This is a genomic window from Pseudomonas sp. SIMBA_041 (genome assembly GCF_046535095.1).
Lineage (GTDB): Bacteria > Pseudomonadota > Gammaproteobacteria > Pseudomonadales > Pseudomonadaceae > Aquipseudomonas > Aquipseudomonas mucoides.
The window spans coordinates 110655-168325 of the sequence record NZ_JAWRXJ010000012.1; the positions used below are offsets into that span (position 1 = coordinate 110655).

Genomic DNA, 57671 nt, shown 5'->3' on the forward strand with positions numbered 1-57671 from the left:
GGGCATCGTCCACACTGGTGTGATGTATGTGCTGTTGTACGGCGCGATTCAGAAACTGCCGACGGCGTTGACCGGGGCGTTGTCGTTCATCTACCCGATTGCAGCGATTTTTGTCGACTGGTTTGCCTTCGGCCATCGTCTGGAACCGTTGCAGTGGCTCGGCGTCGCGGCGATTTTGCTGGCCGCCGCCGGTATGCAACAGGGCTGGGGCTTCAAATCGCGCAAGTTGGCGGCTCAGTAACGTCAGATGTTCCAGCGCGGCGCGGTCTTGGCCAGTCGCTGGCGCATCTCGCCGATGTTGGCGGCGAACTGTCGGGTCAGCAGCCGATAACCGTCGAGCGGACTGTAGACCGGCGCTTCGAGACTTGAAGCGGGCGGCAAGTCGACGGGCCGGCTCAGCCGTTGCGACGCACCGGTTTTCAACGCCCGCGCCATCCCGATCAATTGCACGCGGATCTGCCGATGCTCGGCAGTCATTGCCGATTGCAATTGCGCCATGGCGTTCGAGTCGCCGGGGTCCGGGCGAGTGTTGGCAAGAATTTCCAGGGTACTGATGCACATGCGTAAATTGCGCTGAATGGCATCCAGTTCGGTCATGGAGATTTTCACTTCCTTGGACACCGACGGCATCAGCGAGCGCAATTGCACCATCACCGAATTCAGGCGCCCCATGAGTTTGAGGTGGTCGTCATCGCTGACAGGCTGGCCATTGATGATGCGCCCGTAGATCGTCGCGCAATCGCGCAGCGCATCGGCCAGTTTGTAGCGCCAGGAAAACACCGCATACAGCGGCAACGCAAAGGAAAACGCCAGCGCCAAGGCGATGCCAATCAGAATATCCACCCCACGCCATAAGCCGTCCGTAACCGGGTTGTCACCGTGCCCGGCGACGATAAATACGGTGATCGCCGCGAGCAACGCCGTGTAGCCTCCCTTGCCAATGGCGTGATACGAGAAAACCCCGCACACAACCGACATGGCGAAATAGGTCAGCCACGGCATTCCGAGCCAGGCCTGTTGCGCGACAAGCAGCAGACCGACGCCGGCCCCGATCAACGTGCCAATGGCCCGTTCGGCGGCTTTTTTGCCGATGTTGCCGTGGTGCTGCAAGCCACCAATCACTACCAGCATCGTCACCGACGCCCATTCACCGTGCGGCAAATGGATGCCGGTGGTCAGCAGGATCGTTGCCAGCAACCCAAGCGAGACCCGCACCGCATGAATCAGTCTGGCGTGGCGATAGCGCCGGTACGGGTCCAGCAATGGACGTAGCAGTCGGCGCAGCAGCGGTGGCAATCGATGGCTGAAGGTACTCAGGCTCGGTGTCCTCAGAAAATGTAATCGGTGGTCAGGAAGCTCGAACTGCGTCCATTGATGATCTCGCTGATGAGGTCCTTGTTGGTCTCCTGGAACTTGGTCGCGACCAACGTGCGGATCGAAAACACCCGCAAGGCATCATGCACCGACAACGTGCCTTCGGCCGAATTCTTGCGCCCGTTGAACGGGAAGGTGTCCGGACCGCGCTGGCATTGGGCGTTGAGGTTGATGCGCCCGACCTGGTTGGCGAACGTGTCCACCAGTCGGCCGACCGCCACCGGGTTGGTGCCGAAAATACTCAACTGCTGGCCAAAGTCCGATTCCAGGACGTAATCGATCACCGTGTCCAGATGGCGGTACGGCACGATCGGGATGACCGGGCCGAACTGTTCTTCCTGGTAGACACGCATCTGCGGGGTCACCGGGTACAGCACCGCCGGGTAGAAGAACGAGGCGCGGGCCATGCCGCCGTTGGGGTTGACCACCTTGGCGCCTTTGCTTTCGGCATCGGCGACCAGCGAATGCAAGTAATCAACCTTGCCCGACTCCGGCAACGGGGTCAGCGCCACGCCGCTGTCCCACGGCATACCGGGTTTGAGGCTGGCGAGTTTGGCGTTGAATTTCTCGATGAACGCTTCGACCACGTCTTCGTGGACAAAGAGGATTTTCAGCGCGGTGCAGCGCTGGCCATTGAACGACAGCGAGCCGGTCACTGCTTCACTCACCGCGTTGTCCAGATCGACCTCTGGCAGGACGATGCCGGGGTTCTTCGCATCAAGACCCAGCGCCGCACGCAACCGGTGAGGTTTTGGGTGGAGTTTTTTCAGGTCGCTGGCGGCTTTGTTGGTGCCGATAAACGCGAAGATGTCGATCTTGCCGCTGGCCATCAAGGCGCTGACCGTCTCGCGGCCGCTGCCGTAGATCACGTTGATCACCCCGGCCGGGAAGCTGTCGCGGAACGCTTCCAGCAACGGACGAATCAACAGCACGCCGAGTTTGGCCGGTTTGAACACCACGGTGTTGCCCATGATCAGCGCCGGAATCAGCGTGGTGAAGGTTTCGTTCAGCGGGTAGTTGTAGGGGCCCATGCACAGAGCCACGCCCATCGGGACGCGACGGATCTGGCCGAGAGTGTCCTGTTCCAGCTCGAAGCGGCTGGAGCGGCGGTCGAGTTCCTTCAAGGCATTGATGGTGTCGACGATGTAATCGCAGGTGCGGTCGAACTCTTTTTCCGAGTCCTTGAGGTTCTTGCCGATCTCCCACATCAGCAGCTTGACCACCGCCTCACGCTGTTGACGCATACGACCCAGAAAGGCTTCGACGTGCTGGATGCGTTCGGCCACGCGCATGGTCGGCCACAAGCCCTGGCCGCGGTCATAAGCACGGACGGCGGCGTCCAGCGCGGTCAGCGCAGTGTCGGCGTCCAGCAGCGGCGTGCTGCCGAGGATCACTTGCTCGTCGCCATTCGCGCCGGTCAGGTACACCGGGCTGCGGACCTGGGCGAGCGGCCCGTCCCAGGTTTTCAGTTCGCCATCGACCAGGTACTCGCGCTGCTCGGTCTGGCCATCGAGGCGGTACTTTTCCGGGATGTCGGCGAGGCTCGGAAACAGGTTGTCGAGAATGTTGGCTGTGGTCATATCGCTACCCCCTCTGAATTGGGTCATGCACTGATGAATCGTTTTAGCAGACCTCGGCCTCGCTTGTCATGACTCATCTCAGCGTTTTGTGCCGGTGCGTGATGGCGCGCGGATTTCATGGCGCAGCGGTCATGGCCTCAGAAGCCCCCCTTGTTGGCCCCCAATGCCCTCAACCCGCCCACGCCGGGTGCCTTAGTGTTGAGCTCTGTTGATCACAACAATAAACGGTGCACCCGGCTGACCGGGCACCCCATGAGAGGAACGCCATGCGGGCACGCCGATTCAGTGAAAAGCCTAGCCTCTGTTTTGCCCTGGTGGGGCTCGTGGTGTTGCTCGCAGGGTGTGGCGAAGAGCCGAAAACCCCGGCGACGCACATTGACGCGGCTACCGCCAGGCCCGCCGACACCGAGCTGGCGCAGGTCTACGACAACAGTTGCAAGCTCTGTCACGCCAACCCGGCGGCCGGGGCACCGCTGACCGGCGACAGCAAAGCCTGGGAGCCTCGGGTGATGCAGGGCGCCGACACGCTGCTCGATCATGCGATCAACGGCTACAACGGCATGCCACCGATGGGCCAGTGCGTGCAGTGTTCAGAGGAACAGTTCCTGGCGCTGATTAGCTTCATGTCCGGCCAGCACATCCCACAATAAGAACGACAGGGTGCGATTCATGACGATGGACTTAACACGGCGTCAGTTGTTGCAACGGACGAGTGTCATTGGCGCCTTTACCGCGCTCGGCTCCACACCGGTGCTGGCCGAACTGCTGCGCGCGCCACGGCTGATCCCCTGGCGTAACTGGTCGGGTGGCCAGAGTTGCCTGCCGACGGCGCGGTTGGCGCCGAAGAATCTGGACGAGCTGACCCACGTTGTACGCCAGGCTCCCGGCAAGATTCGCCCGGTGGGTTCGGCGCATTCGTTCAGCGCGCTGGTGCCCACAGACGGCACATTGCTGTCCCTGAGCTATTTCACCGGGCTGCTCGATCACGATCCGAAAACCCTGCAAGCCGAGTTCGCCGCCGGTACGCCGATGTCGCGCATGGGCATACCGCTCAAAGACGTCGGCCAGGCCCTGCAAAACATGGCCGACATCGATTACCAGACCCTCGCCGGCGCCATTTCTACTTCGACCCACGGCACCGGCAAGAACTTCCAGTCCTATTCGGCCCACGTCTGCGGTTTGCAATTAGTGACGGCCACGGGCGAGGTGCTGGACTGCGACAGCACACGACATCCTGAGGTGTTCAGCGCGGCACGGGTGTCCCTCGGCGCGCTCGGTGTGGCGACGAAAATCCGTCTGCAAAACCGCCCCGCGTATCGCTTGAGGGAACGGCAGTGGATCGCCAGGACCGAAGAGTTGCTGGAAGACCTCGACAAGAACACCCGGGACAACCAGCACTGGGAAATGCTCGTGGTGACCCATTCCGACTACGCCTTGTCGATCGCCCTCAACGAAACCACCGACCCTGCGACACCGCCGATTCCGGCGGATGAGGAGGGCGGTAACGAATTCGTGACCTTGATCGAGAAGATCGACAAGTACGGCAGCGACTTTCCGGACCTGCGCCGCACCCTGCTCAACAGCCTGCGCCACCTCGCCAGTTTCGACGACCGGGTGGGCGACTCGTTCGACATCTACGCCAACGTGCGCACGGTGCGTTTCAACGAAATGGAATATTCAGTGCCGGCCGAGCACGGCCCGGCGTGTCTGCGCGAAATTCTCAAGCTGATTCAGGACAAGGACCTGCGCACCTGGTTTCCGATTGAATACCGCTACGTCAAAGCCGACGACATTCCCCTGAGCATGTTCGAAGGCCGCGACAGTTGCTCGATCTCGGTCCACCAGCATTATCAGATGGACCATCACAACTTCTTCGCCGCCATCGAACCGATTTTCTGGACGTACAACGGCCGGCCGCACTGGGGCAAGTTGCACACGCTCAACGCGAAAAGCCTGCAGCCGCTGTACCCGCGTTGGCAGGAATTTATCGAGGTGCGGCAAGCGCTGGACCCCAGCGGCAAGTTCCTCAATGCGCACTTGTCATCGATTCTGGGGGTGAGCTGATGGCGGTCAATCGACGCAATTTCCTGATGGGGGCCGCCGGCGTCAGCGTGTTGATGGCGGGTGTCGGGGCCTGGCTGCGGCCGGGTGATCGAGGCGCGCCGTACAGCGATTATTTCCATACGCTGAACCGCGAGCTCAAGGAACACGGACCGATGCGGCCGGTGATGCTGATCGATCTTGATCGGCTGGATCACAACATCGATGCGGTGATGCTGTCGGTAAAACGCGGCGGCAAGCACCTGCGCCTGGTAGAGAAATCACTGCCGGCGCCGGGGCTGCTGACCTACATTGCCAAGCGCGCGGGCACGCAGCGGTTGATGTCGTTTCATCAGCCGTTTCTCAATCATGATGCGGTGCAGTTTCCCGAGTCCGACATCCTGTTAGGCAAACCGCTGCCGGTGCGTTCGGCCGAGTTGTTTTATCAGTCGCACAAAGGGCCTTTTGATCCTTCGAAGCAATTGCAATGGCTGCTTGATACGCCTGAACGACTTCAACAGTACCTCGCGCTGGCGCAGGGATTGGGCACGCGATTACGGGTGAACATCGAACTGGATGTCGGGCTGCATCGTGGGGGTGTCAGCGATGCGGGTGTGCTCGGACCGATGCTGGCACTGATCAGCAAAAATCCTCAGCACCTGGAGTTCGCCGGCTTCATGGGCTACGACCCGTTCGTGGGCATGGGCGTGCCGGGGATACTGGGCTCGCCCGAAGAACTGTTCGCCAAGGTGATGGTGATTTACAACCGCTGCGTCGACTTCACTCGTCAGCAATATCCCGGCCTGTGGCATCAAGGACTGACCCTCAACACCGCTGGCAGCCCGAGTTATCGCCTGCACGAGCATGAACAGCTCAGCACGGAGGTTTCGGTGGGGACGGCGATGCTCAAGCCGACACACTATGATTTGCCGTCGCTGGTGGAACATGTGCCGGCGGCGTACATCGCTACGCCGGTGTTGAAGAGCACGGGGGTGGTGAACATTCCGGCGCTGGATGACAAGTCCCGGTTGTTTTCGTGGTGGGACACCAATCAGCGCGAGACGTTTTTCATCTATGGCGGTAACTGGATGGCGGAGTTTGAATCGCCATCGGGGTTGCAGAGCAACGGGGTGTATGGCCGCAGCTCGAATCAGGAAATGGTCAATGGTTCGGCGGCGGTGGGGCTGGGGGTTGAGGACCAGGTGTTTTTGCGGCCGACTCAGACGGAATCGGTGTTGTTGCAGTTTGGGGATTTGCTGGCGGTTCGGGGAGGGCGGATTGTTGATAGCTGGCCGGTGTATTCCTGATGATCGTTCCCACGCTTTGCGTGGGAATGCCTCAACGAACGCTCTGGCTCTTGATGGGCTGCGGAGCGTCCCAGGCTGCATTCCCACGCAAAGCGTGGGAACCATCAATCGTCAGAACGCATAAGGGATACTGACCTTGGCCCACAGCATTTCCCCTTCAGGCCGGTTCTCCACATCAAACTCCTTGGCCCAGCGAATCTCTGCCGTGGCGTACTGCAAAAAGGTCAGGTGCAAGGCCGGACCAATCGCGAATACCTGTCCGCGAACCCCATCGTTCACGTCTTCGCCATTGAACTGCACGGTGTGGCCGAACTGTTTGTCGTCGGTGGTTTGCTTGAGGTAGTAGCCGTTCAACCCGAGCATCAGGTTGTCGGTGATTTTGTAACTGGCCGAATAGTCGAAGTGGAAAATCTGCCCCGATTTGTAATCGGTGTCTTTGTTTTTCTCGTTGAAGCTGTACGTCGTCTTCATCGACACCTCGGTTTTATCCGTCGGCAGCCAGGTGAAGGAGAACAGCGGTTTGTAGGTATAGAAATTGTTGCTGGTGTTGGCCAGGCGATCGACGCTGTATTCGCCGGTCGGCACAGTGATTTCCAGCGCGGCAGCCAGGGTCAGGTTCGGGCCCATGTCCCACAGAATGATCGGAGCGACAGTGGTGTCACCCATGCCTTCGCGGGTGTCGTGCAAGCCGAACACCGCCACTTCCTGCTTGAGCCACGGCTGCGCAATGTAGCCCGCAAACCGGCCACCGAACACCCGCAGGGGGCTGAGGTAATCCAGGCGTGGAATCACCGCTGTGGATTCGATATCGACATCCGGCACCTTGCCGCCGAGCGAACTGATGTTGAGCTTCGTGGAGGTGTAGTGGTTGTAGTAGAGGTTGAACGCAACCATGTTGTCCGGAAGGCTGTCGGGCGACAGCGGCAACATGAAGAAACCGTCGGTGCCTGGGCCGATGTTGTCCACGCCAGCCTCGGTGGCCAGTGCCGGATGAGTGGTGAAAATGCCGGCCAGGCTGATGACCAGTAGGGGGAATCTCGTGCGGGTCGGGATCATGGGGGTACTCATTATTATTGTTAGCGGGCTGTCCTGCGTCCATACGAGGGCCGCCACATAGAAATAAGCTGTCTGCGCGGTGCCAGGCAGGGTATTGGCGGCCATTTAGGGGGACTTCTGCGGACAGCCTTTGAACCCTGTGCTAACTTCTTTCGACATAACCGGTAACAAAAATAAGAATGCAGCTCGCCCCGGAATGTATGACCCCATGCAAATGAAAGTGATTGATCCCACCTTTGAACTGGCGCTGGTGTCGCCGTTTCTCCTGCAAACCCTCGCCGAAGTCGCGAAGCAAAAAGGCATCAACCCCGACAGCCTGTGCCGAGGGCTGGGTTTTACCTTTGAAGATCTTCAGGACCCGGCGCAGCGCATTTCCTATCGGCAGGCCGTGGCGATGATTCAGCGCGCGCTCAAAGCCTTGCCCAATCAGGGCCTGGGCTTGTGGGTCGGCGCGCAGAATGTGCTCGGTACGCTGGGGTTGCTGGGGCATGTGTTGTCGCTGTGCAAGACCCTGCGCGATGCCTTTGAGCTGGGCATTCGGCATCAGCACACTTCCGGCGGGATCGTGGTGTCGAGCGTGGAGGAGGCGGGGGACCGGGTGTTTGTCGACGTTGAATGCCGCTTGCCGTTCGCCGATGTGCAACTGTTTGCGGTGGAGGAGTTTTTCGCCAGTCTGCTGGTGTACGGCCGGGCGTTGGTCGGGGCGGATTTCAAGCCGATGGCGGTGGAGTTCATGCACGCTGCGCCGGATTATTTCGGCGAATATTCACGCGTGCTGGGGCCGGACGTGCGCTTCGGCTGCTTGCAGAATCGCATGGTGATCGCGGCGCATTGGCTGGATGTTCACTTGCCCAATCACCATTCCCTGGCCTTGCGTCAGGCGGTGAAACTGCTGGAGCTGGAAGCCGCGAAAGTGCATCAGAAAATGGACTTGATCCAGGCCGTGGAACGGGCCATTGCCCGTGACCTGACCGAGGGCAGTCACATCGAGAAAATTGCCGGCGACCTGAACATGAGCAGCCGCACCTTGCGCCGCCGCCTCACCGAACACGCGCTGACGTTCGAAACACTCCTGGAACAAGTGCGACAGGCCCGTACCATGAGCCTGCTGGCCAACCCGGACATGCCCATCGAACGCATCACCGAAGTAGTCGGCTACAGCGACGTGCGCAGCTTCCGCCGCGCCTTCAAACGCTGGACCGGCATGAGCCCGAGCGCATTCCGCAACGAATCCCCAACCCTCGATCCCCTGTAGCCGCTGACGAGCAGCGCGAGGCTGCGTCCGGCTGCGCAGCAGTCGTAAAATCAGGCAACTCGGTGTGTCAGGTACACCTCGCACAGAGGAATGACGACTGCTTCGCAGCCGGATGCAACCTCGCGCTGCTCGTCAGCTGCTACAAGGGGTGCACACAAACCGTCGTGCTCCGGTTAAACTCGGTGCTCTTTTTCAAGGAGTTCATATGAGCTATTACCAGCCGGGCATTCTCGCCACCCCTGTTCCGCCTCAAGCCCGCCATATGTTCTTCGCCCTCGAATCCGCCGAAGCCTTGCCCGTCGCGCTCGACAACTTGATGCAACTGGTGGACGGGAAATCGGCTGTTGTCGGCTTTGGCGAATCGCTGGTCAAGGCGTTGCATGCTCAGATCGATGGCCTGCGTGCCTTTCCGGCATTGACCGGTGTGGGCGTCGACAACCCGTCGACGCAACACGCACTCTGGTGCTGGCTGCACGGCATCGACCGCGGTGAATTGCTCAATCGCAGCCAGGCCATCGAAGCTGCGCTGGCGCCGGCCCTGCGCCTGGTGCAGATGAACGAAACCTTCCGCCACATGACCGGCCACGACCTGACCGGCTACGAAGACGGCACCGAAAACCCGCACGACGAAGCCGCCGTCGCCGCCGCACTGTTGAGCGAAGGCGCGGATGGCCTGGTCGGTGGCAGCTTTGCCGCGATCCAGCAGTGGCAGCATGACCTCAAGGGCTTCCACGCGCTGCCGCCCCATGAAAAAGACAACATCATGGGCCGTCGTTTGAGCGACAACGAAGAACTCGACGACGCGCCAGTCTCGGCCCACGTCAAGCGCACCGCCCAGGAAAGCTTCGCCCCCGAGGCGTTCGTGGTCCGTCGCTCGATGCCGTGGATCGAAGGGGATCGCGCCGGCCTGATGTTCCTCGCGTTCGGTTTTTCCCTCGACGCTTTCGAAGCGCAACTGCGGCGCATGAGTGGTCTGGAAGACGGCATCACCGACGGTTTGTACCGCATCAGCCGCCCGATCACCGGCGGCTACTACTGGTGCCCGCCGCTCAAGGACGGTCGCCTGGACCTGCGCGCCTTGCGCATCGGCTAACCCACAGGAGTTGAACATGGACGTGGTGCGGTGGGGCATGATCGGTTGTGGCAGCGTTGCCGAGCGCAAGAGCGGGCCAGCCTTTTACAAGGCGCCCGGTTCGGCACTGGTGGCGGTGATGGGGCGGCGTCTGGAGGCCGTGACGGATTACGCCACGCGCCATGGCATCGCCCGGGTGTACACCGACGCGCAAGCACTGATCAATGACCCCGAGGTGGACGCGGTGTACATCGCCACACCGCCCGACAGTCACCACGCCTACAGCCTGATGGTCGCCGCCGCCGGCAAACATTGCTGCGTCGAAAAACCGATGTCGCTGAATGCCGGGCAAAGCCGCGAGATGCGGCAGGTCTTTGCCGACGCCGGATTGCACCTGTTCGTTTCCTACTACCGACGTTCGCTGCCGCGCTTCCAGCAAGTGCGGCAGTGGCTGGAAGCCGGGCGGATCGGCGAGGTCCGGCACCTGACCTGGACCCTCACCAAGGCCCCGTCGCCCGTCGATCTGGGTGGCGCGCACAACTGGCGCACGGACCCGGACATTGCCGGCGGCGGTTACTTCGCCGACCTCGCCAGCCACGGGTTGGACCTGTTCCAGTACCTGCTCGGCGATATCACCGACGTCGCCGGTTTCACCGCGCGACAGGCCGGGCTGTATGCCGCCGAAGATGCGGTCAGTGCTACGTGGCGGTTTGCTTCGGGGGCGACCGGCATGGGCTGCTGGAATTTCGTGGCGGATCGCCGCGAGGATCGGGTCGAGGTGATTGGCAGCCAAGGCCGGATCAGCTTTTCGGTGTTCGATGAACACCCGGTGCAGCTTCAGGCGGATGAACAGCTCAGCCTGCACATCGACCATCACGAGCACATCCAGTGGCATCACGTGCTGGGCATGAATGCACACATTCGCGGTCAAACGCAGCACCCGGCGGTGGCCGCGGAAGCGTTGAAAACCGACTGGGTGATGGACCAGATCCTCAAGCGCCGCTAAACCATCAGATTCAACTCGATCCTGTGGGAGCGAGCTTGCTCCCACAGGGAATTGGTGTGGGTCAGAATGACTTGCTGACGCTCGCCACCACGGTGGCGCTGCACAGGTCGTCGTAGCCCCAGTTGCTGGTGCATTGGCTTTTCGACAGGTCGGTGTCGATGTAGCTCAGGCCCAGCATCACACCGGCCAGTTCGTGGGTCAGTTTGACTTCCCATTCGCGGTACGAGTCTTCGGCATGGCCCGAGCTCGAGTACAGGTGCGGGTCCTTGAAGTCCATGTTGCCGTAGCGCAGTTTCAGGCCGGTGTCATACGGCAATTGGGTTTCGTAACCGACATAGCTGTACAGCGAGTTCTGCTTGCTGTCGATGCCCGGTGCATCGTCGGAGTAATAGGCGCCGAGCTTCACCCCGTAGACGCTGAGAATGCCGTAGACCTCGCTCTGGTTGAACTGGCTTTCTTTCGGGTAAGTGTATTTGAGGTAACCGATGTCGAGGTTGACGTCCTCGGTCGCTTCCCAGAGCCAGCCGCCGTAGTAGTCGACTTCCTGACGGGTCTTCAGGCCGCCGCCGAAGTCGACGTTTGAACTCCAGGCACCCACGTACAACCCCGTGCTGTGAGCCAGGGTCACACCGGCCTGCACGGCGGGGTCATTGAGTGTTTGCGAAATACCACGGGTGCGGTAGTCGCTCGCCAGGGTCAGGTCCACCAATACGGAGAAGTCGTCATTCAAGACGATGGCCTGGCTGCTCAACGGCAGCAGACTCAAGGAACCAAGGGCGAGCAGGGTGAAAGCTTTCATGAATGCAGTCCCGATATTGTGATTGTTATGGGCAGTTTTTTTGGGCAAAGCTGCGCCGAACCCCGGTCTTGAACACGGGATCGGGCAGCGGGTTACAGCGGGTTTTTATTAGAGGGTCGGTGCGTAGACTTCGCGCCCGGCAAACCAGGTTTGCAGCACTTTTGTGTCGCTCAGGGCCTTGTTGTCGACGGTGAAGACATCACGGTCGAGCACGATGAAGTCCGCTTGCTTGCCAGGAACCAGCGAACCGATCTGCTTCTCCAGACCGATGGTTCGCGCGGCATTCGCGGTGTAGGCGTAGAACATCGTTTCCCGATCCACGGCTTCTTTGATGTTCAGCACGCCCATCGGGCCGACACGGGTGATGGCCTGGGCCATGGCATTCCACGGATTGGGCGACGACACCGGCCAGTCACTGGCCCCCGCGATGGTCGCGCCTTGCTTGAGCAGCGAATGCGCCGGGTATTGATAGCGGAAGGCGAGGGCGCTGACGTAAGGCTTGATCATGTCCGTGGTGTAGTCGTCGGCCGAGGCCCACAGCAGTTGCATCGAGGCGATGACGTTCAGCGGTTTGAACCGCGCAAATTCTTTCGGGTTGACGATTTGCAGGTGGGTGATCGAGTGCGTCACGCCGCTCTGGCGATCCTTGCGCGCCTGTTCGATGCCATTCAGCGACTCCCGCACCGCGCGGTCGCCGATGGCGTGGATGTGCACCAGCCAGCCGCGCTGGTCGATGGCGCTGACCAGTTCGCCGAAATGCTTCGGATCGATCAGCAATTCGCCCTGTTTGTGCGAGTTGTTGTAAGGGTCGATCATCGCCGCGCTCTGGGCCGGGAATTCGATCACGCCGTCGGCGAAGATCTTGACGCCGGGCAGGGTCAGGTTGGGGATGCCCTGAAATTGCTGGCGAACCTTGTCCAGCGTCTCGAGATCGGCCGGTAGGCTTTTCGGGTTGGCCACCAGCAGGGCGGCGACGTGGACGCTCATGTTGCCGGTTTCGGCCAGGGCTTTATAGGCCGGCAGCACGCCGACGGTTTTTTCCGTGGGCTTGAGCGCGAACAGCGGTTCACCTGGGGCGGCGTTGGCGGCGGGGTCCATCCACGCCGTGATACCGAAGCTGTTGTTGTAGCGCACGGCCGATTGGGCGGCCTTGAGCATGTCGGCGGTGCTCGGCACGGGTATTTTCGAGGACACCCGGTCCCAACCGGCGTCCACCAGGAAACCGTTGGGGGTGCCGTCGGCACGTTGGCCGATGGTGTCCGCTTCGGCGGCGGGCAATGACTTGAGCAGCGCGGCATCAATCCCGGCGCGCTTGAGCATGAAATCGTTGGCCCAGGCCGTGTGGTGGTCGCTGCCGGTGAACACCACGGGCACGTTGGCCCATTCACCGTTGTTGAATATTTTGCCCAGTGCTTCGGCCTTGGCCCAATACACCGAACTCATGCCGGCGATGGTCAACACATCGCCGTGTTTGGCCTTGCCGTCGTCACGCCAGCCGCGCAGGCGTTTTTCCAGTTCGTCGAGCTCGACCACCTCGTCTTCCATGTTGGCCGAGACCATTTCCAGACCACCGAAAATCGCGTGGGAATGGGTGTCGATCAGGCCTGGCATCAAGGTTTTACCGCCGAGGTCGACCACTTTGGTGTCGGGCGTGATCAAGGCTTTGATCTGCGCATCGCTGCCGACTTGCAGCACCTTGCCATCCTGTACCGCCAGCGCCTGTGCCTTCGGTTGGGCACGGTCGGCGGTGAAAATCTTGCCATTGATCAGCACCAGGTCGGTGGCTGCCATGGCTTCCATCGAGGCAAAACTAACAGCGGCCATCAAGAGATTCGGGATGAATCTTTTCATTGAATGTTTCCTTGTTATTGCGTCTGATGGCCAGATTAGTGGCTGCTGGTGCGCAGCAGAACGCCTTCCTTACGAAAAACGTTTTTGCCGGAATGGAAAAAGTATGGACAAGTTGGGTGCGTTGAAAATGTTCGTGGTCACGGCGCAACTGGGCAGCTTCAGCCGCGCCGCCGAGCAGTTGGGCAAGACCCCGTCGGCCCTGACCAAAGCGGTCAACCACCTGGAAGCCGAGCTTGGGGCGCGCCTGTTCGAGCGCAGTACCCGGCGGATTCTGCTGACCGAATCCGGGCGGCTCTATCTGGAAACCGCGCGCCAGGTATTGCAGCGGCTGGAGGAGGCCGGCGAGGAAATCGAACAGCTGCAGCATGGCCTGCGCGGCAACCTGAAAATCACCGCGCCATTGGCCTATGGGCAGGCGTTTCTCGATCAGGTGTGTGGTGGCTTTCTCGAGCAATACCCGCAGATCAATTTGCAGGTGGACCTGTGCGATGAGTTCGTCAATCTGCTGGAAAGCGGCTACGACCTGGCTCTGCGCGAAGGTCACGATGACTTGCCGGGGCTGATCGCCCGCGTGGTCGGCAGTAATCGCCTGGCGCTGTGCGCCAGCCCGGCCTATCTGGCGCGCAAGACTTTGCCGGTCACCCCGCAGACCCTCGATGACCACGAATGGCTGCTATACCGCCATCCGCTGCTCAGCCGCGAATTCTGGTGGGTCGAGCGTGACGGGCAACGCCTGAGCCTGCCGCAGCCGCCCAATCCGCGGTTGCGCAGCGACAATTACGATCTGCTGCTGGCCAATGCGCTGGCCGGGCGCGGTTTGTTGCACACACCATTGTGGAGCGCCGCGCCGTACATCGCCGATGGCCGCTTGGTGCAGCTGATGGCCGACTACGACATCGACCCGGACAGCTTTGGCCCGCATATTCTGGCGGTGTACCCAAGCCATCGACGGGCGACCGCGAAGGTGCTGGCGTTTATCGATTACATCGCAGGGTTTCTGGCGTCCCGTGGCTTGAGCTGATTGATCCCGCTGCCCCTGTAGCAGCTGTCGAGCAGCGCGAGGCAGCGTTCGGTGCGGGCCGCGTTCGGACGCAGCCGTCGCAAACCCGGCAACCGGGTTCTATCAGGCAAACTGCAGACGCAGCCTCGCGTTGCTCGACCGCTGCTACAAGTCCTTGCCAGTAAAATGCCAAAAGAGTACAAATGTACTCCATGACGACTTTAACTCCCCGCCGTACCGCCATCCTGACCTTTATCCGCGACCGAATCGCGGAGCACGGTCAGCCCCCGAGCCTCGCTGAAATCAGCGAAGCCTTTGGTTTTGCCTCCCGCAGCGTGGCACGCAAGCATGTGCTGGCGTTGACCGAAGCCGGTTTCATCGAGGTCAACCCGCATCAGGCCCGTGGCATTCGTCTGCTTGGGCAACCGGCGCGCCCCGAGTTGCTGGACATTCCGGTGCTCGGCCGGGTCGCGGCAGGGGCGCCGATCGGGGCCGATGCCGAGGTGCACAGCCGTTTGCTGCTGGACCCGTCGATCTTCTCGCGGGTGCCGGATTACATGCTGCGGGTGCAGGGCGACTCGATGATCGGGGACGGTATCCTCGATGGCGATCTGGTGGGCGTGCGACGCAACCCGGAAGCGGTCAATGGCCAGATCGTGGTGGCGCGACTGGACGGAGAGGTCACCATCAAGCGTTTCGAGCGGGCCGGCGACACGGTTCGCTTGTTGCCGCGCAACCCGGCGTATCAACCGATCATCGTGCAGCCCGGTCAGGACCTCGCCATCGAAGGGGTGTTCTGCGGGCTGGTGAGGCAAGGGTGATGGGCGCCGTCGTTGCGCTGGATACGCTGTTCAATGGCGGCCAGGTCTGGAAGGGCCGGCCTGCGCCACCGGCCGTCAGCCCGCAACCCACCGGGCATGCCGCGCTGGATGCGGCGTTGCCCACCGGGGGCTGGCCGGAAGCGGCGCTGACCGAAATTCTCCTCGCCGGGCAGGGCGTCGGCGAGTTGCAACTGGTGTGGCCGGCGCTGGCGCGGTTGTCGGCGGCGGGCGAGCGCATCGTGCTGGTGGCGCCCCCTTACGTGCCGTATCCCCTGGCGTGGCAAAACGCCGGGGTCGATCTGCGCCAGTTGTCGATCATTCAGGCCCGCGAGCGGGATGCCTTGTGGGCTGCGGAACAATGCCTGCGCTCGGGCAGTTGCGGCGCCGTGCTGTGCTGGCCGCACAAGGCCGATGACCGGGCGTTGCGCCGCTTGCAGGTGGCGGCGGAAACCGGTTCGACCCTGGCGTTCGCCTACCGCTCGATCCATGAAGCCGTCAATCCTTCGCCCGCCGCCCTGCGCATTGCCATCGACGCCAGGCCCGCGCAATTGCGCGTGCTCAAGTGCCGGGGCGGCCTTGCGCGTTCGACGCCGATTGCCTTCCCCGTGGGGCATTGAGGTTGCCATGCGCTGGGTTTGTATTCTTTTCCCGCAATTGGCGCTGGACGCGGTCCTGCGTCAGCGCCCCGATCCCGATGAGCCGCTGGCGCTGCTGACCGGCCCGGCGCAGCGCCGGGTGTTGCAGGCGGTCAATGCGTCGGCGCGGGCGCTGGGCTTGCGTCCGGGGCAGTCGATGACCGCCGCCCAGGCCTTGAGCAAAGGCTTTGCCACGGCGGAATACGACGCCGCCGAGATCGAACACTGGCAACAGTTCCTGGCCGCGTGGGCCTATCGCTTCAGCTCTCAGGTCAGCGTGCATTACCCGCGTGCCGTGGTGTTTGAAATCGAGTCCAGTCTGGGCTTGTTCGGGCCGTGGCCAACCTTCGAGGCACGGTTGCGTGCCGAGCTCGGCGAGCTGGGTTTTCGCCATCGGATCGTTGCGGCGCCCAACCCGGTGGCCGCGCGGGTGTTGACCAACGTCTATGACGGGCTGGTGGTGCCGGACAGCGACGCCTTGCATTACCATCTCGGGCAGTTGCCCGTCGACCGTATCGCGTTGGAGCCCAGCGTTGCCTCGGCGTTGTCGCGCATGGGCTTGCGCACCTTGAGTCAGGTCCAGGCGCTGCCACGACAGAGCCTGGCCCGACGTTTCGAAGCCCAGGTGCTCAAGCACCTGGACGCGTTGACGGGGGCGCGCCGACTGGCCCTGGCGTTCTACCTGCCGCCGGACCGTTTCGACGTGCGCATCGAGCTCAATTTCGACGTGCAGTCCCATCAGGCGCTGCTGTTTCCGCTGCGCCGCCTGACCGGCGACCTGTCGGCCTTTCTCTGCGGTCGGGACAGCGGCGTGCAGCGTTTCGACCTGCACCTGGAACACGCCGGCCTGCCGGACTCGGTGATCAAGGTCGGCCTGCTCAGCGCCGAGCGCGATCCGGCGATGCTCTTCGAACTGGCGCGAGGGCGACTGGAACAGGTACAGGTCGAAGCCCCGGTGCGCGGTTTTCGGCTGCGTGCCGAAGACTTGCCGACCTTCGTCCCGCAGTATCAGGAACTGTTCGACGACCGCCCGCAGCAATCCTTGCCCTGGGAGCAACTGCGCGAACGCTTGCGCGCGCGACTCGGCGATGAGGCGGTGCACGGCTTGCGCTTCCAGGCCGATCACCGCCCGGAGTGCGCATGGCAGGCGCGGGTCGACAGTCAACTGTGCGCGGGGTTGCCGGGTGTGCAGCGTCCGGGCTGGTTGCTGACGCAACCGCAGGCGATCCACGAAAGCTCGACACGCATCCTCATGGGCCCGGAGCGCATCGAATCCGGCTGGTGGGACGGCGCCGATGTGCGCCGGGATTACTACCTGGTCGAAACCCGCTCTGGCCAACAGGGCTGGGCGTATCGGGCGGTGGGTGAGGGCGGTCCGCTGTGGCTGCAAGGCTGGTTCGCATGAACATCGACTACGCCGAGTTGCACTGCCTGTCGAACTTCAGCTTCCAGCGCGGAGCCTCCAGCGCCCTGGAACTCTTTCAACGGGCGAAAAAGCACGGCTATCAGGCGCTGGCGATCACCGATGAATGCACCCTGGCCGGCATCGTCCGCGCCTGGCAAGCGGCCAAATCAGTGGAACTGCCACTGATCATCGGCAGCGAAATCCGCATCGAGAACGGCCCGAAGCTGGTGTTGCTGGTGGAGAACCTTGAGGGCTACCAGACCCTGTGCCGGCTGATCACCCGCGCGCGACGCCGCACGCAAAAAGGCCAGTATCAGGTGTTGCGCGAGGACTTCAGCGAGCCGATGCCGGGGCTGTTGGCGTTGTGGGTGCCGGACACGGTCGATGACGTCGAACAGGGCCACTGGTTGCAACAGACCTTTGCCGAACGCCTGTGGCTGAGCGTCCAGTTGCATTGTGGCCAGGACGATACCCGGCGCCTGGCGGCGCTGCTGACCCTGGCCCGGGAACTGCGTATTCCCGCCGTGGCCAGCGGCGATGTGCACATGCACACCCGCGGCCGGCGCGCCTTGCAGGACACCATGACCGCGATCCGTCATCACCTGCCGGTGGCCGAAGCCGGGCTGCGCCTTCATCCCAATGGCGAGCGGCATGTGCGCAGCCTGGAGGTTTTGCAATCGATCTATCCGCCAGCCTTGCTCGATGAAACGTTGGTCATTGCCCGGCGCTGCACCTTCGACCTCGGCCAGTTGCGTTATCAGTACCCACGGGAATTGGTGCCGCAAGGTCAGACCGCCACGTCCTGGCTACGTCATTTAACGGATGAGGGCATTGCATGGCGCTGGCCCAAAGGCCCGAAAACGGCGGTGCTGGCGCAGATCGACAAAGAGCTCGAGCTGATCGCCGAACTGGGCTACGAAAGCTATTTCCTGACGGTGCACGACATTGTGCGGTTCGCCCGCGACCAGCACATTCTGTGTCAGGGACGAGGTTCTGCGGCCAACTCGGCGGTGTGTTTTGCCTTGGGCATCACGGAAATCGACCCGGATCGCACCACGTTGCTGTTCGAACGGTTTCTCTCCAAGGAGCGCAACGAGCCGCCGGACATCGACGTCGATTTCGAACACGAGCGTCGCGAAGAGGTCCTGCAGTACGTGTTTCAGCGTTATGGCCGGACCCGCGCGGCATTGACGGCGGTGGTCAGCACTTATCACGCGGCCGGCGCGGTGCGTGACGTGGCCAAGGCGCTGGGTTTGCCGCCGGACCAGATCAATGCGCTGGCCGATTGCTGCGGCCACTGGAGTGATACCGCGCCGCCCGTGGAACGGCTGCTGGAAGGCGGCTTCGACCCCGAAAGCCCGGTGCTGCGCCGGGTCTTGAGCCTGACCCAACAGTTGATCGGCTTCCCTCGACACTTGTCGCAGCACCCCGGTGGCTTCGTGATTTCCGAGCAACCGCTGGACAGCCTGGTGCCGGTGGAAAACGCCGCCATGGCCGAGCGCACGATCATTCAGTGGGACAAGGACGACCTCGACGCGGTCGGTCTGCTCAAAGTCGATATTCTGGCCTTGGGCATGCTTAGCGCCATCCGCCGCTGTTTTGATCTGCTGCGTCGCCACCGCAACCTTGACCTGAGTCTGGCGACGATCCCGTCCGAAGATTCGGCCACCTACGACATGATTGGCCATGCCGACACCATCGGCGTGTTCCAGATCGAGTCCCGGGCACAGATGTCGATGCTGCCCAGGCTCAAGCCGCGCAAGTTCTATGACCTGGTGATCGAGGTGGCCATCGTCCGTCCGGGCCCGATTCAGGGGGGGATGGTCCATCCGTACCTGCGCCGTCGCAACAAGGAAGAGCCGGAAACCTATCCCTCGCCGGAACTTGAAGCGGTGCTCAAGCGCACCTTGGGCGTGCCGCTGTTCCAGGAGCAGGTCATGCAGATCGCCATCGTCGCCGCCGACTACAGCCCCGGCGAGGCCGATCAGTTGCGGCGTTCCATGGCGGCCTGGAAACGCCACGGCGGGCTGGAACCGCACAAGGATCGGCTGGCCGCCGGGATGAAGAAAAACGGCTACACGGCCGAGTTTGCCGCGCAGATCTTCGAGCAGATCAAAGGCTTCGGCAGCTACGGTTTCCCCGAATCCCACGCTGCCAGTTTCGCTTTGCTGACCTACGCCAGTTGCTGGCTGAAATGCCACGAGCCGGCGGCTTTTGCCTGTGCGCTGATCAACAGCTGGCCGATGGGGTTCTACAGCCCGGACCAGATTCTCCAGGACGCGCGCCGGCATCATTTGCAGATTCGCCCGGTGGACGTGCGCGCCAGTGACTGGGATTGCAGCCTGGAACCGATAACCGTCGGGCAACCGGCGATTCGCCTGGGGTTGCGGATGATCAAGGGCTTTCGCGAAGACGATGCCCGGCGCATCGAAGCGGCGCGCGCGCGCGGGGTGTTTGTCGACATCGCCGACCTCGGCGAGCGTGCGCGACTGGATGCCCGCGCCCAGGAGCAACTGGCCGATGCCGGTGCGTTACGCGGGTTGGCCGGCGACCGGCATCGGGCCCGCTGGGAGGTGGCGGGGGTGCAAAAGCAACTCGGTTTGTTCGTCGGCCTGCCGAGTCAGGAAGAGGATGCCGTGGCGTTGCCCAAACCCACCGTCGGCGAAGACCTGCAAGCCGATTACGCCTGTGTTGGCACCACCCTCGGCCCGCATCCGCTGGCGTTGTTGCGCGGTGAACTGAAAGCCCGGCGCTGCCGCAGTTCGCAAGAACTGATGACGGTCGAACACGGGCGACCGGTCAGTGTCGCCGGGCTGGTGACGGGGCGACAGCGACCGGGCACCGCCAGTGGCGTGACCTTCGTGACCCTGGAAGACGAGTTTGGCAACGTCAACGTGGTGGTCTGGCGCGACCTGGCTGAGCGGCAACGCCAGGTCCTGGTCGGCTCGCAATTGCTCAAGGTCGATGGTCGCTGGGAAAAGGAAGGTGAGGTTCGCCACCTGATTGCCGGACGCTTGAGCGACCTGAGCTCATTGCTCGACGGCATCAGCGTGCGCAGCCGGGATTTCCGCTGAATACGGAAACGTGGCTCCCACAGTGAAAAGGGGGGGGCGCAGAAGACCCGAAGAATCAGCTAACCTCTATGAAACCATTTGACGTCGGCGATGCTCGAAACAAACGGGCCGCGCCGTCTTCACACTGTCGCGATCCCTTGAGCCAGTTCATCTACAGGGACTAAGAGCCAGTCAATGCAGTTTCTAGACGAAAGCCACGGGTGTGCCGGCTGGAACGGCGAAATGGCCGGGCGCATTCGTGCGTTCGACTGGGGCCAGACCGAGCTGGGCAGCCTCGACACCTGGCCTGCGAGTCTATGTAGCACTGTGCAATTGATGCTGGCCTCGCCACTGCCGCTGGTGATGCTGTGGGGCCGCGCCGGTTACATGATCTACAACGACGCCTACTCCGAATTCGCCGGTGGCCGCCACCCATACCTGTTGGGCTCCCCGGTGGAACTGGGTTGGCCGGAAGTGGCCGAATTCAATCGGAACGTGGTCGACACCTGCCTGGCGGGCGGCACCTTGTCCTACCACAATAAAAAACTGGTGCTGCTGCGCGACGGCATTCCCGAAGACGTCTGGCTCGATCTTTATTACAGCCCGGTGGCCAATGATGAAGGCAAGCCTGCCGGGGTCATGGCGATAGTGGTCGAGACGACCGAGCATGTGATTTCCGAACGCCGCCGCCAGGCCGCCGAAGACGCCTACCGCGCCGACAATGAGCGGGTTCGCCTGGCCCTCAATGCCGGTGCCTTGCTCGGCTCGTTCGTCTGGGACATCAAGGCCAATCGGCTCTCTGGCGACGAGCGTTTCGCCCGGACCTTCTCCTATCCCGCCGATCAGGACCTGACCAACCTGCCGACGGAGGTCGCCGAAGCGAAGATCCATCCCGACGACCTCAGTTGGGTACAGGAACAAGTCAATCAATCGGTCGAAACCGGCGAGCCATTTAATGCCGAGTATCGCGTCCTGCGCCCGGACGACACTTACTTGTGGGTGCAGGCGAGCGGCTGTTGCGAGTTCAATGAACAGGGCGAGCCGTTCCGCTTTCCTGGCGTATTGATCGACATCCATGAACGCAAGTCCGCCGAAGAGTCCTTGCTCAGGTTCACCCGCAACCTGGAACAGCGCGTCGCTGACGAAGTGGACGCGAGGCTGGCCGCCGAAGAACAACTGCGCCAATCGCAGAAACTTGAAGCCATCGGCGGCCTCACCGGTGGCGTGGCCCACGACTTTAATAACCTGTTGCAGGTGATCGCCGGCAACCTGCATTTGCTGGCTCGGCACGAACCGGACAACGCCAATGTGCAGCGTCGGGTCAGTGCATCCATTGCCGCGGTCGAACGTGGGGCCAAACTGTCTTCGCAATTGCTCGCGTTCGCCCGCCGCCAGCCACTGTCGCCAGCGGTGTGCATTCCACGGCAGGTCTTCGATGGTCTGGCGGAACTGCTACAAAGGGCGCTGGGGGAAACCCTGCAGATCAAAGTGAGTGCCCCGGATGATCCCTGGCATATTTTCGTGGATCGCAATCAACTGGAAAACGCCATTCTCAACCTGGCGATCAATGCCCGTGATGCCATGAAAGGAGAGGGGACCATCGGCCTGAATGCCGAGCACATCACCCTCGACCAAAAATTTTGTGCCGGCAAGGGCATCGTTGCCGGCGACTATGTGTGTGTCGCAGTCGCGGACACCGGTGTCGGCATGCCGCCGCAGGTGCTCGCGCAGGCCTTCGAACCGTTTTTCACCACCAAGGCCGACGGCCAGGGCACCGGGTTGGGGTTGAGCATGGTGTTCGGTTTCGTCAAGCAGAGTGGTGGGCACATCGAGATTTCCAGCACTGAGGGACAAGGCACTCGGGTGCAGTTGTACTTTCCGCGAAGCCTGCGACCGGCGCCCAGTGAAATCACGCAGCATAGTCCGCAGCAGCGCGGCGGCCACGAAAGCATTCTGGTGGTCGAAGACAACGAAGCAGTCCGCGCCTCGGCGGTGGAATTGTTGCGCGAAGAAGGCTACCAGGTGCTGACAGCGGCCAACGGCGACCAGGCGATGCAAATGTTGCTGGAGGGCACGGCGGTGGATCTGATTTTCACTGACGTGGTCATGCCCGGTCTGATCAAAAGCGCGGATTTGGCCGCGTGGGCCAAAGTGCAGAATCCCCCGGTGGCGGTGTTGTTCACCTCAGGGCATACCCGTGACATTATCTCGCGCAACCATCAACTGAGCCCCGACACGCATTTGCTGAGCAAACCCTACAGGCCTGAATCACTGACCCGCATGGTTCGCACGGTGCTCAATGGCTGATACACCGCCAGTGGGAAATCAACTGAGATCAACTGTGGGAGCGAGCTTGCTCGCGATTGCGGTGTGTCATTAAACATCCATGTCGACTGACACTGCACCATCGCGAGCAAGCTCGCTCCCACAGGGGATTGGTGTTTTTTCAATATCTGATTAAGGCCACTCGATGACATCCAAGCGCACCTCCAACCCTCCCTCCGGCATGGTCAGGGTGCGTGGAGCCCGGGAACACAACCTCAAGAACATCGATGTCGACATTCCGCGCGATGCGCTGGTGGTGTTCACCGGTGTCTCCGGTTCGGGCAAGTCTTCGCTGGCGTTCTCGACCCTCTACGCCGAAGCGCAGCGCCGCTATTTTGAATCCGTGGCGCCTTATGCGCGGCGGTTGATCGACCAGGTCGGTGTACCGGACGTCGATTCCATCGAAGGCCTGCCGCCGGCCGTGGCCCTGCAACAACAACGGGGCACGCCGAGCACTCGTTCTTCGGTGGGCAGTGTGACGACCCTGTCGAGCCTGATTCGCATGCTTTACTCGCGGGCCGGCAGTTATCCGCCGGGACAGGCGATGCTGTATGCCGAAGACTTCTCGCCCAACACCCCGCAAGGCGCGTGCCCGGAGTGTCACGGGTTGGGGCGGGTTTACGACGTCACCGAAGCGCTGATGGTCCCCGACCCGAGCCTGACCATCCGCCAGCGTGCGGTCGCTTCCTGGCCCACGGCCTGGCAGGGGCAGAACCTGCGCGACATCCTCGTGACCATGGGTTACGACGTCGATATCCCGTGGCGAGATCTGCCGAAAAAGCAGCGCGACTGGATTCTCTTCACCGAAGAAACACCGACGGTGCCGGTGTATGCCGGGCTCACGCCGGAAGAAACCCGCGTTGCGCTCAAACGCAAAATGGAACCGAGTTACCAGGGCACCTTCACCGGCGCCCGACGCTACATCCTGCACACCTTCACCCACTCGCAAAGTGCGCTGATGAAGAAGCGCGTTTCGCAATTCATGCTCGGCAGCCCATGCCCGTTATGTGACGGTAAACGACTCAAGCGCGAGGCGCTGTCGGTGACATTTGCGGGGTACGACATCGGTGAGCTATCGCAGATGCCGCTGCTGCAAGTGGCCGCCGTACTGAAACCGGTGGCGGCGCACAGTTACCTGGAACAGGCCGATGAGGCGGGCGACGTGTTGACCCACCGGCAAACCCGTGAGGCTCGGGAAGCGCGGGTTGCTCACGGTGCCAGCGGGCATGCCAACGCACCGGACGTGCGGCACACGCCGAATCTGTCGGTAGAAAAACGCCTGGCCGCGCAACGCATAGCTCAGGATCTGCTGGAGCGGGTCAGCACCCTGACGGACCTGGGGCTCGGATACCTGGCGCTGGAACGCAGCACGCCGACCTTGTCATCCGGAGAGTTGCAGCGCTTGCGGCTGGCGACGCAATTGGGCTCGCAACTGTTCGGTGTGATCTATGTGCTGGACGAGCCCTCGGCCGGCCTGCATCCGGCGGATGGCGAGGCGTTGTTTGAAGCCCTGCAACGCCTCAAAGCCGCCGGCAATACGCTGTTTGTGGTTGAGCATGATCTGGAAACCATGCGCCGCGCCGATTGGTTAATCGACGTCGGCCCGGCAGCGGGCGAGAACGGCGGCCAGATCCTCTACAGCGGCCCGCCGCCCGGGTTGGCCGCGGTGACGAACTCACAGACCCGTGCCTACCTGTTTGCTGAACAGGTCGCCGAGCCCCGTGCCAGCCGTAAGGCAACGGACTGGCTAAGACTGGAGGGCATCACCCGCAACAACCTGAACCACCTCAGCGTCGAGTTTCCGCTGGGTTGTTTTAGCGCCGTGACGGGCGTGTCCGGTTCCGGTAAATCGAGCCTGGTCAGTCAGGCTTTGTTGGAATTGGTCGGCGCGCATTTAGGACGGACCGCCAGCGACAACGAAGCCGAAGCGTTGAGCCTGGAGGACGATGCGCCGCAGGTCAGCGGTGGTCAGGTCACGGCCGGCCTGGCATCAATCAAGCGTCTGGTGCAGGTCGACCAGAAACCCATTGGCCGCACGCCACGCTCCAATCTGGCGACCTACACCGGGCTGTTCGATAACGTGCGCAAGCTGTATGCAGCGACGCCCGAGGCGCAGGCTGAGGGCTATGACGCCGGACAATTCTCCTTCAACGTCGCCAAGGGCCGCTGCGCGACCTGCGAAGGTGAGGGCTTTGTCAGCGTCGAATTGTTGTTCATGCCCAGCGTTTACGCGCCATGCCCGACGTGTCACGGCGCCCGCTATAACCCCGAGACACTGGCGATCACCTGGCAAGGGTTGAACATCGCGCAGGTGTTGCAGTTGACGGTGGATGAAGCGGTGGAGGTGTTCGCCGAGCAACCCGGCATTCGCCGTTCGCTGGAAGTGTTGCGGGATATCGGTTTGGGGTATTTGCGACTGGGGCAGCCGGCGACTGAATTGTCAGGCGGTGAAGCGCAGCGGATCAAACTGGCGACTGAGCTGCAGCGTAATCAGCGTGGGGCAACGTTGTATGTGCTCGATGAACCCACGACCGGTTTGCATCCACGGGACGTTGACCGGTTGCTGGAGCAGTTGAATACGCTGGTGGTCGCGGGGCACACGGTGATCGTGGTCGAGCATGAAATGCGCGTGGTGGCGCAGAGTGACTGGGTGATCGACATCGGGCCGGGGGCGGGGGATCAGGGCGGGAAGATCGTCGTGGCGGGCACACCGCAGACCGTGGCTAAAAGCAAGAAGAGCCGGACTGCGCCGTTTTTGGCTCGAGTGCTCGGTAGGGCTTGATGGGTTGATTATGCTGGCCCCATCGCGAGCAAGCTCGCTCCCACATTGGAATGTGGTTGGCTGTGGGAAGGAGCAGACTTGTAGCAGCCGGACGCAGGCGGCGCCGGCTGCTACAGGGGGACGTTGTGGCTTCTAGGTCGAGTTATTTGTCGGGGTGGGCAGCCAGGAGTTTTTTCGCCATGTCCAGGTGTTTTTCCAGGGCCGGCAGCATTTTTTGTGCGAAGCCTTTCAGCTCGGTGGCGCCCTTGACCTTGTCGTCCGTCACGGTGTTGGCTTCTTTCTTGAACAATTCGATGGTGTCTTCGTGGGCCTTCACCTGGTTGTTTGCGTACGCCGCGTCGAAGGATTCATCGCGCATGTCGAGAATTTTCTCCTTGGCCTGTTTGACCAGCGTCGTCGAGTCCGGCACCTCGATGTCATGCTTTTTCGCCAGGGCCGCCAGTTCATCGTTGGCCTTGGAATGATCGGTGATCATCATGTTGGCGAACGCCTTGACGTCGGCCGAAGCGCTTTTTTCCAGCGCCAGGCGACTGGTTTCGATCTCGGCAATGCCGCCAGCGGCTGCTTTGTCGACGAAATCATTGGAGGTGGCGGCAAATGCCGTGCCCATGCTGCTGCTCAAGGCGACGGCCAGGGCGAGGTGGCGCAGGGTGAATCCGTCCATTGGTCATTCTCCACACAGGTTTGGGTAGGCGATCCGGTGGATCGTTACTCTGTGGAGGCTGGTGTCCGGGGAAAGGTTTTATCGCATTTGCGACAGGACGACGAACGGACACCGCTGGTCTGACAGGTGGTCGACAGAACGCGTAAACCAAGGCCATTCTGATAGTTGGTGAACGCAATCGATCGCGTTTGCTACCGATCATCAAACGGAGGTGTTCCATGCCGGTGAACCACGACCTGTATCAGGACTTGAAGGTTTCAAAGGAAGAGATCCAGCAAAGACGCACCAAGGATCCGTTACTGGATTCGCTGATCAACAAATATTCCCAGGCGGACGCTGAAGTGGTGAAGGCCGAGACCGCGAAATCCGATGCGCCCAGTGATGACCAGTTGAAGAAGCTCAAGGAACATCGCTTGTTGGTCAAGGACAAGATCGTCCAGCAATTGCAGGCATCGTCCTGACGCGTCGTACCGAGCCACCGACGACCGGTGACTGAGAAGTGGAACGGCGTCAAAACCGGCACCTCGAATGTCATGAGTCATCGTTAACGACTCACTGAGAGGTGCCTTATGTCCAATCCCAGATTTCCGAGTGAAGAGCAGGGCGGGTACGACCCGATCCCGACTCATCCCGAGCCGTTGAGCCCGAACCACATCACCACCCATCCCGATAGCGAGGATGACGACCCGTTGCGCGAGCAAGAAGAAACCGCTGACGCCCCGGATCCCGAATAACCCACACAAAAAACCTGTGGCTCACACAAATCCCTGTGGGAGCCGGGCTTGCCCGCGATGGCGGCGGCACTGGTGACATGGATGTATCAGACAGACCGCCTTCGCGGGCAAGCCCAGCTCCTACCGTTTGATCGTTGTTATTGCTGGAGAGCGGTGGCGAGTGGCAAGCGCGCCATGTTTTTCGCCTTCAACGACCCGAAATACAGCCAGTCCCCATACTCGCGCACCGTTGTGATCGGTGAATAATTACCGCTGGTGCCATCCTGCAGATTGGCAATCACCTTGCCGTCCACATCCAGCCCGAGGGCAAAAGCCCGGTTTTCCACCGGTTTAGGCAGCACCGTCAGCGCTCGGACAATCATTTTGCGCACGAACGGGTGCGGCGCCGTACGGTCCAGCAGCGCGTTGCGCGGTGAGTAGAGCGCAACCCAGAACCGGTCGCGGCCGTTGAACGAGAGGTTGTCCGGCAGCCCGGGCAAGTTGTCGATAAACAGGTCGTGCGTGCCGGCTTTAGGCCCAGTCAGCCAGAAGCGGCTGATGCGGTAGGCGCCGGTTTCGTTGACCAGCACAAAGGCGTCGTCCGGCCCCAGCGTCACACCGTTGGCAAATTCGAGCTTGTCCAGCAACACATCGGTCTTGCCGGTCTGGAAGTCATACCGCAATAAACGGCCATCGCCCCCATGCTCGATGATCGCCTCGCCATCCTTGCCGTAGCCCCAACGGCTGGAGGCGTCGCTGAAATAGGCGAAATGCCCGGGTTTGTCGATCGCCACGTCATCGGTAAAGCCAAAAGGCACGCCGCCCGCCGTAGTGCTCAACGGGATTAATCGGCCTTGGGCATCCAGCGAAAGCAGCCCTTTAACGCCGTCCGCGACAACCAGCAAACCATTGGGATGGCGCGCCAGCCCCAACGGTCTGCCGCCAGTATCGGCCAGCACTTTGGTTTGTTTGCCGTCGAGGCTCGTGCGAATCAATCGGCCGTCATGCAGGCCGGTGATCAGCATGTCGTTCTCCAGCAGCAGTGCTTCCGGTCCTTCGATGTCAGCCGGGCCGACACGCTCCACGCCTTTAAGGCGTTCATTGTCGGCGTAGTCGCCGCTGGTGAGGGAGGGCGCCGGCGGCGGGTTCCAGGCCACCGGGCGGACTTTGGTCGGGAACAGCAACAGAAAGGCGCACAGGGCAATCAAGAGCAGTAACACCAGATGCCGGAACTTAATGAGTCTTCTCACACATGGGCTCCGGTGGGTGTCAGTTGTTTTTGCGCCATCTCGCGCAAGGCCAGCATCGACTCGGCGGATTCACGCTCGATGCGCCGCTTGAGCAACAGTTGATTGGCAATGCGCATTGCCACGCCTGCGAACTGGTACTCCAGCGTACGGATAAACTGCGTGCCGTCACCTTCGGCGGTGCATTCGTACGTCACCACCAGCGACAATCCGTGATCGCCCCGCGCCCAGGCACTCCAACGGCGCCCCGGCAGGTATTCATTGACCTCCCAGCTCAGGTGCCCGTCGCGCCCGCCGGCCCGGATATCCTCCTCGAACCGTGAGCCGGCGTGCAGCGGCCCGGCCTGACCGTCGACCTTGAGGGACGACGGATGCCACTCCGGCCAACGGGTGACGGTACTGGCGTAAGCGAGCACGTCAATCGGGTTTCCGGCGATAACGATCTGGTGCTGCATGCGGGTCATGGGCGTTCTCGTCAAGGGGAGGGGGTCATGATCCGGTTCCCAGTAAAGGGTGCCGAACAGGTAATCCATCAGTGGAAACACGATGTTGAAGTTGCGCTCCTGCATCAGTTCGCGGCGGTGATGCAGTTCATGCAGACGGCGCATCTGGCGAATCCACGGCAGACGCGTGACCGGGTTGCCGGGCGGCAGGTGTTCGCAGGCATGAAACACTTCATAGGTCAGGTAACCGAGCACCAGACAGCCGCCAAACAAGCCGGCGACGTTGGTATCGAAGCGACCCAGCAGCCACCACAGCGGCAGGGTAATGACGACGGTATGGACCACGATCAGCCAGGCTGGAAACAGAATTACCCGCCAGTCCCGGGCGCTGTCGTAAGTCATGTGGCCGGGGGCGAAAAAGCTGTGATGGTCGCCCGCATGACGGGCGTAGAACATCCGCGCGAAGCGCTTTTTGTGATGCCCCAGGTCTCGATGAACCTTGTATACACCGAAGTTGAAGAACAACAGCGTGACCGGCACCGCCAGCCATTCCAGCGGGGTGACCTGATGCACGGTGCTCCAGAATCCGCCGATGGCCAACACCCCGAAAATGAGCACAAACGCACCGTGCAGCCATGGGTTATAGAGGGGATGTATGTCGGCGCGATAGCGGCTACGGAATGCCTGGGTGGTCTGCCTCACTGCGGTCACCTCTGCTTGTAGTTATAACCAGCAGATTAGCTGATCTCCCCGCAAAGGCTGGCGCTACTTAGAGGACACAAACGCCATGATCCGGTGCGCTCAGGTCAGTGGATTCCAGCGCTGCGACCAGTCTTCATCGGACTGGATCACTTCACGCAGCAAATCGAAGGCCCGTTGCAGGGTCGCCGAGTCGCGATCGCGCGAATACACCAGGTAAGTCGGGTAACTGAATTCCGGGGCCTTGGGCACGGCTTCCAGGACGCCGTTTTCCAGGTAACTGCGGACCACACGCGTACGGAAGTAGCCGCTGCCGCCGTTTTCGAGGATGTACTGCAACCCGAGCGGGCCGAGGTTGAAGCTCAACGGGGCTTTGGCTTTTTCCGGCAGGGCTGCATCGTGCTGGCGGCGGAAGTCCGGGCCCCAGTCGATGTACACGTATGGATCGGGTTTGCCGGGCAACCGCACCAACACCAGTTTTTCTTCCAGTACCTGCTCGACTTGCAGGCGTGGCCAATACTCCGGCTGATAGACCAGCGCGGCATCAAGTACGCCCAGCTCCAGTTGCCGCAGGAGGTTTTCGCCGTCGCGGATTTCCATGCGCAGGGCGTGGCTGGGAATCTTCTCGCGCAGTTCGCCGGCCCAACTGAGCATCAACGGATTGCACAGGCTGACCTCGCCACCGATGTGCAGCACATCGCGGTAACCTTCTGGCAGCGGCAAATCCCGACGCGCCGCTTCCCAGGTCTCGACCAGTTGGTTGGCGTACACCACAAAGGCCTCGCCATTGGGCGTCAGGCGGGCGCCGGCACGGTTGCGCACGAACAGCGTGCTGCCGAGCTGGCTTTCCAGTTTCTGCACGCGCGCGGTGATCGCGGTCTGGGTGACATGGAGTTTCTCGGCCGCCGCGGCAAGGCTGCCGTGACGGACGATTTCCAGAAAGGTGCGGGCGAGGTCGATGTCCATGGGGCAGCCGGTGCGGGAGGTGCTGGCATTGTAAACAGATCCTGCCAGAACCGGCTGCTACGGGATCGCGTCGACGCAGTCGGATTAGCGGTTCTTTTCAAAACGCAAAACACGAACAGCCAAACGCGCCCCAGAATCCCTGAAAGTCACTGACCGGCGCTGACGACATCCGCGCCCGCTCATGGCTGTGCGCATGCACCGCGCAGGCACCTGCGCATTGATGAACCTGCGCGGTCATCGGCGTCAGGTGTTTCCAGTGCCCCGGCACCTTGGTAACCGGCGACCATTCCGGCACCACAGGAATCGGCGGCGGCCCGAGTTTTTCGAACTCGTGGGTGGCATGCACAATCTTGCCATCGACAATGGTCAGCACCGACTCGATCCATTTGATCGCTTCATCTTCGATGTGGAAATAGTCCGCCGACAGTGCAATCAGGTCCGCGAGTTGCCCGACTTTGATTTGACCCTTTTTGCCTTGTTCCGAGGAAAACCAGGCACTGCCGTGGGTGAACAGCTCCAGCGCCGTGTCGCGGCTCAGGCCTTGCGGGTACAGTTCCAGGCCGCCGACGGTGCGGCCGCTGACCAGCCAATACATCGACGTCCAGGGGTTGTAGCTGGAAACACGCGTGGCATCGGTGCCGGCGCCGACCGGAAGGCCTTCGGCGAGCATGCGTGCGATGGGCGGGGTGTGCTCGGCCGCCTTGGCACCGTAACGGTCGACGAAATACTCGCCTTGAAACGCCATCCGGTCCTGAATCGCAATGCCACCGCCCAAGGCTTTGACCCGTTCGATGTTCTGCGGCGTGATCGTTTCGGCGTGGTCAAAAAACCACGGCAGACCGTTGAATGGAATGTCGCGGTTAACTTTCTCGAACACGTCGAGCATGCGGCTGATGGATTCGTTGTAGGTGGCGTGTAAACGAAACGGCCAGCGTTGTTCCACTAGGTGGCGCACCACGGGTTCCAGTTCTTGCTCCATGGTTTGCGGCAGGTCCGGGCGCGGCTCAAGGAAGTCTTCGAAATCCGCCGCCGAGAACACCAGCATTTCCCCGGCACCGTTGTGCCGCAGGAAATCATCGCCCTGGCCGTAGTGTGAAGTGCTGGTCCAGTTCTTGAAGTCGGTCAGTTCTTCCTTGGGTTTCTGGGTGAACAGGTTGTAGGCGATGCGCACCGTCAGTTGCTGGTCTTTGGCCAACTGCTGGATCACTTGATAGTCATCGGGATAGTTCTGATAGCCGCCGCCGGCATCGATGGCGCTGGTGATGCCGAGGCGATTGAGTTCGCGCATGAACTGGCGGGTCGAGTTGACCTGGTATTCCAGCGGCAGTTTCGGCCCCTTGGCCAGGGTCGAATACAGGATCATCGCATTGGGTCGGGCGATCAGCATGCCGGTCGGGTCGCCGTTGGCGTCGCGCTGGATTTCACCGCCCGGCGGGTTCGGCGTGTCGCGGGTGTAACCGACCACTTTCAGGGCGGCGCGATTGAGTAGGGCGCGGTCATAGAGGTGCAGGACAAACACCGGGGTGTCGGGCGCGGCTTTGTTCAGTTCATCAATCGTTGGCAGGCGTTTTTCGGCAAACTGGAACTCGTTCCACCCGCCAACCACCCGTACCCATTGCGGCGTGGGTGTGCGATCGGCCTGATCCTTGAGCATGCGCAAGGCATCGACCAGCGACGGCACGCCTTCCCAACGCAGTTCGAGGTTGTAATTGAGGCCGCCACGGATCAGATGCAGGTGCGAGTCGTTGAGGCCGGGAATCACCGTGCGACCGTGCAGGTCGATGATGTGCGTCCCGGGGCCTTGCAGGGCCATGGCCTGGGCATCGCTGCCGACCACCACAAAACGTCCGTCCTTGATCGCGACCGCGCTGGCCTGCGGTTTTTTGCGATCGACGGTGTGCAGGCGTCCGTTGTACAGAATGAGGTCGGCGGGGGCATCGGGCATGGTTTTACTCCCTGCGAAGAGCGGGCTGATCCAGGCACCGACAGCACCTGCCGAAAGGCCTTGCAGTACACGTCGGCGGTTAAAACCGTCAGGTTCGTCAGGTGGGCTCATGGCCGTGCTCCGCGCAATGTGATCGGGGGGCAAACAGCCGATGTCTGACGCATACGGCCAGAAGGAATATAGACGGTGAATCCACAGGCGGTGTTTTCGGGGGGCGGAAAACGACGAATCCCGCCACAAGGGACGGGATTCGTTGATAAGCCAGACAAGGCTCCCGAGGGCCGGGAGCCGCGGTCTTAGCCAGGGAACAGCTCGGACAGTTTCATGGCCAGCATCATGTCGCCTTCAGCGCGCAGTTTGCCGCCCATGAACGCTTGCATACCGTCAGTCGAACCGTCAACGATGCCTTCCAGGGTTTCGCCGTCCATCACCAGAGTGACCTGGGCGTCCGGGTTTTCGCCTTCTTGCAGTTCGCAGGTGCTGTTTTTGATGATCAGCGAGAAGTTCTTGGTGTCGTCGATGCGGAAACCGAATACCAGGTCCAGACCGGCAGCAGCGGCTGGGTTGAACTTGGCTTTCATTGCTTGTACGGCATCAGCTACGGAGGTCATGGTTCGATCCTTTCTTGGGTAATTATTAGAGCTGGGTGATTACAGCCAGGGTCACAATAGTCCGGACTCAGCGAAACGTGATGAGTTCCGGGGCCTTCAGCAGTTGCAGGTGTGCGTGACTGTTGAAGGAAGCCAGTGCCACCTCGCGACCACGGAACTTCAAGTGGTTGAGCGAAGTGTTGACGATTTGCCAGTTCAGCTCGAATGCCTGCCGGGCAGGCATTTGAGTAATAAGGTGGAGCAGGGCAGTGATGGTGCCGCCGGAGGTAAACACGGCGATTTTCTGGGTGCTGTCGGCACTTTCCAGGATGCGCTGCAGGCCGGTTTGTACGCGTTCGACAAAGCCCAGCCAGCTTTCCAGGCCCGGCGTGTCATAAGTGCCGGCGAGCCAGCGTTCGATGATCAGGGCAAAGATGCGCTGGAACTCGGCGCGGTTTTGCGCGGCGTTGCGCAGGATGTCCAGGGCCTCGGGTTCGTCTTCCAGCATGGCCGGCAGCAACGCGCGGATGACCGCGTCGGCGTCGAACTCATTGAAGGCAGGATCGATTTCCAGGGCCGGCACCGGCAGGCCCACGGCGGCGTACTGTTCCAGCGCGCTGTTGGCAGTATGTTGCTGACGGCGCAGGTCGCCCGAGAGGCAGCGATCGAAGCTGATACCCAGCTCGGCCAGGTGTTGGCCAAGGATTTCTGCCTGGCGAATACCGGTCGGCGACAGGACGTCATAGTCGTCTGCACCAAAGGAGGCCTGGCCATGTCGAATCAAATAGATACTGCCCACGTCCGCGTCATCCCGGTACGTTGAAGGTTTGGCGAGGTTATGAGGATGGCGCTGAGCTGTCAATGAAAAAACATACGCTTGTTTGAAATGGCCGTTACAGGCCTGTTGCCAGAGGTTTCACGGCTGGCCGTCGAGCTGGCGCATGGGTATGCTGGACACATCCCGCGCGTGTTTTAAGTCGCGCATCGTCATGAAGGAGTCACTGTGGAGTTTTTCACCGAGTACGCCAGCTTTCTGGCCAAGACCGTGACACTGGTGATCGCCATTCTGGTGGTCCTGGCCAGTTTTGCGGCCTTGCGCAGCAAAGGTCGACGCAAGGCGGCCGGCCAGTTGCAAGTCAGCAAGCTCAATGATTTCTACAAAGGGCTGCGTGAACGCCTGGAGCAAACCTTGCTCGACAAGGATCAGCTCAAGGCCCTGCGCAAGTCCCAGGCCAAATCCGAGAAAAAGCAAAAGAAAACCCCTGAGGCCAGGCAACGGGTATTCGTGCTGGATTTCGACGGCGACATCAAGGCGTCTGCCACCGAGAACCTGCGCCACGAGATCACCGCGCTGCTGACGCTGGCCACGCCCAAGGATGAAGTGGTGTTGCGCCTGGAAAGCGGCGGCGGCATGGTTCACAGTTACGGCCTGGCGTCCTCGCAACTGGCGCGGATCCGCAATGCCGGCGTGCCATTGACCATCTGCATCGACAAGGTTGCGGCCAGCGGCGGCTACATGATGGCGTGCATCGGCGAGAAGATCATCAGCGCGCCGTTCGCCATCCTCGGCTCGATCGGTGTCGTGGCGCAGTTGCCCAACGTCAATCGCTTGCTGAAAAAGCACGATATCGATTTTGAAGTGCTCACCGCCGGCGAATACAAACGCACCCTGACCGTGTTTGGCGAAAACACCGAGAAGGGGCGCGAGAAATTCCAGGAAGACCTGGACATTACCCATCAGTTGTTCAAGAACTTCGTCGCGCGCTATCGCCCGCAACTGGCCATCGATGAAGTGGCCACCGGTGAGATCTGGCTCGGTGTCGCCGCCCTCGACAAACAACTGGTCGACGAACTCAAGACCAGCGATGAGTACCTCGCCGAACGGGCAAAAAATGCCGAGCTCTTTCACCTGCACTATGCCGAGCGAAAAAGCCTGCAAGAGCGTATTGGCATGGCGGCCAGCGGCTCGGTCGATCGCGTTTTGCTGACCTGGTGGAGCCGTTTGACCCAGCAACGCTTTTGGTAACCGCCAGCGCAGCTTCGCTCTAAAAAAAGCCGGGACTTAGCTCCCGGTTTTTTTTGCCTTCAGAACGGTCGCAATCCTTCCTGAAATGGCGAAATCTCCTAACCCGTCTGTCGACCCGCTCCTGCATCCGATGGAATGGCGGCTGGCTAGGGTGGTGTTCCAAATGTTCGCAATGGAATGCACATGCCCAATCTCAATCAAGACAACGTTGCCGGCCCGCCAGGAATGCGTGACGAGCTCACGGCCGCCGTGAACATCGCGTTGCCACAAACCCCAGATCAATTTGGCGCACGTTTGATCAAGGAAAAGTGGGGGACGGACATTGATCCCCAAACCTGCTTGCTGGCCACCCTCGATTACAACTACAAGGGACATCCTGCGCAGGATGGCATTCAGCAGGGCCAAGTGGCGAGTTCACAATCGCTACTGCAAGCGCTGCTTTCCAACTATCAAACCGTGGGCGATGGACGTTTTGCCGAAAGCGCTTTCGGCTTTTACGCGCCGCCGGACATCGGGCCGTCGGTTCGAATCGTGCAAAACGTTGACGAATTCGCTGACCGCGGCAGTGGCAATCACCAGAGCTATGAAGGCATTTATCGCCAAACCATCCCGCAAGCCTATGGGCCGTTGACGCAAGTCCCCATTAAACCGGCTGACTTCAAGAGATGGGTCTGGGCGCTGGATTTGCAGGGCTTGTACAAGACGTATCTTGATCACGCCTGGCCGTCCGATGAGGCGCTCGTTGCGCCGCAACCCTATGCGCTGAGAACCTCGGTCAAAGCGGCATTTGTCATGACCGCCGCGCTGCAACGGCATGAACAAAGCCTGAGTAAAAAGGGCCTGGAGCTGGCCATGCAGGCTGCAGGTTTGCCGGTGGATCAGGCATGGGAATCACTGACTATCGAACCGCTGCAAGCACCGACCCTGATCCCCTCCACGGTCACGGCGGGGCGTCTGAAGCTGTACCGCTATACAGCGACCGATATCTGGACTTTTCGTCTCACCGCCAGCCCTCGGGTATTGATGTACATCCCAGGTAACTCTTCACCCCTGCATGACTTCGCTGATGTGTCGCAATTGCACCGATGGGTGGTTGCACAGAGCAAGGCCAGCGCAACCAGGCAAGCGCTGGCCGCTCACTTTGCCGACGACGATCGACAGGATGGAACCTTCCATGCCGGTGTTTTGACGGCGCTGGATGGAATGGCCATCTACCCGCATGAGCACTGGCTGACAAAAAATGCCGGCTTCTTTAACAATGATGGTTATTGGGAGCCTGCCGAATATATCGGCTTCGAGGATCAGCCCCCCGCGACCGATCCGTTTGCACAGTTGGTTTCGACCATGAAACAGGCTGCGCGGGAAAGCGTCAAAACCATCCGGGATGACGCTCAAGTCAACCGAGACAATTTGAGTGCTGTTGTCGAGCCGGTCGTGCAATGGATCAACCGGTTTGGGCCCCTGGCCCTGTTTCTGCCGGGGGGAGAGGGGGTGCTAGCGCTGGCCGGGCTCATCGATGCCGGTTATGGACTGGATCAGGCTGTGAACGGCGAAACGCCGAACCTGCGCAAAGAGGGCGTGACGCGCACGGCATTTGGCTTGCTCAACGCGCTGCCGCTGGCAGGTGCGGCAGCAGATGTCAGTGTTGGAAGGGCTGAGGCCGAGGCCGTCAAGACAAGTGAACACACCGCCATCGTCATGCCGGCGACAAAGAGTGTGACAGCAGCGCCTTCCGGTCTGTCCCGACTGGAACTGATTCGCGGGATCGGCCCCCCAGTGGCGTCATTCAGCGATGAAGTCCTGGCGCAAATCGGCAAGGTCAGCACGGTAGACGACGACATGCTGCGCTTGATGAACGCCGGGCGGCCACCGACGCCTTTACTGGCTGACACGATCAGCCGTTTCAAGCTCGATCTGGAGCTGCGCTCGGCCGGGCAAACCGAGCTGTTCAACAGTCGATACGCCGCGCTGCAGCAGTCGGAGCACGAATGGGTCCGGCTGTTTCAGCGCCAATACCCAGGGCTTCCCAAAAGCGCCATTGAGCAAATGCTCGACCGTTATGGCATAGACATCCGCGCGACGCCTGACGTTGTGGAGATCAGGCAAGTGTTCAAACGCCTGGACAGCAAAGCACGTCAGTACCAGCAGCATGTGCGCCTGAACCGGGCCTACGAAGGCCTTTACCTTGGGGCAGTCGTCAATGCCGAGACGGACACTCTGGCATTGCATTCACTGTCGCATCTACCGGGATGGCCCAAAGATCTTCGAATAGACATTTTTGACCGTTCGCCTGCTGGCCGGGTGCTGGACCGCAGTGGTCCGCTCGATGCCGCTCATTGTCGAAGCATCATCAGGGTGAGGAATCGGTATCAGCGACAAGGCGTGCAATCGGACTTTTACGAAGCTGTCCTCGGGATCCTGTCAGATGACGAACGTTCGGCGTTACACCTGACATCTGATGATCCTGTCAGTGAGTTGCGCCTCAAGATTGGCGCGGTGGCACTGCCTCGCTCGCAAACCCTGCTCGGATTACAACGGATGGACAGCGGGCTGACGTTCGAGCCTCAGGGCTTGCGCGGCGGAGGTTATCCGTCGACGCCTCAAGGCGAAGCCATGACCCACGAGATGATGAGGTTGCAACTCAAGGAGATTTATCCCGACTTCACCTCAGCGCAGGCCGATGAAGTACTGCAACGTGTGGGCAACAATACGCAGGCTTATATCGATGGGTTGAAGCAACAGCTACAACAACTCAACACCGATTTAAGCGGTTGGATCGACCAGGTTGCCGATGACGTCAATGACATGGATCTTCCGTTTCTGGCGATTGGCGATGCCGAGGCAGCGAATATGAGCCCTGCGCAAATTGCGGCCCATAACGTTGACCTTTTCATGGATGAGTTGGAGGACGAACGATCGCTCAGGAAAGAGCTCGCCGAGGAATTGGTCGCCCTTTGGCAAAGGCGCGGAGACGCGCCACATGCCACGCTGGATATGAACTTTGAGAACTATCACCGATTACCCACGATGAACGTCAGGTTCGACGATGTGACCCAGTTACTGATGCGAGGTTTTCATCTGACAGAGCAGGACAGTTTGAACGGGTTTCTGGAGTGTTTTGCGAACCTTGAAGTGTTGGACCTTGAAAGCGTGGACTTGCGGAACTACTTCGTGGCCGGCGATGCTGGTCGCGCTTTGCCGCCCGCCATCGAACAAATGGCACCTCTTCGCTCGCTGAACTTGCGTGGCACACAGCTGGTACTCACTGACAGTGCCGCTTCACAACTGCGTGACCTGACTCATTTGCAAACGCTGGACTTGAGTGACAACCCCTTGGGCGTGCCGCCATTGGTGATGGGCATGAACGATCTACGTCAGCTCAACCTGAGAAACACTCAAATCACCCGATGCCCGATCGGTATCAAGGATGAGCCCTATCTGACGTCTCTGGATTTACGGGATAACCAGATCACCCGGATACCGCCAGCAGTCATAAACCAGGCAGTCGCAGATGATCGTGTGTTGCTCTTGGGGAATCCACTGACAGACGAAGACACGCTGCGCCGATTAGTCAGCCATCGAGAGGAAACCGGCATCAATTTATGGCTCAACGCCCCCGGCGCTGGCTATGGCTCGCCGAGTGTATGGCTGCGAGACTACGACGACGCGTTGCAACAGTCCCGACAGGCCCTTTGGCAACGACTGGCGGGCAAACCTTCCGGCACCCGGTTTTTAGCCGTCATCGACAGGCTGAGTTTGACGGCTGACTTTCAGGTCGGTTACTTGCCACTGCAGACGAGAGTCTGGCGATTGTTGAACGAGGCTGATGCGTCTGAGGAAATGTGGAATCGATTGAGTCGCAGCAGCGGGCGCTTTGAACATCCGATGGCGGCTTTCAGGGCACTGGAGGAGCGTGCCAATCTTTGACGTAAAGCGGGAGGGGAACCTTGAACCCCGAAAGGGGTTCAAGGTTTGACCATCAGCGGCGACGGAACAGCGGCAGCGGTTCGTCGGTGGCGGCCTGGTACGTCACTGAGAAGTCCTTGAGACCTTCCAGGGCTTCGTACGGGTCTTTATCGGGGCGCACTGCAAACGCGTCGAAACCGCAGCGGCGCATGTAAAACAACTGATCGCGCAGTACATCGCCAATCGCTCGCAGTTCACCTTTGAAGCCGTAACGGTCACGCAGCAGGCGAGCATTGGAGTAGTTGCGGCCATCGGTGAACGCCGGGAAGTTCAAGGCAATCACCTTGAACTGATCCACGTCGTCACCGATTTCTTCAGCTTCTTCGTCGGCATCCAGCCAGACGCCCAGGCCGCCATCGCGGGCCTTGAGCATACGGCTGTGTTCGCGCCACAGCTGCAACGGGACGATCAGGTCATCGCAGTTGCTGATCTCGTCGATGTTGAAGTCCTTGGGCAGCAAGTGCCAGGTTTCGTCGACGACTTCGTTGTTCTTAATGATTCGCTGCATAGACGCGCTCCTTGAAGAGGTCGATGCCAATACGCTGGTAGGTGTCGATGAACCGCTCGTCTTCGGTACGTTGTTCGATGTACACGTCGATCAGCTTTTCGATCACATCAGGCATGGCTTCCTGGGCGAAAGACGGGCCGAGGATTTTACCCAGGCTGGCGTCACGGCTGGCGCTGCCACCGAGGGACACCTGGTAGAACTCTTCGCCTTTCTTGTCCACCCCGAGGATGCCGATGTGGCCGACGTGGTGGTGACCACAGGCATTCATGCAACCGGAGATGTTCAGGTCCAGTTCACCGATGTCGAACAGGTAATCCAGGTCGTCGAAGCGACGCTGGATCGATTCGGCAATCGGGATCGACTTGGCGTTGGCCAGCGAGCAGAAATCACCGCCAGGGCAGCAAATGATGTCCGTCAGCAAGCCAATGTTCGGTGTGGCGAAACCTTGCTCGCGCAACTCGCCCCACATCGCGAACAGTCGGGACTGTTCCACGTCGGCCAGGATGATGTTCTGTTCGTGAGACGTGCGCAGTTGACCGAAGCTGTAACGATCGGCCAGGTCGGCCACGGCGTCGAGCTGCTTGTCGGTGATATCACCCGGTGCCACACCGGTTGGCTTCAGCGACAGGGTCACGGCCACATAGCCCGGCTTCTTGTGCGCCAGGGTATTGCGCGTGCGCCAGCGGGCAAAGCCCGGGTGCTGCTGGTCGAGCTCGGCCAATTCGGCGGTCTGGTTGTCCAGGGCCTTGTAGTCGGGGTCGACAAAATGCTTGGCGACGCGATGCAGTTCGGCCTCGGTCAGCGTGGTCTGGCCACCGCGAAGGTGTTCCATTTCCGCGTCGACTTTTTGCGCGAAGACTTCAGGCGTCAGCGCCTTGACCAGAATCTTGATCCGCGCCTTGTACTTGTTGTCGCGACGGCCATAGCGGTTGTAGACCCGCAGGATGGCGTCGAGGTAGCTCAACAGGTCTTGCCACGGCAAGAACTCATTGATGAACGCGCCCACCACCGGCGTACGGCCCAGACCCCCACCGACCAGTACACGGAAGCCCAGCTCGCCGGCAGCGTTGTGCACGGGCTCAAGGCCAATGTCATGCACTTCGATGGCGGCGCGGTCAGATGTCGAACCGTTGACCGCGATCTTGAACTTGCGCGGCAGGTAGGCGAATTCCGGGTGGAACGTGGTCCACTGGCGGACGATCTCGCACCATGGGCGCGGATCGATCAGTTCATCGGCGGCGACGCCGGCGAACTGGTCGGTGGTGACGTTGCGCAGGCAGTTGCCGCTGGTCTGGATCGCGTGCATCTGCACGGTCGCCAGTTCAGCCAATATGTCCGGAATGTCTTCCACGGCCGGCCAGTTGAACTGTACGTTCTGCCGGGTGCTGATGTGGGCATAGCCCTTGTCATAGTCGCGGGCAATCTTGGCCATCATGCGTACCTGACGCGAAGTCAGTTGGCCGTAAGGCACCGCCACACGCAACATCGGCGCGAAACGCTGGATGTAAAGCCCGTTTTGCAGGCGCAGGGGGCGGAATTCTTCTTCGCTCAGCTCGCCTGCCAGATAGCGTCGGGTCTGATCACGGAACTGCTTGACGCGGTCCTCGATGATCCGCTGATCGTATTCGTCGTATACGTACATATAAGTCCTGTTCTCAGGCTTGGGTCGCTCGGATACAGCTGCGTTTTTGTGCTTGGCGGAGTCCGAAAGAACCTCTGCAATTCTGCGCGCACGGCCGCGCTCTCCCTACGGAGCCGGGGCAAGATACCAGTTTGCAGTTATGCGCAAAAGTGATGTTTGAGTATATGTAAAGAACCAAAACGACTAATAAGAACTGTGATGACTAAACCCTTATTTGTGGTGCGGGCAATCGTCGTCTTTACTGTGGTCGAGTCTTTATGCAATCACCGATAAAACCGACAAGAGGCGATGCAATGAGCAACCCTACCAAAGCGACAAAACCTGATAGCACGGTCGATGCTTGGGCGATTCTTTTCCTGATCATTTTGGTCGTGGGCACGGCAGTGTTCTGGGTCAGCCATCAATAACCGACCCCGTCCGGGCCCGGTTCCGACGATTGTCGGACAAAAACCGGAATAAACGCCGTATTACGGAACTTCACTGGCTATAATGCGCGGCGATTTTCCGGGGGCTCGGACGTTAATGTTGAAGTTTTTCTACGCCATTGTGCTACTGCTTGGCACGGTCTACGGACCGGTTGCGCGTGCGGAATCGGTGTTGTTCCTGAGCCCTGGTACCACCCAGGAAGCCTTCTGGGTCAGTTACGCGCAATTTATGCAGGCCGCCGCCAGAGATTTGGGGGTTGACCTGCGAATTCTTTATGCCCAGCGCATGCCCGAACTCACGGTGGCGCAAGCCCGTCAGGCGCTGCAAGGTCCCGATCGCCCGGACTATCTGATGTTCGTCAATGAACAATATGTCGCCCCACAGATCCTGCGCCTGGCCCAGGGCAGTGGTGTAAAGCTGTTCATGGTGAACGCGTCGCTGACGGCCAACCAGCAGAGCCTGTTGGGTGAGCGCCCCGATCACCTGGGCAGCCTGGTGCCCAACGACGAGGAGGGCGGTTACCTGATGCTCAAGGAGCTGATCCGTCAGCATCCACCGGCAACGCCCGGCAAGCCTATCGAGCTATTGGCATTTTCCGGCCTGAAAATCACTCCGTCTGCGCAATTGCGCGAGCAAGGGATGATGCGCGCATTGGCCGAGCATCCTGAAGTGCGTTTGCGCCAATTGGTCTATAGCGGGTGGACCCGGGACCGCGCCTATGAGCAGGCCAAGTTGTTGTTCCGGCGTTATCCGCAGATATCTCTGGTGTGGTCAGCCAATGATGAAATGGCGTTTGGTGCGATGCAGGCGTTTGAGGAGAGCGGTGGAAAACCCGGAAAAGACGTGTTGTTTAGTGCCGTCAACACCTCTCCCGCCGCCTTGCAGGCGATGATTGATGGACGCCTTAGCGTGCTGCTGGGCGGTCACTTCACTTTAGGTGGTTGGGCGCTGGTGGAGTTGCATGATTATGACCAGGGCGTTGATCTTGATCTGTACGGTGGCCGCCACCGGCTGATCCCGCTGTTGCAACTGATCGACAAGACGCAAGCCAAACGCCTGCTGGCGTTGGGGGCCTCGCCTGACTACGGCGTGAACTTCCGTCGACTCTCGGCCAAAGGGCGGCCGACCACCTATCGCTACCCGTTCAGCTTGCAAACACTGATGCGCTAAACCCCGGCCAGATGCAGCACCAGTTGCACGATGCCGTACAGGGTCAAGGCAAACACGGTCGTGAACAAAATCCCCAGAATCACAAAATGACTCGGTTTACCGTGGGTGAAATCCCGGGCCCGGTTCTTCCCGCTCTGTACCCCGAACGCCGCCGCCATGACGCTCTGCAGCATCTGCCAGAAGGTCGGCGGCTTGTTGTCTGCTGGATCGTCCATAAACCCCTCGTCACGTGTGTGTGAGCCGTAAGCATAGACCTACGGACAGCACAAACAACTGTGGGAGCGAGCCTGCTCGCGAAGAGGTCGTGTCAGTCGACATGAATATCGCCTGGTCCACCGCCTTCGTGAGCAGACTCGCTCCCACAGGGGATCACGGTTCGCCACCGTATTGTGGCCCGTCGGTTGGTTAGTTGTCGTACCCGAGGTTCGGGGCCAGCCAACGTTCGGTCACGCTCAACTCCTGACCTTTGCGCGAGGTGTAGCTCTGCACCTGATCCTTGTCGATCTTGCCCACGGCGAAGTACTGCGCCTGCGGGTGAGCGAAGTACCACCCGCTGACGGCTGCCGCCGGGAACATCGCGTAGTGCTCGGTGAGGAATACGCCGCTGCGACCGGCCTTGAGCTCTTCGGCTTCGGGGTCCAGCAGTTTGAACAGCGTGGACTTCTCGGTGTGATCCGGGCACGCCGGGTAGCCCGGAGCAGGGCGGATGCCGGTGTATTGCTCTTTGATCAGCGCCTCGTTGTCGAGCGTTTCGTCCTTGGCGTAACCCCAGTAGTCTTTACGGACTTGTTGGTGCAGCCATTCTGCGCAGGCTTCGGCCAGGCGGTCGGCCAGGGCTTTGACCATGATCGAGTTGTAATCGTCGCCAGCGTCCTGATAAGCCTTGGCCACTTCTTCGGCGCCGATGCCGGCGGTGGTGATGAACCCGCCCACGTAGTCGGTGACTTCACTGTCTTTTGGCGCGACGAAGTCGGCCAGGGAGAAGTTCGGCTTGCCGTCGGTCTTGATGATCTGCTGGCGCAGGTGATGCAGCTTGGCAATCGCCTTGCCGTCGTCGCCGTAGACTTCGATGTCATCGTCGCGCACCTGGTTGGCCGGCCAGAAGCCAAACACCGCGCGGGCACTGATCAGCTTTTCATCGATCAGCTTGGCGAGCATTTCCTGGGCATCGGCATACAGCGAGGTGGCGGCTTCACCGACCACTTCGTCTTGGAGGATGCGCGGGAATTTGCCGGCCAGGTCCCAGGAGATAAAGAATGGCGTCCAGTCGATGTACTCGGCCAGAACCTTCAGGTCGATGTTGTCCAGCACCTTGGAGCCGGTGAACGTCGGTTTGACCGGTGCGTAAGTGCTCCAGTCAAACTGCGGCTTCTTGGCGATCGCAGCCGGGTAGCTCAGGCGCTCGGTGCGCGCGCTGCGGTTGGCCGTGCGCTCGCGAACGTCGATGTATTCCAGGCGGGTCTTCTCGACAAACGCCGGTTTCAGCTCCTTGGACAGCAACTGCGTCGCCACGCCCACGGCGCGGGAGGCGTCCGTCACGTAGATCACCGCGTCGTTGCTGTACTTGGGCTCGATCTTCACCGCCGTGTGCGCTTTGGAGGTGGTCGCGCCACCGATCATCAGCGGCAGGTGGAAGTCCTGACGCTGCATTTCACGGGCGACGTGGACCATTTCATCCAGCGAAGGCGTAATCAGGCCCGACAGGCCGATGATGTCGCACTTCTGCTCCTTGGCCACTTGCAGGATTTTCTCCGCCGGGACCATCACGCCGAGGTCGACAATGTCGTAGCCGTTACAGCCCAACACCACGCCGACGATGTTCTTGCCGATGTCGTGCACGTCGCCTTTCACCGTTGCCATCAGGATCTTGCCCTTGGCTTCCGGTTTGTCGCCTTTTTCCAGTTCGATGAACGGGATCAAGTGGGCCACGGCCTGCTTCATTACGCGGGCGGATTTCACCACTTGCGGCAGGAACATTTTGCCGGCGCCGAACAGGTCGCCAACGATGTTCATGCCGGACATCAGCGGGCCTTCGATCACTTCGATCGGTCGGGCGAACGACTGGCGCGACTCTTCGGTGTCTTCAACGATGTGCGTGGTGATGCCCTTGACCAGCGCATGTTCCAGGCGCTTGTTGACCGGCCAGCCGCGCCATTCTTCGGTCTCGGCTTCCTTGACACTGCCATCGCCCTTGTACTTGTCGGCTATGGCGAGGAGGGCGTCGGTGCCTTCCGGGGTGCGGTTTAGGATCACGTCTTCGACGGCGTCGCGCAGCTCTTGCGGGATCTGGTCGTAAATCTCCAGCTGACCGGCGTTGACGATACCCATGGTCAGGCCATTGCGGATCGCGTACAGCAGGAACACCGAGTGGATCGCTTCACGCACCGGGTTGTTGCCTCGGAACGAGAACGACACGTTGGACACGCCACCCGAGGTCAGCGCGTACGGCAGTTCGTCGCGGATGTAAGCGCAAGCGTTGATGAAGTCCACAGCGTAGTTGTTGTGTTCTTCAATACCGGTGGCCACGGCGAAGATGTTCGGGTCGAAGATGATGTCTTCCGGCGGGAAGCCGACTTCGTTGACCAGAATGTCGTAGGAGCGTTTGCAGATTTCTTTCTTGCGCGCTTCGGTGTCGGCCTGGCCGGCTTCGTCGAAGGCCATGACGACCACCGCGGCACCGTAGCGCTTGCACAGTTTGGCGTGATGGATGAACTGCTCGACACCTTCTTTCATGCTGATCGAGTTGACGATGCCCTTGCCCTGGATGCATTTCAGGCCGGCTTCGATCACTTCCCACTTGGAGGAGTCGATCATGATCGGGACGCGGGAGATGTCCGGCTCGCCGGCAATCAGATTGAGGAAGGTCACCATGGCCTTCTTCGAATCGAGCATCCCTTCGTCCATGTTGATGTCGATTATCTGGGCGCCTGCTTCGACCTGCTGCAGGGCGACTTCCAGGGCTTCGGTGTAGTTGTCTTCGCGGATCAGGCGGGCGAACTTGGCCGAGCCGGTGATGTTGGTCCGCTCACCGACGTTGACGAACAACGAGCTGCGGTCGATGGTGAACGGTTCCAGGCCCGACAGGCGGCAGGCCTTGGGGATTTCCGGAATTTGACGCGGTGCGTAACCGGCTACGGCCTTGGCGATGGCTTCGATGTGGCCAGGGGTGGTGCCGCAGCAGCCGCCGACAATGTTCAGAAAACCGCTTTGAGCGAACTCCTCGATGACCTTGGCAGTGTCCACCGGCAGTTCGTCGTACTCACCGAACTCGTTCGGCAGACCGGCGTTCGGGTGCGCGGAAACATGGGTGCCGGCCTTGTTCGACAGCTCTTCCAGGTACGGACGCAATTCGCTGGCACCGAGGGCGCAGTTCAAACCGACCGAGATCGGCTTGGCGTGAGCCACGGAGTTCCAGAACGCTTCGGTGGTCTGGCCGGAGAGGGTACGGCCGGAGGCGTCGGTGATGGTGCCGGAAATCATGATCGGCAACTCGATGCCGAGCTCCTCGAACACGCCTTGCACGGCAAAGATCGCGGCTTTGGCGTTCAGGGTGTCGAAGATGGTTTCGATCAGGATCAGGTCGGCGCCGCCTTCGATCAGACCCTTGGTGGATTCGGTGTAGTTTTCCACCAGCTCATCAAAGGTCACGTTGCGGTAACCGGGGTTGTTCACGTCCGGGGACAGCGAGCAGGTGCGGCTGGTAGGGCCAAGCACGCCAGCGACGAAACGTGGCTTGTCCGGGGTTTCCAGGGTCTTGGCGTCAGCCACCTTGCGGGCCAGGCGTGCGCCTTCTACGTTTAACTCATACGCCAGGCCCTGCATGCCATAGTCGGCCAGGGAAATCTGGGTGGCGTTGAACGTGTTGGTTTCCAGAATATCGGCGCCGGCATCCAGGTAGGCTTTCTCGATACCCCCAATCACATCCGGGCGAGTCAGCACCAACAGGTCGTTGTTGCCTTTGACATCGCTTGGCCAGTCAGCAAAGCGTTTGCCACGGTAATCCTGCTCTTCGAGCTTGTAGCTCTGGATCATCGTGCCCATGCCGCCATCGAGAATCAGGATGCGCTCTTTGAGGGCGTGCTTGAGAGCTTGAAGGCGAACACTGCGATCGGACATTTGGACTACTCGGAAAGACCATGACGAAGGGGCGGGATCATAGCAAACCTGTGCGCTTTTAGAGCATCACCCGGTTTTGCATGAATATCGTTCATGTTGGTATGGGTATCTGACCGGTAGAATCGCCGCGATTTTTCATGATTGGGACCAGGGATATGTCGTATCGCGTCACCACCAGCATTTTCATGCTGCTTTTAAGCTGGGGCGCCGCGGCGCAAGGTCCGGCCATTTCCTCTGCGATTTCCTACAGCCGCGACATCCAACCGATCTTTACCGAAAAGTGCGTCGCCTGCCATGCGTGCAACGATGCCCCCTGCCAGCTCAACCTGGGCAGTGGTGAAGGGGCGGCGCGGGGCGCCACGAAAGTCACGGTCTACGACGGCGACCGCAGTACCGCTGCGGCACCGACGCGGCTGTTTTACGATGCGTTCGGCAAGCACGCCTGGCACCAGAAGGGCTTCTATCCGATGCTTGACGCCCAGGGCAGTCAGGCCGCGTTGATGGCGCGGATGCTGGAACTGGGCCACAAAACCCCATTGCAACCCAACATCAAATTACCGCAAGACATCGTTCTCGGTCTGAACCGGGAAAACATGTGCGCCATGCCCGCAGAGTTCGACAATTACGCCAGTTCCCATCCCAAAGAGGGCATGCCGCTGGCGGTCACCGGCCTGACCGATCAGCAATATCAGACGTTGCAGCGCTGGCTGGCGTCGGGTGCGCCGATCGATGAGGTCGGGCTGGTGCCAAGCGCAAAAGAAGCACAGGAGGTGGTGCAATGGGAAAACCTGCTCAACGCGCCCGGCTCCCGGCAAAGCCTGGTGGCGCGCTGGTTGTTCGAGCACTGGTTTCTTGCGCATATCTACTTCAAGGACGGCGAACCCGGGCATTTCTTCCAGTGGGTGCGTTCGCGCACGCCCACCGGCCAGCCGATTGACCTGATCAACACCCGGCGCCCGAATGACGACCCGGGCACTCAGGTGTTTTACCGCCTGTGGCCGGTGCAGGGCGTGATTGTGCAAAAGACCCACATCACCTACCCGCTGAGTGCGGCGAAGATGGCGCGGGTCAAAAGCCTGTTCTATAGCGGCGACTGGCAGGTCAACGCCTCGCCAGGTTACGGACCTGAACGGCGGGCCAATCCGTTCGCTACCTTCGAGGCGATCCCGGCGCAGGCGCGCTACCAGTTCATGCTGGATAACGCCGAATACTTTGTGCGCACCTTTATTCGTGGCCCGGTCTGCCGTGGCCAGATCGCCACGGACGTGATCCGCGATAACTTCTGGGCGCTGTTCCAGGCCCCTGAACACGACCTCTATATCATCGATCCCAACTACCGCGGCCAGGCGACGCCGTTGCTGGCCATGCCCGGCCAAAACGATGATGTCGGCAGTGTCTTGAGCCTGTGGCATGACTACCGCGACAAGCGTAACGAGTACGAAGCACTGCGTCGGGACAGCTACGCCGATGTACCGGCACCGAGCTGGTCGGCCTTGTGGGCGGGGAATGACAACGCGCTGCTGAGCATCTTCCGGCACTTTGACAGTGCATCGGTGAACAAAGGCCTGATCGGCGATGTGCCGCAAACGATGTGGCTGTTCGACTTCCCGTTGCTGGAGCGTACCTACTATCAATTGGCGGTGAACTTCGACGTGTTCGGCAACGTTTCTCACCAGGCCCAGACCCGTTTGTACTTCGACCTGATCCGTAACGGCGCCGAGCAGAACTTCCTGCGTCTGATGCCGGCGGACTCCCGGGACGCCTACCTTGACGATTGGTACCAGAACAGCGGCAAGTTCAAGATGTGGCTGGACTATGAGTCCATCGATGACGACAAACCCACTGCGTTAAAGCTCGACGAGAAGGACCCCAAGCGCGACTTCGCCCAACAGTTGCTGGTCCGTTACGGCGAGCTCAATGCCACCCCCGACCCGATCAACCGCTGCGACGGCGCCTATTGCTCGCGACCGAACATCGACCCGGCCTTGCAGGGCGCCGAACAGGCCTTGAGTCGCCTGACATCGAGGCCGGCGGCGGGCTTGAAGGTCATCGACCAGTTGCCGGAAGCGACGATGTTGCGCATCGAAACGACGAGCGGCAAGCGCGAGGTCTACAGCCTGCTGCGCAACCGTGCGCACAGCAACGTGGCGTTCCTGTTGGGTGAATCGTTGCGCTACCAGCCAGGGCTGGACACATTGACGATTTTCCCGGGCGTACTCAGCAGTTACCCGAATTTCATATTCAACATCCCGGCCGACCAGGTGCCGGCGTTCGTCGATGCAATGGAAAACGCCAAGGACGATGACGGCTTCGAGAAAATCGTCGAACGTTGGGGAATTCGCCGCAGTCATCCGCAATTCTGGTTCTATTTCCACGACCTGAGTCGCTATGTCCACGAGACCGATCCGGTGGAAGAGGGTGTGCTGGACATGAACCGCTACCAAAACCTCTGACTCACCGCGACACCCCCCCCTGTGGGAGCGAACTTGCTCCCACAGGGGATCAGGGGATCGTCGGAATCTTTCCCGACAAAAATACTAGGACTTTGTGCGGCGCGTTGATTGGCGTAAACTGCGCCCAAGCCTGCGAGGAGTTTCCATGACCGCTATAACCATTACCGACGCCGCCCACGATTACCTGGCTGACCTGCTCTCCAAGCAGAACACCCCGGGCATCGGCATCCGCGTCTTTATCACCCAGCCTGGCACCCAGTACGCCGAAACCTGCATTGCCTACTGCAAGCCGGGCGAAGAAAAACCTGAAGACACGGCGCTGGGGCTCAAAAGCTTCACCGCTTACATTGACTCGTTCAGCGAAGCCTTCCTGGACGATGCGGTGGTCGACTACGCCACTGACCGCATGGGCGGCCAGCTGACCATCAAGGCGCCAAACGCCAAAGTACCGATGGTCAACGCCGACAGCCCGGTCAATGAGCGCATCAATTACTACCTGCAAACCGAAATCAACCCGGGGCTGGCGAGCCACGGCGGTCAGGTCAGCCTGATCGATGTCGTTGAAGACGGCATTGCCGTGCTGAAATTCGGTGGCGGTTGCCAGGGCTGCGGCCAGGCGGACGTGACCCTGAAGGAAGGCATCGAGCGCACGTTGCTTGAGCGTATTCCTGAGCTCAAGGGTGTGCGTGACGTGACTGACCACACGCAGAAAGAAAACGCCTACTACTAAGGTGTTCGCTGCGACATGAAAAACGGCGCCCCGTGAGCGCCGTTTTTTTATGGGTGAAATTCAGTGGCCCCATCGCGAGCTTGCTCGCGATGGGGCCCTATGGGCGATAGAGATGCGCATGCCCCGCACGATACAGCGACGACTCGCTGAACTGATCACTCCCCAACACCCGTCCCACCAGAATCAACGCCGTGCGCCGAAACCCTTTGGCCTCGACCTTCCCGGCAATGTCCTCAAGCGTTCCCACCACCCAATCCTGATCCGGCCACGTCGCCCGGTGGATCACCGCAATCGGGCAGTCCGCGCCGTAATGCGGCAGCAGCTCAGCGAGGATTTTCTCCAGATGATTCACGCCCAAATGAATGGCCATGGTCGCCCCATGCTGCGCCAGGCTGCCCAGTTCCTCGCCCGGCGGCATGGCGGTCTTGTCGGCGTAGCGGGTCAGAATCACGCTTTGCGAGATGTCCGGCAAGGTCAGTTCAGCCCCTAAAAGCGCTGCACACGCCGCGGTCGCCGTCACGCCAGGAATGATTTCAAACGGAATGTCGAGTTCACGCAGGTAGCGAATCTGCTCGCCAATCGCGCCATACAGGCTCGGATCGCCGGAATGCACCCGCGCCACATCCTGACCGTTGGCGTGGGCGGTTTTGATCAGATCAATGATCTGTTCCAGGTGCAATTCGGCGCTGTTGACCACCTGTTCGGCGCGATGGCCTTCCAGCACGGCTGCCGGCACGAGTGAGCCGGCATAGATGATCACCGGGCAGCTGCGAATCAGCCGTTGGCCTTTGACCGTGATCAGTTCCGGGTCGCCGGGACCCGCGCCAATGAAGTAGACGGTCATCGTCGTTTCCTGTGAAAAAAGAGGCCGGGCAACGCTTCAGATGAAGATTGCTCATGATCGAATGCGCGATTATCGGGGATTTTACGCAGCGCCGGCCAATGCCAGGGTTGCTTGCGCGTATTTTTGTCGGCAGATCAGCAGTTTTACCGGAGCCTGAGCCAGCTGTTCGGCCAGTGCCAGGGCGGCACTTTCCGCTACGCCGTAGCAGCCGGTGCGTTCGAACGCGATGTCGGAACGATGGCTGAGGCTGGTGTGATATCCAGCCAATTGTTCACTGCTGAAGAACATCAACGGCAGTGCGAGTTGTTCCGCGAGTTCGATCAGGCCAGGCTCATCGCGCTTCAGGTCAATGCTGGCGAGTGCCTTTATCTCATGAAGCCCGATTTGATGAGCCTGTAGCGCCTGATCCAGCAATGCCCGCAGCGTGCTCGCGGGGCAGCCGCGCTGGCAGCCCAGGCCGACCACTAGCGTCGGCGCTGTGCTGGCATCAGTCATGCGTGGTATTGGCCATCGCTTTTGCGGCGGAACAACCAGGCGCTGATCAGGCCCAGGGCCAGCCAGAACGCTACGTTGGTCAACTGCGAAGCGATGTTGAATTGAGCTTCCAGGGCTTGCGGCGCGAGCATCGAATGCACTTCCGGTTGTGGCGCGCCAATCACGTGCGGAACGGCCAGAATCGCCACGCCCAGCACTTTCATCAGCCAGTGACGGCTGAACACGATCAGCGCGATACCGACAGCGGTTGAAGCAGCAGTGCCGATCCACCAGATCTGCCGTTGCGCCAGATCCGCCGCAACGGTGCCCGGCAGTTCAGGCGGCAGGCCCAGGGTCGGTGCGAGGACAAACGTTGCATAACCGGCCAGACCCCAGAGCAGGCCTTGAGACGTTTTAGTCGGTGCACGCAGGGTGTAGAGGCCGGCGAGCATCAGGGCGAAACCAACGGCCACCACCAGATTGCCGCCAGTGGTCGACAGCACGCGCTGCCAGCCGTCTTCCGGCTCCCAGGCTTCGGCGTCGTGGGTGTGCGCGGCCATGGCGCCTTTGGCGTGTTCATGGGGTTGAACCACTGCCGGCTCGGCTTTCTCGTAGGTTTCCGCTTGAAGAATCAGCGGTGCGACCCAGAAGCTTTGCAGCAAGGTCAGCAGCAGGGCGGCCAGCAGCCCGGTAAACCCTGCGGTTTGCGCAATACGCTTGATCATGTCGAGAGCTCTCAATGGCACGGGAACGCAGAGCTGTGACGGGTATCGTGTGCAGCGTTGTGCACCGCTTCGATGTGCGAGAAACCGGCGAAATACACCAGGCACGCGCCCAGGATCGACGCGCAGATGGCGGCAGTCAGGCGTTGGGTCAGGGTAGACGTGGTGCTGGCGGTGCTCTTATCGGCGTTGCTGGCGGTGCTGTTGATGATCGACATGGCGCATCCCTCTGGTCTGTCAGCGGGTGAATAGAGCGCATGGAAAACCCCTGCGAGCCGGGCACGCAGACGTTCAAACAGCGCCCGCCCACCGCGGGTTTGTTGTTCAGTGACCGTAACGGTCACTGGGTGTTGCGGGCCGGTCTCCGGGCTCACGAGGGGCGCAGGCTTTCGCCTTGACCTGCAAGCATCACCTTCCCATGCCGAACTGCTGGCACAGTGGATTTGATGCTTCGCTCGCTTACCGTTGCGGGGGCAGCACCGGACTGACATGGCTTTGAGTAAAGCACATGATTCACCGGTTTCCCGTTTCACCCTGTGAAGGGCACCCGTAACAAGATGCGTAGGAGAGCATGGGCGGGGGATTCGCGTCAATTGGCAAGGGTTCTCAACTTGGGACCGTGTCGACGCCATAGCGTCCTAATGGCCGCCACAAGACATTGACCCGCCCCAGCGCGATGCGTAGCCTTGCGCTTTCGAGGTTCTTCGGCGTTTGCCGAAGCTAAGAAGGGAACGCGGTCAATGCCGCGGCTGCCCCCGCAACTGTGAACGGTTCAGTTTCTGCCATGCCACTGCATGCGCCAGCCATGGCGCGAGCGGGAAGGCGCAGAAACCGCCAGTCAAACGACTGGCCAGCCGTCAGCCAGGAGACCTGCCTCGACACAGATTCTGACTTTCAACCGGGCGGGGTGATCCGGTGGCGAAATCTTCCGCGCAGCGTGTGCTGCTGCGGTCGTCGTCCCGTATGCCCGCCACCTTGCCAAAGGGCATCCGATGAAAACACTGGCCAAACTCCCCGTCACCATCGTTACCGGCTTCCTCGGCTCGGGCAAAACCACCTTGCTGCGGCACATGCTCGACAACGCCCAAGGCCGTCGCATTGCGGTGATCGTCAACGAGTTCGGCGAGCTGGGCATCGACGGCGAAATCCTCAAGCAGTGCTCCATCGGCTGCACCGAAGAAGAAGCCAACGGTCGCGTCTACGAACTGGCCAACGGCTGCCTGTGTTGCACCGTCCAGGAAGAATTCTTCCCGGTGATGCGCGAACTGGTGGCCCGTCGCGGCGACCTCGATCACATCCTCATCGAAACCTCGGGCCTGGCCCTGCCAAAGCCGCTGGTCCAGGCCTTCCAGTGGCCAGAAATCCGCAGCGCCTGCACCGTTGACGCAGTGATCACCGTGGTTGATAGCCCGGCCGTGGCCGCCGGCACCTTCGCCGCGTTCCCGGATCAAGTGGATGCCCAGCGCAAACTCGACCCGAACCTGGACCACGAATCGCCGCTGCACGAACTGTTCGCCGACCAACTGGCCAGCGCCGACCTGGTGATCCTCAACAAGGCCGACCTGATCAGCCCTGAAGACCTGGCCCGCGTGCGTCTCGAAGTCGCCGAAGAACTGCCGCCTGCAGTGAAAGTCGTCGAAGCCAGCAGTGGTCGCCTGCCACTGGACGTGTTGATCGGCCTCGGCGCGGGCTCCGAAGAGCACATCGACAGCCGTCACAGTCACCACGATCATCACCATGAAGGTGAAGATGATCACGACCACGACGCGTTCGACTCGATCTCCATTGAGCTGCCGCAAGCCGACGAAAGCCTGCTGATGGACGCCCTGACGCAACTGGTGGTCAAGCACGGCATCCTGCGTATCAAAGGTTTCGCGGCAATCCCGAACAAACCAATGCGCTTGCTGATTCAGGGCGTGGGCACACGTTTCGACAAGCACTTCGACCGCCAGTGGGGAGTCGAGGAAGGACGCACCACGCGCCTGGTGCTGATCGGCCAGGAATTGGACGCCGCCGAACTCGAAGCGCAATTGCGCGCTGCGCTCAGCGTTTAAGCCATGCACCTGCTCAGGACCCAGCCCGGCGGTTTTGTGTCGGATGACAACATCGCCGACCTCGGACAAACCCCCGCCGAGCTGGTGATCCTGTGCAGCGGCGATTCCAGCCTGGCGCTGCTGGCCGAAGCCGCGCAGCAACTGCCCGACGACTACCCGAGCGTACGTTTGGCCAACCCGATGCAGGTGCAGAATCACGCCTCGGTCGATTTGTATGTCGATGAAGTGCTGCGCCACGCCAAGGTGATCCTGATCTCGCTGCACGGCGGCATTGCCTACTGGCGTTATGGCGTCGAGCGGCTGGTGCAATTGTCCGAGCGAGGCGTGCAGCTGATTCTGGTGCCCGGCGATGATCGTCCGGACCCGGAACTGAGCGACCTCAGTACCGTCGAGGCCTGCGACCGTGATCGGCTCTGGCAGTTTTTGCGTCAGGGCGGCATGGGCAATGCCCTGGACTTTTTCCGCTGCCTCGCCACTCGCTGGCTGGACCGCGATTACGCGTGGGCCGAGCCGCAAGTCCTGCCGCGCACAGCGATTTACCACCCGCACAAAAGTCCGGCTGAACTGAAGGATTGGCAGGCCGACTGGCAAGCCGATCAACCGGTGGCGGCAGTGCTGTTTTACCGCTCGCATTTGCAAGCGGCCAATACCGCTTTCATCGATGTTTTCTGCCAGCGTTTGCAAGCGGCCGGGTTAAACCCTTTGCCGATGGCCGTGGCCAGTTTGAAAGAGCCCGGCTGCCTGACGGTGGTCGAGGATTGGCTGGATGAAGTCGAGGCGGGGGTGATTCTGAACACCACCGGTTTTGCCCAATCCAGCCCCGAAGCGCCGCATCTGCGACCGTTTCGCCGCAACATCCCGGTGATCCAGGCGATATGCGCCCAGGACAACGAACCCGGTTGGCGCGCCAGCGAGCAGGGCCTAGGCCCGCGCGACCTGGCGATGCACATCGCGCTGCCGGAACTGGACGGTCGGATCATCAGCCGCCCGATCAGCTTCAAGGACCTGGCGTGGCGCAGCGAGCGCAGTCAGTCGGACGTGGTGTGTTATCGACCGCAACCGGAACGCATGGATTTCGTCGCTGAACTGGCGCGGCGCTGGATCGATCTGGCGCGGGTGCCGAACCGCGAAAAACGCATCGCCCTGATTCTCGCCAACTACCCGACCCGCGATGGGCGAATCGGTAATGGTGTCGGCCTCGACACGCCAGCCGCCGCGTTGAACATCCTGCGTGCGCTGCATCAAGAAGGTTATCCGTTGCCGGCCGAATTACCGGACAGTGGCACCGCGTTGATCCAGCAATTGCTTGGCGGCGTCAGCAACGACCTTGACACGCTCGACCAGCGTCCGTGTCATCAAAGCCTCGCGCTGGACGAATACCAGCGGATGTTCGACGCCTTGCCCGAGGCCAATCGCCAGGCCGTGCTGGAGCGCTGGGGCACCCCCGAAAACGACCCGATGTACCGTGGCGAACGGATGATGATTGCCGGCCTGCGTTTTGGCCTGACCTTCGTCGGCATTCAACCGGCGCGCGGCTATCAGGTGGACCCGAGCGCGGTCTATCACGACCCGGACCTGGTGCCGCCCCACGGTTATCTGGCGTTCTACTTCTGGCTGCGCAACACCTATGGCGCCCACGGTGTGATCCACGTCGGCAAACACGGCAACCTCGAATGGTTGCCGGGCAAAGGCGTCGGGCTCTCGGAAAGCTGCTGGCCGGATGCGTTGCTCGGGCCGCTGCCGAACATCTACCCGTTTATCGTCAACGATCCGGGCGAGGGCGCGCAGGCCAAGCGCCGCACCCAAGCGGTGATCATCGACCACCTGATGCCGCCGCTGACGCGCGCTGAAACCTACGGCCCACTGCGCAACCTTGAGCTGCTGGCCGATGAGTATTACGAAGCGCAACTGCTCGATCCGCGCCGCGCCCGTGAATTGCAGCGCGACATCCTGCAACTGGTGCGCGACACGCACATTGATCGTGAGCTGCAACTGGACGAAAAACTCGACAGCGATGCCGACGCGGCGATCTGGTTGCCGCGACTGGACACGTATTTGTGCGATTTGAAGGAGTCGCAGATTCGCGATGGCTTGCACATCTTTGGTGAATCACCGACAGGGCGGTTGCGCATCGACACCTTGCTGGCTTTGCTGCGGATTCCGCGTGGCGATGGGCGTGGCGCGCAATCGAGTTTGCTGCGGGCATTGGCCAAGGCGTTCGAGTTGGGGTTCGATCCGCTGGATTGTGCGCTGGCCGAGACTTGGAGCGGGCCGCGTCCCATTGAACTGCAAACCCTCACCGATGAAGCCTGGCGCACGGCGGGGGATACCCGTGAACGCCTGGAATTGTTCGCCGCTCAACTCATTACCCAAACGTTGTCGACCGAACCCGGACCTTGTAGGAGTGAGCCGGGTTGGGCGGAAGTGCACGCCATCCTCGACAACTTGTGCGAAGTCGTCGCCCCACGCCTTGACGCCTGCGGCCCAGCCGAAATGCGCGGTCTGCTCGACGCCTTGAACGGCCGCTTCGTCCCCGCCGGCCCGAGCGGCGCACCCAGTCGCGGTCGCCTGGACGTGCTGCCAACCGGGCGCAATTTCTATTCGGTGGACGTGCGCAACCTGCCCACCACCACTGCGTGGCGCATCGGTTTCCAGTCCGCCAACCTGATCCTCGAACGACACCTGCAAGACCATGGCGATCACCTGCGCCAGCTCGGCCTGTCAGTGTGGGGCACCGCGACCATGCGCACCGGCGGCGACGACATCGCCCAGGCCATGGCGCTGATGGGCGTGCGCCCGGTCTGGGCCACAGGCAGTCAGCGGGTCGACGATTTCGAAATCCTGCCGCTGAGCTTGCTCGACCGTCCGCGTGTGGACGTGACCCTGCGTGTTTCCGGGTTCTTTCGCGATGCGTTTGCCAACCTGATCCGTCTGTTCGATGCGGCGGTGCAAGCGGTCGCAGCGCTGGATGAACCCGACGACCTCAACCCCTTGGCCGCCAAAGTGCGTGCCGAGCGTGAAGCACTGATGCAATCGGGCCTGGATGAAGACGCCGCGAACCGTCAGGCCGGTTGGCGAATTTTTGGTGCCAAGCCCGGTGCCTACGGCGCCGGTGTGCAGGGCGCCATCGACGGGCGCCTGTGGCAAAGCCGTGAAGACCTGGCCGAGGTTTACCTGAATTGGGGCGGCTATGCTTATGGCGGTTCCGACGAAGGCACCGCCGCCCGCGAACAATTCGCCCAGCGCTTGAGTCAGGTGCAAGCGGTGCTGCAAAACCAGGACAACCGTGAGCACGACTTGCTCGATTCCAACGACTATTACCAGTTCCAGGGCGGCATGCTTGCTGCCGTGGAAAGCCTTAGCGGTGAAACAGCGGCCAGTTACCACGGCGATCACAGTCAGCCGGATCTGCCGAAGATCCGCACCTTGAAAGAAGAACTGAACCGGGTGATCCGCTCCCGGGCGGCCAATCCAAAGTGGATCGACGGGGTCAAGCGTCACGGCTACAAAGGCGCGTTTGAACTGGCGGCGACGGTCGATAACCTGTTTGCCTTCGACGCGACGACGCAGCTGATTGACGATCACCAGTACGCGTTGCTGGCTGATGCCTATTTGCTCGACCCGGCGACGCGCGAGTTTGTTCGCGAGCACAATCCGCATGCCTTGCGCGACATGACCGAACGGATGCTGGAAGCGCAGCAGCGGGGGATGTGGAAGGAGCCGGGCGAGTACCGCGAGGCCCTGGAAAACCTGCTGCTGGATATAGAAGAAGATTCATGAGGGCATGATCGTTCCCACGCAAAGCGTGGAAACGATCACATCACCGACCACACACGAGACTCGACATGACCGACACCCCGCATTTCCCCTTATCCGCCGTGGTCGGCGCCGACGACTTGAAGCTCGCCCTGT

Annotated in this window: 44 protein-coding genes and 2 riboswitches (2 of these 46 cut by a window edge); of the genes, 24 read left to right on the forward strand and 20 right to left on the reverse strand. The window is 60.9% G+C overall.

Features of this window, described 5'->3' with window-relative positions; all coding sequences use genetic code 11:
• Nucleotides 1-241 carry the 3' end of a DMT family transporter gene (locus tag SB725_RS25800; protein ID WP_059182828.1) on the forward strand. 653 nt of this gene lie to the left of the window's left edge, so 241 of the gene's 894 nt are visible here — the last part of the coding sequence; the start codon falls outside the window, past its left edge; it ends in the stop codon at nucleotides 239-241.
• Between the two features lie 2 nt (nucleotides 242-243).
• Here SB725_RS25800 and SB725_RS25805 read toward each other — a convergent pair whose 3' ends face one another.
• On the reverse strand, nucleotides 244-1287 hold the full coding sequence (locus tag SB725_RS25805) for an FUSC family protein (RefSeq protein ID WP_410922818.1): 1044 nt from the start codon (nucleotides 1285-1287) through the stop codon (nucleotides 244-246).
• Between the two features lie 41 nt (nucleotides 1288-1328).
• Complete coding sequence (locus SB725_RS25810) at nucleotides 1329-2954, reverse strand: NADP-dependent glyceraldehyde-3-phosphate dehydrogenase (RefSeq protein WP_410922773.1); 1626 nt, start codon at nucleotides 2952-2954, stop codon at nucleotides 1329-1331.
• Between the two features lie 266 nt (nucleotides 2955-3220).
• Between SB725_RS25810 and SB725_RS25815 the strand changes: the two genes are divergently transcribed.
• From SB725_RS25815 to SB725_RS25825, 3 genes are all read left to right on the forward strand, one after another.
• Complete coding sequence (locus SB725_RS25815; protein ID WP_410922774.1) at nucleotides 3221-3604, forward strand: c-type cytochrome; 384 nt, start codon at nucleotides 3221-3223, stop codon at nucleotides 3602-3604.
• A 19-nt stretch (nucleotides 3605-3623) separates the two neighbouring features.
• Nucleotides 3624-5018 carry a D-arabinono-1,4-lactone oxidase gene (locus SB725_RS25820; protein WP_410922775.1) on the forward strand — a complete coding sequence of 465 codons (1395 nt, stop codon included), beginning with the start codon at nucleotides 3624-3626 and terminating at the stop codon, nucleotides 5016-5018.
• A 74-nt stretch (nucleotides 5019-5092) separates the two neighbouring features.
• The gene (locus SB725_RS25825) at nucleotides 5093-6301 is read left to right on the forward strand and encodes a DSD1 family PLP-dependent enzyme (RefSeq protein ID WP_410922819.1); all 1209 of its coding nucleotides are present in this window, start codon (nucleotides 5093-5095) and stop codon (nucleotides 6299-6301) included.
• Between the two features lie 111 nt (nucleotides 6302-6412).
• On the opposite strand, the gene SB725_RS25830 is transcribed toward SB725_RS25825, so the two are convergent.
• On the reverse strand, nucleotides 6413-7357 hold the full coding sequence (locus SB725_RS25830) for a transporter (protein WP_027923738.1): 945 nt from the start codon (nucleotides 7355-7357) through the stop codon (nucleotides 6413-6415).
• 208 nt (nucleotides 7358-7565) lie between these two features.
• On the opposite strand from SB725_RS25830, the gene SB725_RS25835 reads away from it, so the two are divergent.
• From SB725_RS25835 to SB725_RS25845, 3 genes are all read left to right on the forward strand, one after another.
• Entirely contained in the window at nucleotides 7566-8612 is a 1047-nt protein-coding gene (locus tag SB725_RS25835; protein ID WP_059182833.1) for an AraC family transcriptional regulator, read from the forward strand.
• 205 nt (nucleotides 8613-8817) lie between these two features.
• On the forward strand, nucleotides 8818-9705 hold the full coding sequence (locus SB725_RS25840; RefSeq protein ID WP_027923740.1) for a Dyp-type peroxidase: 888 nt from the start codon (nucleotides 8818-8820) through the stop codon (nucleotides 9703-9705).
• A gap of 16 nt (nucleotides 9706-9721) precedes the next feature.
• On the forward strand, nucleotides 9722-10690 hold the full coding sequence (locus SB725_RS25845) for a Gfo/Idh/MocA family protein (protein WP_027923741.1): 969 nt from the start codon (nucleotides 9722-9724) through the stop codon (nucleotides 10688-10690).
• Nucleotides 10691-10751: 61 nt separating this feature from the next.
• Here the strand turns inward: SB725_RS25845 and SB725_RS25850 are convergent, their stop codons facing one another.
• Nucleotides 10752-11489: a TorF family putative porin gene (locus SB725_RS25850; protein ID WP_027923742.1), complete on the reverse strand. Its 738-nt coding sequence runs from the start codon at nucleotides 11487-11489 to the stop codon at nucleotides 10752-10754.
• A gap of 108 nt (nucleotides 11490-11597) precedes the next feature.
• Nucleotides 11598-13340 carry an amidohydrolase gene (locus SB725_RS25855; protein ID WP_027923743.1) on the reverse strand — a complete coding sequence of 581 codons (1743 nt, stop codon included), beginning with the start codon at nucleotides 13338-13340 and terminating at the stop codon, nucleotides 11598-11600.
• A 103-nt stretch (nucleotides 13341-13443) separates the two neighbouring features.
• Here SB725_RS25855 and SB725_RS25860 point away from each other — a divergent pair, with 103 nt between their 5' ends.
• From SB725_RS25860 to SB725_RS25890, 7 genes are all read left to right on the forward strand, one after another.
• Complete coding sequence (locus tag SB725_RS25860) at nucleotides 13444-14361, forward strand: LysR family transcriptional regulator (protein WP_027923744.1); 918 nt, start codon at nucleotides 13444-13446, stop codon at nucleotides 14359-14361.
• Nucleotides 14362-14543: 182 nt separating this feature from the next.
• The gene (gene lexA / locus SB725_RS25865) at nucleotides 14544-15161 is read left to right on the forward strand and encodes a transcriptional repressor LexA (protein WP_027923745.1); all 618 of its coding nucleotides are present in this window, start codon (nucleotides 14544-14546) and stop codon (nucleotides 15159-15161) included.
• A complete protein-coding gene (gene imuA / locus SB725_RS25870) occupies nucleotides 15161-15778 on the forward strand; it encodes a translesion DNA synthesis-associated protein ImuA (protein WP_027923746.1) in 618 nt (205 codons plus the stop codon). The genes lexA and imuA overlap by 1 nt, the downstream gene beginning before the upstream one ends.
• 7 nt (nucleotides 15779-15785) lie before the next feature.
• The gene (locus SB725_RS25875; RefSeq protein ID WP_027923747.1) at nucleotides 15786-17201 is read left to right on the forward strand and encodes a Y-family DNA polymerase; all 1416 of its coding nucleotides are present in this window, start codon (nucleotides 15786-15788) and stop codon (nucleotides 17199-17201) included.
• Complete coding sequence (locus SB725_RS25880; protein ID WP_410922776.1) at nucleotides 17198-20275, forward strand: error-prone DNA polymerase; 3078 nt, start codon at nucleotides 17198-17200, stop codon at nucleotides 20273-20275. The genes SB725_RS25875 and SB725_RS25880 overlap by 4 nt, the downstream gene beginning before the upstream one ends.
• A 174-nt stretch (nucleotides 20276-20449) precedes the next feature.
• Nucleotides 20450-22561 (forward strand): ATP-binding protein, encoded by a 2112-nt coding sequence (locus tag SB725_RS25885; RefSeq protein WP_410922777.1) that lies wholly within the window; start codon nucleotides 20450-20452, stop codon nucleotides 22559-22561.
• 163 nt (nucleotides 22562-22724) lie between these two features.
• The gene (locus tag SB725_RS25890) at nucleotides 22725-25361 is read left to right on the forward strand and encodes an excinuclease ABC subunit UvrA (RefSeq protein ID WP_027923750.1); all 2637 of its coding nucleotides are present in this window, start codon (nucleotides 22725-22727) and stop codon (nucleotides 25359-25361) included.
• Nucleotides 25362-25503: 142 nt separating this feature from the next.
• Here the strand turns inward: SB725_RS25890 and SB725_RS25895 are convergent, their stop codons facing one another.
• Nucleotides 25504-26025, reverse strand: a complete 522-nt coding sequence (locus tag SB725_RS25895) for a DUF4142 domain-containing protein (RefSeq protein ID WP_410922778.1) — start codon at nucleotides 26023-26025, stop codon at nucleotides 25504-25506.
• A 218-nt stretch (nucleotides 26026-26243) separates the two neighbouring features.
• On the opposite strand from SB725_RS25895, the gene SB725_RS25900 reads away from it, so the two are divergent.
• The gene (locus SB725_RS25900) at nucleotides 26244-26486 is read left to right on the forward strand and encodes a DUF465 domain-containing protein (RefSeq protein WP_027923752.1); all 243 of its coding nucleotides are present in this window, start codon (nucleotides 26244-26246) and stop codon (nucleotides 26484-26486) included.
• A gap of 108 nt (nucleotides 26487-26594) precedes the next feature.
• The gene (locus SB725_RS25905; RefSeq protein ID WP_194940183.1) at nucleotides 26595-26759 is read left to right on the forward strand and encodes a hypothetical protein; all 165 of its coding nucleotides are present in this window, start codon (nucleotides 26595-26597) and stop codon (nucleotides 26757-26759) included.
• Between the two features lie 137 nt (nucleotides 26760-26896).
• Here SB725_RS25905 and SB725_RS25910 read toward each other — a convergent pair whose 3' ends face one another.
• The 6 genes from SB725_RS25910 to SB725_RS25935 all read right to left on the reverse strand — a co-directional run bounded on the left by SB725_RS25910 (nucleotide 26897) and on the right by SB725_RS25935 (nucleotide 33427).
• Entirely contained in the window at nucleotides 26897-27988 is a 1092-nt protein-coding gene (locus SB725_RS25910) for an SMP-30/gluconolactonase/LRE family protein (protein ID WP_059182839.1), read from the reverse strand.
• A complete protein-coding gene (locus tag SB725_RS25915; protein WP_410922779.1) occupies nucleotides 27985-29130 on the reverse strand; it encodes a sterol desaturase/SRPBCC family protein in 1146 nt (381 codons plus the stop codon). The genes SB725_RS25910 and SB725_RS25915 overlap by 4 nt, the downstream gene beginning before the upstream one ends.
• A gap of 99 nt (nucleotides 29131-29229) precedes the next feature.
• Nucleotides 29230-30093: a LysR family transcriptional regulator gene (locus SB725_RS25920; protein ID WP_194940181.1), complete on the reverse strand. Its 864-nt coding sequence runs from the start codon at nucleotides 30091-30093 to the stop codon at nucleotides 29230-29232.
• Between the two features lie 97 nt (nucleotides 30094-30190).
• Nucleotides 30191-32038 carry an amidohydrolase gene (locus SB725_RS25925; RefSeq protein WP_027923756.1) on the reverse strand — a complete coding sequence of 616 codons (1848 nt, stop codon included), beginning with the start codon at nucleotides 32036-32038 and terminating at the stop codon, nucleotides 30191-30193.
• A 296-nt stretch (nucleotides 32039-32334) separates the two neighbouring features.
• Nucleotides 32335-32649, reverse strand: coding sequence for an SCP2 sterol-binding domain-containing protein (locus SB725_RS25930; protein WP_059182841.1), 315 nt, complete (start codon nucleotides 32647-32649; stop codon nucleotides 32335-32337).
• A gap of 67 nt (nucleotides 32650-32716) precedes the next feature.
• Nucleotides 32717-33427, reverse strand: coding sequence for a histidine phosphatase family protein (locus SB725_RS25935; RefSeq protein WP_410922781.1), 711 nt, complete (start codon nucleotides 33425-33427; stop codon nucleotides 32717-32719).
• A 204-nt stretch (nucleotides 33428-33631) separates the two neighbouring features.
• Between SB725_RS25935 and sohB the strand changes: the two genes are divergently transcribed.
• Both sohB and SB725_RS25945 read left to right on the forward strand, forming a co-directional pair.
• On the forward strand, nucleotides 33632-34654 hold the full coding sequence (sohB, locus tag SB725_RS25940; RefSeq protein ID WP_027923759.1) for a protease SohB: 1023 nt from the start codon (nucleotides 33632-33634) through the stop codon (nucleotides 34652-34654).
• 183 nt (nucleotides 34655-34837) lie between these two features.
• The gene (locus tag SB725_RS25945; protein WP_059182842.1) at nucleotides 34838-38581 is read left to right on the forward strand and encodes a dermonecrotic toxin domain-containing protein; all 3744 of its coding nucleotides are present in this window, start codon (nucleotides 34838-34840) and stop codon (nucleotides 38579-38581) included.
• Between the two features lie 52 nt (nucleotides 38582-38633).
• Here the strand turns inward: SB725_RS25945 and SB725_RS25950 are convergent, their stop codons facing one another.
• Complete coding sequence (locus SB725_RS25950) at nucleotides 38634-39128, reverse strand: DUF934 domain-containing protein (RefSeq protein ID WP_027923761.1); 495 nt, start codon at nucleotides 39126-39128, stop codon at nucleotides 38634-38636.
• Nucleotides 39112-40770 (reverse strand): nitrite/sulfite reductase, encoded by a 1659-nt coding sequence (locus SB725_RS25955; protein ID WP_027923762.1) that lies wholly within the window; start codon nucleotides 40768-40770, stop codon nucleotides 39112-39114. The genes SB725_RS25950 and SB725_RS25955 overlap by 17 nt, the downstream gene beginning before the upstream one ends.
• 522 nt (nucleotides 40771-41292) lie before the next feature.
• Between SB725_RS25955 and SB725_RS25960 the strand changes: the two genes are divergently transcribed.
• The gene (locus tag SB725_RS25960) at nucleotides 41293-42366 is read left to right on the forward strand and encodes an ABC transporter substrate-binding protein (RefSeq protein WP_027923763.1); all 1074 of its coding nucleotides are present in this window, start codon (nucleotides 41293-41295) and stop codon (nucleotides 42364-42366) included.
• On the opposite strand, the gene SB725_RS25965 is transcribed toward SB725_RS25960, so the two are convergent.
• On the reverse strand, nucleotides 42363-42581 hold the full coding sequence (locus tag SB725_RS25965) for a DUF2970 domain-containing protein (RefSeq protein ID WP_027923764.1): 219 nt from the start codon (nucleotides 42579-42581) through the stop codon (nucleotides 42363-42365). The genes SB725_RS25960 and SB725_RS25965 overlap by 4 nt on opposite strands.
• Nucleotides 42582-42771: 190 nt before the next feature.
• Entirely contained in the window at nucleotides 42772-46482 is a 3711-nt protein-coding gene (gene metH, locus SB725_RS25970; RefSeq protein ID WP_027923765.1) for a methionine synthase, read from the reverse strand.
• Between the two features lie 155 nt (nucleotides 46483-46637).
• Between metH and SB725_RS25975 the strand changes: the two genes are divergently transcribed.
• Both SB725_RS25975 and nfuA read left to right on the forward strand, forming a co-directional pair.
• Nucleotides 46638-48935 carry a fatty acid cis/trans isomerase gene (locus tag SB725_RS25975; RefSeq protein WP_410922782.1) on the forward strand — a complete coding sequence of 766 codons (2298 nt, stop codon included), beginning with the start codon at nucleotides 46638-46640 and terminating at the stop codon, nucleotides 48933-48935.
• Nucleotides 48936-49080: 145 nt separating this feature from the next.
• Entirely contained in the window at nucleotides 49081-49665 is a 585-nt protein-coding gene (gene nfuA / locus SB725_RS25980; RefSeq protein WP_007946504.1) for a Fe-S biogenesis protein NfuA, read from the forward strand.
• A 97-nt stretch (nucleotides 49666-49762) separates the two neighbouring features.
• Here the strand turns inward: nfuA and cobM are convergent, their stop codons facing one another.
• The 4 genes from cobM to SB725_RS26000 all read right to left on the reverse strand — a co-directional run bounded on the left by cobM (nucleotide 49763) and on the right by SB725_RS26000 (nucleotide 51923).
• Nucleotides 49763-50509, reverse strand: a complete 747-nt coding sequence (cobM, locus tag SB725_RS25985; protein ID WP_027923767.1) for a precorrin-4 C(11)-methyltransferase — start codon at nucleotides 50507-50509, stop codon at nucleotides 49763-49765.
• Nucleotides 50510-50590: 81 nt separating this feature from the next.
• Nucleotides 50591-51004 carry a cobalamin biosynthesis protein gene (locus SB725_RS25990; RefSeq protein ID WP_027923768.1) on the reverse strand — a complete coding sequence of 138 codons (414 nt, stop codon included), beginning with the start codon at nucleotides 51002-51004 and terminating at the stop codon, nucleotides 50591-50593.
• A complete protein-coding gene (locus SB725_RS25995; protein ID WP_410922783.1) occupies nucleotides 51001-51708 on the reverse strand; it encodes a CbtA family protein in 708 nt (235 codons plus the stop codon). Before SB725_RS25995 ends, SB725_RS25990 begins: the two co-directional genes overlap by 4 nt.
• An 11-nt stretch (nucleotides 51709-51719) precedes the next feature.
• Nucleotides 51720-51923, reverse strand: coding sequence for a CbtB domain-containing protein (locus tag SB725_RS26000; RefSeq protein ID WP_027923770.1), 204 nt, complete (start codon nucleotides 51921-51923; stop codon nucleotides 51720-51722).
• Between the two features lie 119 nt (nucleotides 51924-52042).
• Nucleotides 52043-52271: riboswitch (cobalamin riboswitch) on the reverse strand.
• Nucleotides 52272-52385: 114 nt separating this feature from the next.
• A riboswitch (cobalamin riboswitch) is annotated at nucleotides 52386-52598 on the forward strand.
• A 99-nt stretch (nucleotides 52599-52697) separates the two neighbouring features.
• On the opposite strand from SB725_RS26000, the gene cobW reads away from it, so the two are divergent.
• The 3 genes from cobW to SB725_RS26015 form a co-directional block, all read left to right on the forward strand.
• Nucleotides 52698-53759 carry a cobalamin biosynthesis protein CobW gene (gene cobW, locus SB725_RS26005; protein WP_410922784.1) on the forward strand — a complete coding sequence of 354 codons (1062 nt, stop codon included), beginning with the start codon at nucleotides 52698-52700 and terminating at the stop codon, nucleotides 53757-53759.
• Between the two features lie 3 nt (nucleotides 53760-53762).
• Complete coding sequence (gene cobN, locus SB725_RS26010) at nucleotides 53763-57539, forward strand: cobaltochelatase subunit CobN (RefSeq protein ID WP_410922785.1); 3777 nt, start codon at nucleotides 53763-53765, stop codon at nucleotides 57537-57539.
• Between the two features lie 65 nt (nucleotides 57540-57604).
• Nucleotides 57605-57671 carry the start of an ATP-binding protein gene (locus SB725_RS26015; RefSeq protein ID WP_194940171.1) on the forward strand. 932 nt of this gene lie beyond the right edge of the window, so 67 of the gene's 999 nt are visible here — the first part of the coding sequence; the start codon lies at nucleotides 57605-57607; its stop codon lies off the right edge, out of view.

Excerpts from the sequence above, each read along its gene's own strand:
- SB725_RS25810 (WP_410922773.1), bottom strand. The coding sequence starts at position 2,954 with ATGACCACAGCCAACATTCTCGACAACCTGTTTCCGAGCCTCGCCGAC.
- SB725_RS25815 (WP_410922774.1), top strand. The coding sequence starts at position 3,221 with ATGCGGGCACGCCGATTCAGTGAAAAGCCTAGCCTCTGTTTTGCCCTG.
- SB725_RS25820 (WP_410922775.1), top strand. The coding sequence starts at position 3,624 with ATGACGATGGACTTAACACGGCGTCAGTTGTTGCAACGGACGAGTGTC.
- SB725_RS25830 (WP_027923738.1), bottom strand. The coding sequence starts at position 7,357 with ATGATCCCGACCCGCACGAGATTCCCCCTACTGGTCATCAGCCTGGCC.
- SB725_RS25835 (WP_059182833.1), top strand. The coding sequence starts at position 7,566 with ATGCAAATGAAAGTGATTGATCCCACCTTTGAACTGGCGCTGGTGTCG.
- SB725_RS25840 (WP_027923740.1), top strand. The coding sequence starts at position 8,818 with ATGAGCTATTACCAGCCGGGCATTCTCGCCACCCCTGTTCCGCCTCAA.
- SB725_RS25845 (WP_027923741.1), top strand. The coding sequence starts at position 9,722 with ATGGACGTGGTGCGGTGGGGCATGATCGGTTGTGGCAGCGTTGCCGAG.
- SB725_RS25850 (WP_027923742.1), bottom strand. The coding sequence starts at position 11,489 with ATGAAAGCTTTCACCCTGCTCGCCCTTGGTTCCTTGAGTCTGCTGCCG.
- SB725_RS25855 (WP_027923743.1), bottom strand. The coding sequence starts at position 13,340 with ATGAAAAGATTCATCCCGAATCTCTTGATGGCCGCTGTTAGTTTTGCC.
- SB725_RS25860 (WP_027923744.1), top strand. The coding sequence starts at position 13,444 with ATGGACAAGTTGGGTGCGTTGAAAATGTTCGTGGTCACGGCGCAACTG.
- lexA (WP_027923745.1), top strand. The coding sequence starts at position 14,544 with ATGTACTCCATGACGACTTTAACTCCCCGCCGTACCGCCATCCTGACC.
- imuA (WP_027923746.1), top strand. The coding sequence starts at position 15,161 with ATGGGCGCCGTCGTTGCGCTGGATACGCTGTTCAATGGCGGCCAGGTC.
- SB725_RS25875 (WP_027923747.1), top strand. The coding sequence starts at position 15,786 with ATGCGCTGGGTTTGTATTCTTTTCCCGCAATTGGCGCTGGACGCGGTC.
- SB725_RS25880 (WP_410922776.1), top strand. The coding sequence starts at position 17,198 with ATGAACATCGACTACGCCGAGTTGCACTGCCTGTCGAACTTCAGCTTC.
- SB725_RS25885 (WP_410922777.1), top strand. The coding sequence starts at position 20,450 with ATGCAGTTTCTAGACGAAAGCCACGGGTGTGCCGGCTGGAACGGCGAA.
- SB725_RS25890 (WP_027923750.1), top strand. The coding sequence starts at position 22,725 with ATGACATCCAAGCGCACCTCCAACCCTCCCTCCGGCATGGTCAGGGTG.
- SB725_RS25895 (WP_410922778.1), bottom strand. The coding sequence starts at position 26,025 with ATGGACGGATTCACCCTGCGCCACCTCGCCCTGGCCGTCGCCTTGAGC.
- SB725_RS25900 (WP_027923752.1), top strand. The coding sequence starts at position 26,244 with ATGCCGGTGAACCACGACCTGTATCAGGACTTGAAGGTTTCAAAGGAA.
- SB725_RS25905 (WP_194940183.1), top strand. The coding sequence starts at position 26,595 with ATGTCCAATCCCAGATTTCCGAGTGAAGAGCAGGGCGGGTACGACCCG.
- SB725_RS25920 (WP_194940181.1), bottom strand. The coding sequence starts at position 30,093 with ATGGACATCGACCTCGCCCGCACCTTTCTGGAAATCGTCCGTCACGGC.
- SB725_RS25925 (WP_027923756.1), bottom strand. The coding sequence starts at position 32,038 with ATGCCCGATGCCCCCGCCGACCTCATTCTGTACAACGGACGCCTGCAC.
- SB725_RS25930 (WP_059182841.1), bottom strand. The coding sequence starts at position 32,649 with ATGACCTCCGTAGCTGATGCCGTACAAGCAATGAAAGCCAAGTTCAAC.
- SB725_RS25945 (WP_059182842.1), top strand. The coding sequence starts at position 34,838 with ATGCCCAATCTCAATCAAGACAACGTTGCCGGCCCGCCAGGAATGCGT.
- SB725_RS25950 (WP_027923761.1), bottom strand. The coding sequence starts at position 39,128 with ATGCAGCGAATCATTAAGAACAACGAAGTCGTCGACGAAACCTGGCAC.
- SB725_RS25955 (WP_027923762.1), bottom strand. The coding sequence starts at position 40,770 with ATGTACGTATACGACGAATACGATCAGCGGATCATCGAGGACCGCGTC.
- SB725_RS25960 (WP_027923763.1), top strand. The coding sequence starts at position 41,293 with ATGTTGAAGTTTTTCTACGCCATTGTGCTACTGCTTGGCACGGTCTAC.
- SB725_RS25965 (WP_027923764.1), bottom strand. The coding sequence starts at position 42,581 with ATGGACGATCCAGCAGACAACAAGCCGCCGACCTTCTGGCAGATGCTG.
- metH (WP_027923765.1), bottom strand. The coding sequence starts at position 46,482 with ATGTCCGATCGCAGTGTTCGCCTTCAAGCTCTCAAGCACGCCCTCAAA.
- SB725_RS25975 (WP_410922782.1), top strand. The coding sequence starts at position 46,638 with ATGTCGTATCGCGTCACCACCAGCATTTTCATGCTGCTTTTAAGCTGG.
- nfuA (WP_007946504.1), top strand. The coding sequence starts at position 49,081 with ATGACCGCTATAACCATTACCGACGCCGCCCACGATTACCTGGCTGAC.
- cobM (WP_027923767.1), bottom strand. The coding sequence starts at position 50,509 with ATGACCGTCTACTTCATTGGCGCGGGTCCCGGCGACCCGGAACTGATC.
- SB725_RS25990 (WP_027923768.1), bottom strand. The coding sequence starts at position 51,004 with ATGACTGATGCCAGCACAGCGCCGACGCTAGTGGTCGGCCTGGGCTGC.
- SB725_RS25995 (WP_410922783.1), bottom strand. The coding sequence starts at position 51,708 with ATGATCAAGCGTATTGCGCAAACCGCAGGGTTTACCGGGCTGCTGGCC.
- SB725_RS26000 (WP_027923770.1), bottom strand. The coding sequence starts at position 51,923 with ATGTCGATCATCAACAGCACCGCCAGCAACGCCGATAAGAGCACCGCC.
- cobW (WP_410922784.1), top strand. The coding sequence starts at position 52,698 with ATGAAAACACTGGCCAAACTCCCCGTCACCATCGTTACCGGCTTCCTC.
- cobN (WP_410922785.1), top strand. The coding sequence starts at position 53,763 with ATGCACCTGCTCAGGACCCAGCCCGGCGGTTTTGTGTCGGATGACAAC.